Origin of the sequence: Mesorhizobium sp. M0047 (genome assembly GCF_040323315.1) — a bacterium.
In the GTDB taxonomy this organism is placed as follows: Bacteria; Pseudomonadota; Alphaproteobacteria; order Rhizobiales; family Rhizobiaceae; genus Mesorhizobium.
This window is the reverse complement of sequence record NZ_JAMYUW010000014.1, coordinates 114,361-170,223: the sequence shown is the minus strand read 5'-3', so window position 1 is coordinate 170,223 and position 55,863 is coordinate 114,361. Positions and strand designations below refer to the sequence as shown.

The following is a 55,863-nucleotide window of genomic DNA, read 5'->3' as shown; positions in this document are numbered from 1 at the left end:
GACGCCATGCTTCCCGACACCATGTTCCCTCCCTTCACCAAAGAACGTGCGCATAGCCTTGTCCGATAGGTCGATCTCCTTCCAATCAATCAATGTCACAGCACGCAGCCCATAGCGAATCACGGGATCGATGTCGAAAAAATCCTTCTCGATGTAGCGTTTCACCCAGTCAGGCGAATAGGTGGTCACATAGAACGGCTTACTCGGTTCCTCGTAAACCGGCCTGACGGTAAGAAAGGCCGCCGTCTCGAGGCCGTAACTTTCGACAATTGTGTTCAGAAGGTTCGCGGCGTCCGCAGGAGAGGCAACTGCTCGAATACCCTCCGTCATGTCGTGAAAATTTGAGTCAAATTGCGCCATATCCAGCTTACCTCCTTGCTATCGACGTGCCTCTCCAAGCCATTCGCGCGGCTAGGTTGCTCCTCGCTGGATTCCAGCGTCTCGCGACCTGTCAAAAGTGACAGGCGAAACCGCCAGTATACTTAGGTTGCAACCCCCTTTATTCCAGATTGCATGGCCACAACCCGGCGTGGAGGAAACGCCTTGGATACGATCGTGCTTTCGTCAGGTGTGGGTCGGCAGACTAACCCCACGCGTGCCTCGCGCCGTGCATCACATCGGAGTTCCGGAACGACCGACCACGAGGTTTGCCGTTTCTGTTTGGAGCTGGAACAATTAAACGCTGATAGGGATGCTCTTTTCGCTTTGTCCCCTCCACCTGTGCCGGGCAACCCTGCGCAGAGCAAGCAGTTCTTCATAAAGCTGAATGCGATTACGGCTCGCTATTTAGCGCTCGAACAGCGGCTTCGAGAGGCTCGCAGCGACATCAGCCAAGGCTACCTCCGAAGCCTTTGAGTTCGTCCAGTCGGAAGCCGCTGCGACCGCCGCGGCATTAGCGCGCATTCAGGGTATCGATTGCCCGATGGTCCAGCCTTGCCGAAATCCAGAAAATCAGACCGCCCAGCGTCAACTCGACACCGAGGTCCCTACCTGGCCCATCGGCACCGATCCGGATACGAACACCCTCCTCCGTCGCTGCATATGAGTCAGAGACACTTGCACAGCGATTTGCAAGATAGTTTATTGACTGAATGAATCTGAAGAGGAGTGATTCATGGGAACCAGTAATCACCTTTTGCTTCGTGCACCTACGGCGGCGTCGACGGCTGCGACCTGGGCCAGACCGCGACGCTGGGAAAGCAGACGTGGCCTTGTGGCGTTGTCGCCATGGCATGGCTCGCTCCACCGGAAATTCTCACCTGCAAACCCATGACCCCCGAGCACGATATGCGTTCTTTTCGTCACATCCTCCACCTCGTCGCATCCGCGGCCTTGCTCGCCGGTTGCGCCGAGCGAGTGCCGGATGCTTCACATTCGGCCGGCCCCGTTTCGGCTACGGACTCCTATTGGAAGCCTGATCGGGTCAGTCGCAGCCGGCAAGAATATGCGCCAGACTGGGGGCGCTTCCCGCCGGTCATTACCCGGCGAGCCGGCTACCCAACCGAAGCTCAGGCGAATAACGCCTTGCGCCGCTCGCATTGGAACTCCGTGCCTGTGCGCACGCTCATCACCAAGGAAGCCATCAAGACGATCTCCGTCCCCGCGGAAGCCCCGGACACGATCGCTGCAGGCGTTCGCGTCTTTGCCTGCCGGCCAGGAGCGCTCAACGGCTATACTGGCCGCGTGCAATTTTACGACGGCCCCGTCGTCGCCTGCGCTTCCGACCTCCTGTCTGCCGATGGTCGCGTGCTCGCCCGAGTAGCCCTCAATTTCTACTACTGGCAGAAGGCTTGGCGCGTCCAAGACCCGAGGCCGTCCTACAAGTCTGTCCCGTGGGCCTATCAGGAACCCTCGCCGCCCAAGAGCAAGGGCTGGTTCGGCGACCGCTACTAAGCGGCGGCCGTCACACTGCCGCGTGTCGGCTGGCCAGATGCGCACAGAAGCCGACGGCCAAACCAACGGCGCCGGCGTGGCAAGATTGTCCGCAGGCGTATGAGAGGTACGCTGCGAGCGGCTTTTACGACGCTCCGGATGTGTCGTCACGCAGCGTGCCAATTCACCACCGCGTCTCTTCGTGCAGATCCCAGTTCGAAGATTGCGACGACCGTCTTCGGCGACTTCGAGTGTATTGCGTGTGGTCGCGCCAGCAGTCATGGCGACCTTCACGCATGGAGGCCGCATCGCTCACCTCCGGCCGAAAGATCATGCTTCCCTATGCGAGACCGATCCTGTCGTTCGGCCAAAGCGTTTCGCAAGGCTTTAGTTCAATCTCTTTCCTGGCGAAATCAGTGTCAGTGCATGGCATTGCTGACGGTCGTCCACGAAGATCAAACTGCGGATATCGTGCATTCAGCATTCCGGGGGATCGAGCGGCAGGCCGCACAGCCCCCCAACATGGTAGCTACTTCGCGGTCGAAGTCATCTACCGGTCAGGTTCTGCTCTTCTGCTGGGAGCTCGCTTCGCACGAACACGTCCAGCACTTGCGCGATATCGACCCCTGACGGCGATCCGTTGCGCACCATACCCCTCGATACCGCCGAGCGCATGGCTCCAATGACGCAGCATGCCGCGACGAGCGCTGCCACGGCATCGCCGTCGGTCTCGGTCAAAAGCTGCTCCGCCAGCGCCCTCGCTCCTCGCGGAATTTGATCGACATCTTCACCACCAAGCGACCACTGACGATTTTCTTCCGTCACCGCAACACCTCCCGGACTGTTCGATTTGACCATTGGCGGCCGAGCTGGCGGAGCGGATCTCCGATTGCCACCGTCAGCACATGAGACAGCCCAATCGCGACCGCGATCGAGAGCGTTGCCGTCGCCGGAGCGTCCAGGAATTGGCCAAGCGACCAGTTGAACAGCGCCAGCACCGGCAGATGGATCAGATAGAGGGCATAGGAGATGCCTCCCAAGCGGCGCAGCATCCGCCCCGGCCAGTTCACAGAATCATCCCGCAAGGTCGCCCTTGTCACGATCCACCCGCACATCAGCGCCAGCACGGCAGTCGCCACGCCATGCATCGCCGGCGGCAAGATCGCCAACATGAAGGCCGCGATCGACATCCAGAACGCCGCTTCCATGTTGCCGATCACCCGCAGGTGTTCCGCCAGACGGGGCCATGCGCTTGTGCCCATGGTTGCTCCGATCGCCAGCCCGACCGCGATTGCATCGATGCGGAACGTCCAAAGCGTCCCGCCCCAGGGCCGCAGCGTGAACGTCCCGACCACGAGAACGAGTCCGGCCAGCGCGAGGAGCGCCCGCCGCGGTAGCAAGAACACCAGGAGCGGAGCCAGTAGATAAAATTGCATCTCGGCGGCAATCGACCAGAATGGCCCAAACGCAAAGGCGTTCCCGCATCCTGTGGCGCCCCCCAAACAGGGTGCCCAATGCGCATTCGAGATGAAGGCGAATGCCGCCTTCGCGTCTGCAGGCTCAACGCCGCTTCCCGGGATGATCAACCCGATCGAGAGGATGGCGCCGACGCACCAGGCCAGCGGCACGATCCGCATAGCACGCCTGACATAGAAGGCGGAGGCCGCCTCGAGCGCACCGCGCTCGAGGCGCAGGCTTCGCAATGAGCGTTCCACCACCAGACCGGAAATCACAAAGAACAGGTCGACCCCGACGCTCCACGCCGGCGCAAACAGCAGAGCGGCGACCGTCCCGCCTTCTCCGAAGACCGGCCCGACATGCGACAGCACCACCAGCCCGATCGCCAGGCCTCGCAATTCATCCAGCCCCGATAGGCGGGCTTTTTGTCCCATCCAAATATCATGCTCGACAATCATCACAACATTGATTTAATCATAGGGCACACAAGCGAGGCAAGGAATGCATGCACGCCTGACATTTGTCGCAGTCGCGGCTGCCCTTACATTGGCGCCCCACGCTTCGGCCCAGCCGCTCACGCATGATCCGAACGCCTGGCGCGCCGTCGCCTATGCCGATCTCGAGCTCCCGAACTCGGAAGCCGTGCCCTACGCCTCCCTATGGGCCGACCGACTGAAGAAGAACAACGACGCCTACGTGGCCAAAGGCGATACACGCTTTGCGGTCGCCAACGCGCCGGCTTCCGAGAGTCACATCGTCGTTCGCAGCCCGGCCAAAACCGTCGTCCTCTCGGTCCTGCACACGCTCACCGGCTGCTCGCCGATCCGCACCGACCCTGTCGGCAATGCCACACTGAAACGATGCCCCATGCGCTTGGCGATCTACCAGAACAGCCGATCAACGGTCGCTGACGCTGGCTCCGGCTGTTTCATCGAATATGGCGCGCAACCGAATAACGTCCGCCCCGACATCGCTCGGAATGGTGCGATGGGTGCATATGATGTTCAAGCCAAAACCATTCGCGCCGGCATCGTATTCCAAGGTGAAATCGCCCCGGAATGTCAATTCCGGGTCCCTGTCCCGCAACCCTAGGGGAAGCCGCGATGCCCGGTGCGTTTCCGGCAACTTCGCTATTCGAAAGGAGCGCAATCATGATCGACATGGAGAACCTGACGTTATTCAGGACACCAGCCTGCCACCGGCCACCACCAACGGATCAAGGCTTCCCTCACGGCGCACGATGCGCGGCGTTGACCGCGGCTCCTGCCGGCGGCCACGGCGGGATGATGTTCAGGAGATCTGCCATGGCCAGCCCGACTATCTTCGCGACTCTAGCCGTCTTGATCTCGCCGGCAATCGCGCAAGAACTTGATCCGCTCAAGGCTCCGCAGGGATCATATGTAGCGTCCACGCACACATGTGCCGATCTCGACCAAGGCGTCGGCGCTCTCGAACTTGCCGAGTTCGACGGCGACGCAATCACCGTCGGCGCAAGCACCTGCAAGATAGCAGGCACCCGTCATGCAGACGATGCGTTCCAAGCCTCATGTACAGAGCGTGGCGGCAGCTCCCCGGTCATCACGCCGATGAAGATTACGCGCCCATCCAGCGACGCGCTCTCCATCAATGGCGCCATCTATAATTTCTGCCCGGGGAAGTAAGATGCTGCGTCCCTTCCCAATACTCCTCTCCGCGCTCCTGGTCGTTGGACAAGCGCCTGTTGCGCAAGCGAATTCCTTCGACCAGGATGCAAGTTCTTGCGATCTCCATGACAAAACAACCTTGCGTTCCCTTTGTACGAACGGTGCGGGTCTGCCGAGCTATCCGTCCACGCAAGAGATGACGGAGCGCAGCCCGAACATCGCCAATATGATTGTCGACGCCGCCAACAAGTATGGCGTTGATCCCAAGCTCGCTCTTGCCGTGTCCGCTCACGAAGGCGCGATGTCGGCATGTGCCGGCTCCTTCAGTGGCGTTCTTGGACCGATGCAGCTTACGGGGGCGACCGGCCGGGCCTACGGAATGGATCGGGGCATCTTGTCCGAAAACATTGAAGGCGGCGTAATGACGCTTCGCGATGCCGTCAAATCGTGCGGCGGCACGTCAAGTATTCGCTGCCTCGCCGACCGTTACAACGGCAGCACTGAAAGCCAGCGCCGTAACTGGACGAACGACGTAAACCGCCGCTATGCCGCCCTCAATTCGGCCGGCCAATCCATTCCTCAGGGATGCGGCGCGCAAGCGGTCTGCCAAATGGGACCAGGCGACTTTCCAACGCCCAGTGGTGGTGACACAAAACTCGCTTCATCCGCTCCCGGTCCCGCCGGCAGCGACATCAACGTTGCCCCTGGTCAGGTGTGACCCCGCCTTCCCGTTGAAGGCCACGCCGTCGGCCCGCCGCCTTCAATGGGAGAGATTGCGCGACGAGAGCTTTCCAAATCCCCGTTTCAGATGGCTCGCCAGCTCCTGGCGCACATCATCAGGCCATTGCTCCATCCCAACGCAATTCACTTCGGCCGCAACCAGCGACCAGTACAGCAGATCCGCGTGTCGTCCTTCGAACAGAGCCGCCACGATGAACTGTCCGATCACCAACGTGATTGTCTCGGGCTTGCCTTTCTTCCGCAGAAATTCCGAAACCTCTTCCACCGATGGTTTCGGGTGGCAATCGACGAACGCCGCCGCTTCCCTATAGAGCGCATTGTCTCCTGCGACTTGCCAGATATTCGCTTGCATCGTGAACCCTTCAGCAATGATGCCAATGCATCGACGCTGGCGGATTTTCTGATGCTAGTCAAAGAAATATAAGATAGATTTTTCGCTTATCGTAGCAAATAAGTCTACGCTGATTGTTTAGCATCTTCTACTTTTCTTGTCTCTACTGGTTTGCCCTGCGTCCCTTTTTGGCTGGAGGCAGCCGCTTCTTCTCGGAGGTTGCCCCAGCGGGGCTGGCTGCCTCTTTCAAAGACGGAACACCACTGAACTCCGTCATCGAGCGCTTCACAGCACGCGTGGCCTCAATATGCCGCGCAATCTCGGTGAAGCTGAAGCCGAACGTCTCGATGTCCCGCTTCACGCTGTCGTCGTCACCAGTCCGACCAATGAGCGTCCACACCGGAACCTTGAGGTGTCGCGCCAGCCGCTCCAGGGTGACGAATGTCGGGTTCCCCTTCCCCGTCCGCAACTGGTAGAGCGTGCCGCGCGATAGCCCCGTAGCATCGGCAAAACTTGCATAGTCCGGGTACTCGTTCTCGATTTGGCGAAGTCGCAGCGCGAGCAGGATCGAAAGCCAACCATCGCTGTCTTCTGTCTTGTTTTTAAATATCGGCACAGCTGCCCCCCCTGCTTATCGGTCGGAATATGACGGCCATTTTTTGCAGAATGTCTAGTGCTCAGGGCTTGTAGCCTAAACGATAACTCATTGCCCTATTAAAGTGTCGCGGCATCCTCCCCATACTCAGCAAAGTGACGGGCTTACAGCTTTTGACCCGCTAAATCGTTCCAGATGCACGATAGCATTTGACCATCTGCATGCCCTGTTGAAATGAATAATTAAATGAATCCGGTTTGGATCTCGTGGTCCCCTTACTAATGAATCTGTCGTGTGCCACCCAATCCGGAGGGACAACCCTGGTCTCTGCCCTTGCGGCAGGCAGGCCCTGCAATCGTTGCCCGACCACTTCGACCTGGTTCAGGTCGACCAGAAGCGAGACCTCGACGCCGGTGCTTCTGGCGATTACACTCAAGGCGGGGCCGCAAGGCTTGGCCCCGGCACCAAACTCTATGCCCTGTTCGAGATGGAAATGGCGCCGGGTAATACTCTGAAGCCGATACCGCCAAAAACCGCACCATGCCCCAGCCGTCGAAAAACGCTTGATCCATGAGGGGCCATCCTATCTCCATTGATCATTATAATGACGATCAATCTGTGATATTATAATGATCACATCGAAATAGGAGACTCGCTGCCATGTTCATGAGGTTCGCGTTCGCGATTTTCGCCGGCGGCGTGCTCGCTTTCTTCGCCCTGCCCGATCAGGAAGCCGGCCTTCGCATGCTCAGCTTTTCCACTGCTTTCTTGATCCTGTCCCTCGCCGCAGTCTGGGTCATCAAATTTCTAACCCACAGTATCGGACGTCATCGTCTTCGCTCGTCGTTACAACTGTCGCGCTGTGATGACGGTCTTCCTTTGCATGACGCTGCAAAGTTCGAGCGCTCCGCCTGGTCAACGTCCGGCGTCAGCCCCCAGGATCCGAAACTGGCCTGGCAGTACCGCGTCAACGATCAGCGCCTTGGCCGCTTCAAACTCTAACAGGCTGTTCTCGCCAGGATCTGCTCAATCACGCACAGAGGATCCTGCTCTTCCGTCAGGTCTGTGATCTCCTGATACGGCAGCCCCAAATGATTCGAGGCTTGCACAAGGCAGCGTCCCGAATCCCCCAAGGCCCAGACCCAGACGCCCAGGAACGCCGCCATTGTGCCGATCGTCTGAAGGTCGGGTTGCGCGTCCGCGCGCAGTCATAAGGCGTTCCTGCGCAGACACCACCATGCTGCGGTTCGCGTGCAAATGGTTCTCGTCATTACCTCATGCAACGGCTCCTGATCGCTAATCTCGAGTGTTTGCGAATGGCGCTCTCAGCGATGCAGGCTTGGGGCTACCTGGCCGAGGCGATCCTGCCGGCACGACGGCTAAGGCCTGGCCCTTGAAACGCCCCGGCTATTTCGCCGGAGATGTTCAACGCGCTATTACATTATTCTATTGATCCGATAGCGGCTTGGCGGCATTGTCAGGTCCATGACAAAGGTGTCGTGGCCAAGCGCTGCGCAGGTATATCGCGCCTTAGGAGGGTTCCCGGCGCGCGGCAGCTACTTGTGCCGTTGCCCAGTACCAAGTCACGGCCAGGGGAAAGGCGACCGCCATCCCTCCCTCTCTGTTCGTGACGGGGATTATCGTCTTATGGTGTACTGCTTTGCAGGTTGCGATCCCGTCGACATCGAGACCGCCATTGCGGACCTGGATTTGTCGAAGCGCGCGGCCGAGCCTCTGCGTCGTGTTCGTCCGGCGGCGCCCAAAACCACGGCAGCGGACGCGCTCGCGCTCTGGTCGAGAGCGACTGCGCTCGCCGGTACGCACGGCGAAGCTTATCTTGCCTCTCGCCGTCTGCCGGCGACGTTGCCAACTTTGCGCTATCTGCCGGGTTATCGGTTGGGAAAGAACCGCTTTCCCGCGCTGGTGGCTGCTCTGCAGGCCCCTGACCGTTCGATCTGTTCGGTGCAGCTCACCCTCTTGCACCCGACACGACCAGAAAAGGCGGCGCTGGACGAGCCGCGCCGCATCATCGGCCCAAGCCGGGGCTTTGCCTTGCGGCTCGCCCCGGCGGCCGATGCCCTTGGTATTGCCGAAGGCTATGAGACCGGCCATGCCGTAATGCTGCGATACGGCCTGCCCGTCTGGTGCTCACTGGGAGCACCACGTTTGCCATTTCTTCAGCTGCCCGAATGCGTACAGCGGATCGTCGTCTTCGCCGATCCGGACAAGCCCGGCCTCAGCGCGGCCGAACGCGTTCGCGAAGCCAACCCTGAGCGCCAGGTCCTCATTCACAGACCGCCCGACGACCGGGATTTCGCGAAGCTGTGGGAGGACGATCCGACGCCCGAGACCCTACCCTTGGATCTTCTGCTGCGCGAAACACTCGGCGCCGACACCTGAGCCCCTCGGCGGAACAACTTGCCATGAACTTTGATCACAAATTTGGCACCACTTGTTCTGGCGAAGGGTGCCTTCGAGCATCTAGAACCGGCACCAGGTGCGCGCCTATCTCTACTCGACACCCAAGCCTTGGCTTCAGAAGACCAGCGCCGAAGTCTTCCGTCAAAGGATACTGTCGACCACTCGGTGAAGGCGCTAAGGCGGCAATGCCAAGATCGCCGGCTTCGAGCCGGTGACGCTGTTTGCGGCCTTGGCGCCGCTCACCACGCATCTCGGCTTCATCGCTACCGCCTCCACCACCTATGAGGAGCCCTACACGCTGGCACGCAAATTCGCCTCGCTTGACCTGGTGTCGAATGGCCGCGCCGGCTGGAATGTCGTGACGTCGGCCGGCGACGAGACCGCGCGCAATTTCAACCGCGACGTCCAGCCCAACCATGCCGACCGCTATGCCCGGGCGCATGAACATGTCGAGACGGTCAAGGCGCTGTGGGACAGTTGGGAGGACGACGCCTTCATCCGCGACAAGCAGTCGGGCCGCTTCTACGACAAGGACAAATTGCACGACATCGACCACAAGGGCGAACATTTCAGCGTCAAGGGTCCGCTCAACGTGCCGCGCCCGGTGCAGGGCCATCCGGTTGTCGTACAAGCCGGGCAGTCCGAGGACGGACGCGGGCTTGCCGCGCACTCGGCCGAGGTGATCTTCACTGCTCATCAGAAGCTCGAGACGGCGCAGGAATTCTACCGCAACATCAAGGCGCGCGTGGCGGCTGTCGGCCGTGATCCCGACCAGGTGCTGATCATGCCCGGCGTGGCGCCCTTCGTCGGCCGCACAACGGAAGAAGCGCGCGCCAAATATGAGCAGCTCAACGACCTGATCCTGCCGGAGGATGGCGTTGCTTTGCTCAACGGGTTGGCTGGCCAGACGCTCGACATCAGGGGCTATCCGCTCGACGGCCCGCTGCCGCCGAGCAAGGAAACCGAAGGCATGAAGAGCCGCCAGGCGCTGATCCGCCAGATCGCCGACGAGAACAACTTCACCATCCGCCAGCTCTACCAGTGGGTGGCGACGGCGCGCGGCCACTACACCATCGTCGGCAGCGCCACTGAGGTGGCCGACCTGCTGGAGGAATGGTTCACCAGCGAGGCCGCCGACGGCTTCAACATCCTGCCGCCCTGGCTGCCCGGCGCGCTCGACGACTTCGTCGACCTGGTCATTCCCGAACTGCAGCGGCGCGGCCTGTTCCGCACGGCTTACGAAGGCCGCACCCTGCGCGAGAATCTCGGCCTCAGGCGGCCGGAAAATCCATGGACCGTCGCTCGTTCGACCGTCCTTGCCGCCGAATGATCCTCGTAGCTGAAGGGTAAAAACGATGACATTGCAGCACATCGATCGGCAGATCGCGGTTCGCCGCAGTGGCAGCGAAACCGGTCTCGGTGCCGACTTCCTGCACCTCGGCGGCCGGACGGCTGTCCGGTTTCTGTCTCGCTACGGCGTGCTTGTTGGCTTCGTGGCGCTCTGGCAGGTGGCGAGCAGCATCGGCTGGGTCAATGCAGCGGTGCTGCCGCCGATCGACATGATCATAGTCGCGCTCTGGAAAGGGCTAGCCGGCGGCAGCCTGCTCGGCGACATCGCCATCAGCCTGCAACGCGCCGGCATTGCCGTTGCGGCGGCAGTTGCCGTCGCCATCCCGCTCGGCCTGTTCATGGGCCAGGTGCGCCCGGTCGAAACAGCGCTCGATCCGATCCTGCAGGTGTTCCGGCAGACGTCGGCGCTGGCGCTCTACCCGGTGTTCATCCTTCTGCTGGGGCTTGGCGAAACCTCGAAGATCTTCGTCATCTTCTGGGCAACGCTGTTTCCGCTGCTGCTCAACACCACCAGCGGCGTCAAGGAAGTCGATCCCAAGCTGCTCGAAATGGCGCGCGTCTATGGCGCCACGCGGCTCACCGTGTTCCGCCGCGTCGTGCTTCCGGGCGCCGTGCCCTCGATCTTCGTTGGCTTGCGGCTGAGCGCGACCACTTCACTTCTGTTGCTGATCGCCTCCGAAATGATCGGCGCCAACAAGGGCATCGGCTTCCAGGTGATGAACGCCCAGTACAATTTCCAGATCCCGCTGATGTTCGCGGCGATCGTCATCCTCGCCGGCCTCGGCCTGATCGCCAACCAGGCGCTTGTTGTCCTGCAGCGGCGGCTGTGCCGCTGGAGCAATCCCGTCAACTGACCAACCCTCTCAATCCAGGCCCCCTCCTCTCATCCTAGGAAAGATCGGACCATGAAAATCACGCGTCGTTCCCTGCTAGCCGGTGCACCGCTTGCCGCCGGTATCATCGCCGCCGGCCTGCCCCGCTTCGCCTTTGCCGAGGCCGCACCGGTCAAGTTCCGCTACCTCGCCAGCCGTGGCGGCATCTCCCCGCATGAGCTGGCCTACGAGCTCGGCTATTTCAAAGGCCTCGGCGTCGAACTGGAGAATGTCGGCTATTCCGGCGGCGGCCCGGAATCGCTGTTTGCGCTTTCCTCCGGCAGCGTCGACCTCGGCTCGGCCGCCACCGCCGCGGTGATCAACTCGATCTCCGGCGGCAACGACTTCGTCGCCGCCTATCCGAGCAACGGCATCAACAGCCAAGTCAAAAGCGTCTTCTACGTGCTGGAGGACAGCCCGATCAAATCGATCGCCGACATTGCCGGCAAGACCGTCTCGGTCAACACACTCGGCGCCCATCTCGACTACACGGTGCGCGAGGCGCTGCACAGCGTCGGCCTGTCGCCGGATGCCGCCAACCTCGTCGTCGTGCCCGGACCGCAGCTCGAACAGACCTTGCGCTCGCGCCAGGTCGATATCGCAGGCCTCGGCTACTGGCAGGCGACCTTCGCCGGCGCGCTGGTCGCCAATGGCGGCGTGCGTGGTGTGTTCAACGATACCGACGTGCTGGGCGAACTCGCCGGCGGTTTCGTCGTGCTGCGACGCGACTTCATTGCCGCCAACCCGGACGCGGCGCGCAATTTCGTCGAACAATCGGCACGCGCCTCCGACTGGTCGCGGCAGAATCCGGACGAAGCCCGCAAGGTGCTGGCCGACATCCTCAACAAGCGCGGCGAAAATGGCGATCTGGCCCGCTACTGGACCGGCTTTGGCCTGCGCGAAGGCGCGCAAGCGACCGACCGCGACATCGATTTCTGGGTTGCCGTGCTGGAACGCGACGGCCGCCTGGCCAAGGGCAAGCTGAAGGCCGCCGACATTCTGTATCGGCCCGGCGAAACCAAGACGAACTGAGGGCTGAGATGGACCGGGAGCTGAAATGACTGGCACCAACCGCGGCGGAGAGGTCTCGATCCGCGACCTCTCCAAATCCTTCACGCTCGGCGGGCGTCAGCTTGCCGTGCTGAGGACCCTCAACCTCGACGTCCGCTCCGGTGAATGCCTGGTCATCGTCGGCGCCAGCGGCTCGGGCAAGACCACGCTGCTACGCATCCTCGCCGGGCTGGAACCAGCCGACAGCGGCGGCGTCGCCATCGACGGCAAGCCGGTCCACGGCGTTGGCGCCGAGCGCGCGGTGATCTTCCAGGAACCGCGCCTGCTGCCCTGGCTGACCGTGCTCGGCAATGTCGCCTTCGGCCTCGAAGTGCGCGGCGTGGCCAAGGCAGATGCCGAGGAAAGGGCTCGCTTCTATATCGCGCTCGTCGGTCTCGCCGAATTCGCCGATGCCTGGCCGAGGCAACTTTCCGGCGGCATGGCGCAGCGCGTCGGCATTGCCCGGGCGTTGACGGTGCAGCCCGAGATCCTGCTGCTCGACGAGCCGCTAGGCGCTCTCGATGCCATGACCAAGATCGGCATGCAAGAAGAACTGGCGCGCATCTGGAGCGAGGAGAAAGTGACCATGGTGATGGTCACCCATGATCTGGAAGAGGCGATCTATCTTGCCGACCGGGTGTTGATCCTGCCCAAGGAGAAAGGCGGTGCGGCGCGGTTGATCGACGTCGACCTGCCACGTCCGCGCGACCGCAGTGAAAGTCGGTTCGTGCGCTACCGTGAAGAGTTGCTGCGCGAGTTTGGCCTGCACTGACGGAAGTGAACGGATTAGCCCATCTCTATTGGCCGGTGTGGTAATCCTGCGGGATGGGCAAGAAAAACCGCTGAGGAATGCTCAAGCGCGATCGGTCCTACGCATGAGACGACGATATCTCAACGCCCCCTTACACGCCAAACAGCCGCCGGTCCCAGTAGACAGGCTGATGGAGACTCGTCTGGATCCTTGAAAACTCCGGATGCGCCGGATTGATCAGCACATTGCTATCGAGACGCGCCACGACGCTCGGCACCAGCAGGATGACACTGCGCCGTTCTAAACACCAGGTTTCGCCAAATCCCTTGCTTACCGTCGCCGGCATCGTGTCCCAGCCGGGCAGTGACGGCTGCGAAAAAACCTCGTAGCTCAGTCCGCGCGGAATTGTGATTTCGATGTAGTGCTGGTTGGGCGGCAGCCGGCCACTGCCATGCACCAGCTTTTCCAGGAGGGCCGTCGAATAGTGCTCGCTGGTGTAGATGATAGGACCTCCGGGCGTGTTCCATCGCCCTGGTGCGACTGTCGAGCCTGTCGCGTCGAAGATCGGGTAGGTGCCGGCCGGATCGCCGACACGAAAGGACAATAGGGTGCGATCGAGAGTCTGCGCCGTCACGCAGCACTGCCATACTTCAGACCTCCGAGGATATCGACCACCATTTCGGCGCCGAACTCGCTGAGGATAACGACGTCGATCGGTCGCTTGTCCTCAATCATCGGATGCGGCCGAAACAAGAAATCGCGTGCTTCCTCTTCGTTCTGCCAGACATCGACAGCAAGCCCCCAGACGCGCGCCACACGGGCCAATCGTGTGCCCTCATCCGACGACAGGCGATGCGCCGTCTTGCGCCGCTCGTAGGTTGCTTTGGGGATCAGCCGGTATTTGAACTGAGCATCTCCCGGGGCAACGAGATGGGCAACGCGCTCGACCACCCCAATGGGAAGTCCATTCTCGATCCGGGAGATCAGTCCGAATGGCGACCGCGCCGCCACCTCCTTAGCAGGCAGCCCCAACACGTCGGCTACATTTCCGAACGCCAGCATTCCACTCTCCATTCATGTGAGGCACAATATAGCCTCACATGATGCGCCCTGCAAGTCCCTGCGTCAGCGCGAACCGATCCAATCACCCTGCGATCCTTGCTGTCACGCGTTAGCCTTTGGCGCCCGCCAGCAGCATCAGTACCACCGACACCTCGCCTGCGTAGCCTTCGAAAAGCGCTAAGGCGGCGAGTGCGAACCGCCTTGGTCGCGAATGATTGACACCAGGAAAAACGCGTTTCCGCCAGCGCTGAACAAGGAAGCCCGGAAGAAAGAATGGCCGGGCTCGGATACGGCCCGGCCAAAAGAAGGTTAAAGCCTTCAGGGAGGAACACCGTCCGGTGGAAATGGGAGGAAACCATCGAACGATTTTACCTGTTTGATCTTATTTCAACGCCTTGGCGACGAATAGGATTCCAAAGATCATATAAAACGGCACAAATTCGTGCGCCACATTACAGAACGTCACAAGCGCGCGGTTCCGGTCTTGAGAGGTCACCATAGTGGCGTAGCTTCGTCGGATCATCCGGCACGAGGACATGACCGCGTGCTCTTCATGCACGCCATCGATGAAACAGTCTAAGTCGAGGATCGGATTGTCATCATGCTTCACCATCCCAGGCGGATCACGCCGCGGACGGGCTACATCGCCGCCACAGCCGCTGCTTGCGGCTCTATGGTCGCCTACCTGAAACATCAGCCCATTCGAGTCTGCTGGGTTAACCACTGTCAATCCATGGGAAGCATCGTTGAACCCAACGGGTTGGACCAAACATCGGTTCAATGATTTAATCATAAGGCGAACGATCTAAAGTCGGATGGCACCTTATGAGTGACTTTGCTATTCTGGGTCGCACGGTTGGCCCGCAGCACCCGGAAATTCAGACGCTCTTGCGTCAGGCGCGGGATCAGCAGGCTCGGGTCTTGTGTTTGTGTCGGCATCCCGGTGTGCCGATGTACATCGCCGCCGTCGGCGAGGAATTGATCATCAAGCGCATGCCGAACACCGGCAAGGACCATGCGGTCGACTGTGATCGCTATGAACTGCCCCTTGCGCTGTCGGGAAAGGCGGAGATCTTGGGTCAAGCAATCGTCGAGGATCCTGCATCGGAGGCGGCGCGGCTGAAGCTGGCCTTCGCACTGACACAAGGCAGGGCGCGACAGGGATCATCCGGCGAGGGGGCTTCCCACCATACTGTGAAGGCCGATCCGAAGAAGCTCACGCTGCGAGGCTTGCTCGACTATCTCTGGGAAGAGGCGGAGTTGACATTAATGGCACCCGGCTTTGTGGGAAAAAGAAATTGGGGGTTGGTCCGGAAATTTCTTTGGGGCGCGGCCGATGCGAAGTCGAGCCAGAAGTTCCAGTTGCGCGAGCTGCTGTTTATGCCGGCAATGTACTCCCCTGAGCACAAGGATCGCCTGGCAGCGGATCGGGAGCGGGCTTTCGCGGCGGCAGCCAAGGCGAAGCACAAGAAGATCGTGATCGGCATTGTGAAATCGCTCGATCCTGCCCGGTTTGGCGGCAAGCTGTCGATCAAGCATATGCCCGACGCGCCGCTCTTCATGGATGAGAAAATGTTCAGGGCAGTGCCGAAGCGCTTTGCAGCAGAATTCGACCTGTGGCGACTGCACGAAAATTCGCACCTGATCGCCATCGCAACGGTCATGCAGATGCCGTCCGGCATTCTGGCGATCGACGAAATCGGCTTTATGAACGTGACGGAGAATTGGATTCCGTTTCAGCACAACGACGAAAAGGAATTGATCGAGGTCCTGACCGGGGAGCATCGGCGATTTGTGAAAACGTTGCGCTACAACGTGCTGCCGGCGGTGCCGATGGCGTTCGGTCTTCTGACCGACGTTGACCAACAGGGAACCGCGCTTTTTGTCGTACCGCACGATGCCAAGGAGGCGGTACGGGCGGAATTCGACCATCTGATTTCAAGCTGCGAGCTCGAGACCTGGCGCTGGGACGCAAGCCGCCCCCGACCGGCGCTACCGGGCAAACAGCAGCGGCTTTCGCCTCCGCCCGGCAGGCAGGCTTTGGAATATCGACCGAACAACTGAAAAGCCGAATTGCGTGCGAGGCTGTAGCTGTAATTGGACCCAGCCAGGACATAAAACTCGTGAACAAGCGAAAGACAAGATGACGGCAATGATTCGATGCGGTTGGCGAGGGTCCGTGAGCGCGACGAAGCGCGGACGACGGCTGGCGCACCCGTAGGGCAGGCTACGTCTGAGCTTGCGTCTGGCGCCGGCGTTTGCGCTGGAAGCGATCGTTGATCGGGGCCGTGACCAGGGAGTGCGAAAAGGAGAAAGCGATGCTGAAGAAATTCGACATGGATCCGGGAACGGGCATCGTCATCGCAACAGTCCTGATTTTGGTGCTGTCCGGCGCCCGGCTTTTGAACCAGTGGGACAGTCTATCGTTTTGGCGAGAGCCGGGGCTGGTCGCGGCTATTGTTCTCGGATTGATTTCGGCGATAGCGCTTGCCGTCGCGTTCGTGGTCCGGCGATGGCCTCAGCAGAATGTACAGTATGATCCAACGCGCAGGGGACCAGTTATCGATTTGCCGGCGGATTCGAAGACTGACCAGCCTGGTTAGATGCGTTTCGGATATCGCGGAGGATGATGGCATTCGGATCGGGCACGTCGGCAAACTGCCACAGGCCAAGGTGCTGCTTTTTAGCGACCTCCTGCGCGACGATATAGGGAGCATGGACCGGAGCGCCGTTCGGAGTGACGGCCGCGAACGCCCAGCCGGTCGAGATCAGCGCCGTGCCGAGATCGATGCGAGAACCGGCCGCGGATCCTGAAGTAGGCTGCGCGACGCAAACGACGAAGCGCGTTTTGGTCGCGGCCTGCCAAGCGGCCGTGTAGCATTGAGGTTTGAGATCCCGGATGAGAGACACGAGCATGGCAAGGCTTGCCTCCCCGCAATCGACATGCCCCCCTGCGCTATTTGTGAAATATGTCGCTCGCAGGCAGGCTTGAACGCCGTAGAGACGGTGGGTCTCACCGGCATAGGTCCAGGTGTCGCCGGTGCTGAACGATGCTGTAGCGGGGATCGGAAACCAGGGATTGGGTTTGTCCTCGGCCAGTGCCGGAACACTGGCGAGGACGGCCGCGAGAATGCCGGCGGCGGCGAAGCCAGGTTTCATTATTGATACCTGCTGAGATTGAACCAGAACCGTTGTTTGCCGTCGGTCGTCGTGAGATCGAGATAGTTTGGGTCCGTCCTCTGCTCGCGCCGCGTCACGGCCGATGTTGGACGCGCACCGTAACCCGAGCCTCTCGGGTAAGTGCTCCAAGAGGCATTCGTCGCATTCCGCGGAGCACAGAAAGCGCCGTTGCTGTCGGGCTTGTAGACAGTTTGTGAGCGAGAGCTGTTGTCGCCCCCGCTCGATTCCGTCTCGGGCGAGACGGCGATCGTGCCGTCCGGGCAGGGTTTGAATTTCTCATATCCGATACGACCGGAACTGCCGGCCTCGGGGCACTGAGGCCAGGGCTCCCCATGAGCGACCATACGGAAAGCGCGCTCGACCGGGGGCACACATTCGCCGACGCTCGCCCAACCCTGCGGGTTGAGGATGCACAGCAAAACCTTGCAGCCAAAATCATCAGCACGGGCCGGCGCCGCCGACAGAACCGACAAGGTCGGCAAAAACGCCACAACGGGAAGAACCCTGCTCATTTTCATTGTGTCTGCCTCAATTTCGCGATTGCAGTTCATCGAGTCATTGTATTAATTCAGCATTCCAGAATCGGCAACGGCGGAGGATTATTTTAATGATTCGATCCCGCAAAACGGTACTTGCAGCGGGTGCGATCCTGGTGACGTGCCAAGCGGCGTCTGCACAGGAGGCTTCCCGGAACTCCCAGGGCAGCGTCACGGCACCTACCGGTCGCATCGTCAACGCGGCCGTCGACGCCAAGGGCCGGGTAATGCCGGCCTTTGAGGTTGGGAGCCATGACGTGCAGCGGATCGGTACGGCGGGAAGCGCTGACAGCGCGGCCGCTACGGTGACATCGACCAAGGCTGACAACCCCTGCTCCGGCGTCGCTGCCCTGTCGAACGAAGAAGGACAGCGCATCGTCGAAGCGGTCGCGCGCCAGCAAGGCTTTGCCCCGCCCCTCGTCCTCGCGGTTGCCCGGGCCGAAAGCCGCTTCAATTCCGGCGCGCTATCGCCAAAAGGAGCCTATGGCCTGATGCAGCTTCTGCCGTCCACGGCGGTAAGCTACGGCGTCGATATCTGTGATCCCGCGGATAATGTGAAAGGTGGAATCGGCTTTTTGCGGGATCTGCATCGCAAATTTCCGAACCCGATATACATGCTCGCCGCCTACAATGCCGGCGAGATCGCGGTTCTCAAATATAAGGGCGTGCCGCCCTACCCCGAGACGGTTGGCTACGTCGCCAACGTCATCAACGATTTCTACCAATGGCCATCGGTCGGGTCTGAGGCAGTGATGCCCGTAGGGTCGGTAAGCCTTGACCTCGCCGGCGTTCAACAGGCTGCGGCCGGCGCAGCTGATCAACGAAATGATCCGACATCCCGCACCAACTCCCGCAATGGCAGCACAATGTCGTCTCGCGAAGCGACGGCGCCGGTCTGGCAGGGCGGGATGGTACAAAACTTTGACTGAGGAGAAGCTTTGATGACCTTGTGGAAGATGATTGCTGCACGCAGCGCTGGTGTGGCGATGCCGCTCATGCTCTTGGCAACGCAGGCGATGGCCGGGGGCGGAAATCTCCAGCCGGTGCAAAGCACGCTGCAGACGTTGGTGCAGACCCTGACCGGGCCGATCGCGACGGCTTTGGCGGTTCTGTTCTGCATTTTCATGGGCTTCATGGCCTGGGCGGCGCGCCTGTCGTGGTTTGTGGCCGGAAGCTGGGTCTTGGGTATCGTGCTGGTCTTCGGCTCGGCTCAGATCGTCGAATTCTTTCAATCCGCGGTCGGCAGGTGATCGGCATGGCAGACGGCCGGATCGATCCTGGCGAGCCCAAATTGTTGATCACTCCGCTGGTCAAGGGCTTGACCCGAGCGCCGACGGTGCTCGGCATTCCCTATGAGCTTGCGGGGTTCATCGGCGTGCTGACGGCGGTCGTGTTCCTCGCAACCCATAATCTGGTCATGCTCTGTATCTGCGTGCCGCTCTATGCTGTTGCCAGGATCGCGATCATGCGCGATCCCATGTTCATCGAGATCATGTTCATCCGTTCGCGAAAGACGCCGCCCCGAAGCGCCAGCTTCTGGGGTGCGCGCAGTTATCGGGTGTGACCATGGCAATCGCGCGGGCTCTTCGTGATGAACTGAGTTTCGGGGCCGTGTCTCGTCGGGAGAATCCGGTTTCGGCCCATATACCCTATTCGCGGCATGTGTCCGACGAGGTGATCAAGACGCAGGACGGCATGTTGATGTCCTTCGTTCACATGAGCGGACTGTGCTTCGAGACGATCGATATCGCCGAGATCAATTCGCGCCTGCTCGGCCGCAACGATCTCATTCGGGGGTTGGCGAATTCCCGCTATGCGATCTACTCGCATATCGTGCGCCGCGAGGTGAAGCCGGCGATCGAGTCGAGCTTCGAAAACAAGTTCTGCCAAGAGCTGGACCAGCGCTATACGGCGGCCCTGCGCACCCAGCGCATGTTTGTGAATGATATCTACCTGACCATCGTGCGGCGCGAGCTGCAAGGCACGGTCGGGACGGCGGATCTCGTGATCCGCAAGCTTTTGGGACGAAGGGCTGCGGACGGTCGCTCTTCGAGCGAGGAGCGGGCGCTGATCGAACTCACGGACGTGATGAAAGCCGTCCGAGAGAGCCTGCAGGCTTATGGCGCGCGGGTTCTCACCGTCGTCAAGCGCAGTGACGTTTGGCATTCCGAGCCGCTGGAATTCCTGGTGCAGCTCGTCAATGGCGGATTTCCGCGACCGATGGCACTGCCGCGCATGAAACTCGCGGAGGCGCTAGCGACAAAGCGGCTGTTCTTCGGCCCGAACGCGCTGGAAATTCGCGGGGCGTTCCCTGGCGAAACGCGATACGGGGCCATCATTTCGGTAGGCGAGTACCCCTCCATCACGGGACCGGGGATGCTCAACCCCATGCTGAAGGTGCCGCAGGAATTCATCGTGACGCAATCCTTCGCCATCATCGACAAGCCCCAGGCGCTGACCCAGATGGAGCGGGTCGGGCGCAAGATCGACATGTCGGATGAAGCCGGCTCGATCGTGGCCGATCAACTTGGTGAAGCGCGCGATGAGCTTTTGTCTTCGGAAGCGCTCTATGGTTTGCATCATCTGACGGTGCTGTGCCTTGGGAAAACCATGGACGACGTGGCGCGCTGCGTGACCGACGTCGGCACCGCGCTGACGGAGGTGTCCGCCCTGTGGGTTCGCGAGGACCTGAATTGTGAACCTGCATTCTGGGCCACCCTGCCCGGCAATTTCGCCTATGTGGCGCGCAAGTCGATGATCTCATCGAAGAACATGGCGGGCTTCTCCGCCTTTCATAACTATCCGAGCGGCCGGACTGGCGGGGTGCATTGGGGAACGCCGATAAGCGTCCTCGAGACGACGTCGCAAACGGCCTACTTCTTCAACTTCCATGTTCGAGACCTCGGCAACTTCACTCTGAACGGCCCCTCGGGCTCGGGCAAGACGGTGCTGCTCGGCTTTCTCGCGGCACAGGCGCAGCGCATCACGCCGCGCCCCAAGCTGGTGATGATCGACAAGGACCGTGGCCTGGATATCTTCGTGCGGTCGCTTGGCGGCCGCTATGAGGTTTTGAAGGCCGGCGAGCCTTCCGGCTTCAATCCGTTGCGCCTGCCCGATACGCCGCGCAACCGGGAATTTCTCTTCCAGCTTTTCAGCTTCATGCTGCGTCGATCCGACGGACACGCCCACTCGACGCGCGAGGAGCAAGTCATCCGCAACGCGATCGCCCAGGTGGCGAGCGCGCCGCCGGAAGGTCGAACCATGGAGGAGTTCGCCGAGCTGTTGCGCGGTGCGATGCGCGCCGGCGATGACGATCTCTATTCGCGTTTGCAGCCATGGATGAGGCCCGATCAGCGCGGTTGGTTGTTCAACAACGTGGAAGACTCGTTTTCGATGTCGTCCATTTTCGGCTTCGACATGACGAGCGTGTTGAGCGACGCAACGACCAGCACGGCAGCCTTGCTCTATATCTTCCATCGCATCGAGGAGCTGCTTGACGGGCAACCGGTCATGATCTTCCTCGATGAGGGCTGGAAGCTGCTGGACAATGATATTTTCAGCTACTTCATCAAGGACAAGCTGAAAACCATTCGTAAGCTGAATGGCATCGTTGGCTTCGGCACGCAGTCAGCGGCGGACATTGTGAAGTCATCGATCGCCAACACGCTGATCGAACAGACGCCGACCAATATTTTTTTCCCCAACCCGAAGGCCGACGAGGAATCGCACAGGGCGTTCGGGCTGTCGGAGCGCGAGATCAAATGGATCCGCGAAACCCCGCCCGAAGCCCGCAAATTCCTGATCAAGCATGATCAGGACAGCGTCATTGCGCGCCTCAATCTGGGCGCGATGCCTGACGCGATCAAGATCCTCTCCGGTCGAATTGAGACGGTTCAGGAGCTCGACGCGCTGCGCGCGCGCGTCGGCGACGATCCGCAGGTTTGGTTGCCAATCTTTCTTGGGAGGGACCCGGAATGAAGACCATTATGGGCGCGACGGCCGCCCTTGTGACGATTTTCGCGGGATCGACGGTCATGGCGGCCGTGCCGGTTTCTGACAGTCCTATTCTGTCGCAGCGGAGCGAGGACAAGGCCGACAAGGTTCAAATCAAGCTCATCCAGGAGGACACGAAGTCCGCCACGCAGGGCGTCAATTGCTCGGTAACGACACCCAAAAAGGCGCAGAACGTGAATAGCCCGAAGGCTTCGGTCGATCCGGCGAGTGGCCGGGCGTCCTTGGAACAGGCCAATCCGGACATCAAGGGCTCTTCGGCGTTCGCCTCGACCGGGTCGGGATCGGGCGCTGTCGGCGGCAACGCCGGCGAAAGGGGCCAGTTGGATATCACCGGTCAGGTTCTCGGCGGGATGAATGGCAGCATGTCAACGGTGGCCCCCAATAAGCAGTCCTTCGAGACCATGGGTCAAGATATCGGGACTGACAAAACGGTCATGGAAGCCTTCGACCGCAACAGCGCAATCCGCGCCCAAGGCGGGCTGACCTTCAACGAGGTGATCCAGGCGACAGGGTTCTTCGCCCAAGCTTTCAACGTGCGCAACATCGGCACTGCCACACTGACAAGTCGGGGATCCTCCGGCCTGGTGGTGCCCACTCCCGCGTCCCCGCCGCCTGGCACGGGTGGCTCGACAAGCTGTCCCGGGGCTACGAGCGGCGGCGGCACGGCCGGCAACCCGTGCTGTCCGTCGACGGACGGCGCATGCACGGCGCCGCGCACGACCGACACGGTTGAAAACGTCTCGCCCGTGCTTTCGCAAATCCAAAGGGACGCGAACCGCGCTCCCGTGACAATGACGACCGACGAACTGATGTCGGCCATCAAGCAATATCAGGCTCAATAGGAGAAAGCGCTATGCGTGGAATTCCGTTAACAGCGGCACTCTTGCTTGGCTTGGGCGGCATCGCCTTTGCGCAGGTGCCTACGATCGACGAGGCTAATCTGGAACAGGCTCGGCAGATTGCATCGGCCACGAGTGAGATCCTCAACACCGACCGCAACATCATGGACTATACGCAAAAGACGCTGCAAGCCGTCACGGGCGACCGGTCGAGCCAGGCCGGCCAGCTCGCGCAGATGGCCTTGGGCAATGGCGGCTTCTCCATGGGGGACGCGCCTTCGCTTGGTAGCGTGATCTCGGGCGGCTCGTTGTCGTTCGCCGGCCTCGGCAATGGATCGCAGGGCATCGTTTCGAACATGATCAATGGCTTGCAGCTGGTGAAAACCATTTCGGGCCTGATCAATGGCCAGACGACGCAGATGGATAAGAATTACAGCGCCCTGGTGAACGTCGCGGCCACGGTCACCGGACTGGTCGACTCCTCGCAAAATGGGGTGAAGACCCGTTCCAGCGCTTTTCAGTCGGGCGCTCAACGGATCGGCACGGCGCAGGACATCAAGGGCTCGATCGATCAGAACAGCCAGATCATGGTGCAAACGGGTCTGACAGTGAACGAGCTGATCGGCGCGGTGAACACAGCTACTGCGGCCGCCAATCAGGAAAACATCGATCGTATGAACCTGATCACCCAGGCCTCGCGGGGGCTCGAATACAAGTCCGGCCAATGACGGTACGCTTTCTTCTATCAGCGGCCGCCATCATTAGCGCTGTCGCGACCTCGGGGTGCGGCCACAGGCCGCTCAAGGCTCCATGCTCGCGCGACGAGGGACCAATGCAGCCGATGGCGTTCGCAGCGCCTGAACCAAGAACAGGAGCGAAGAAGCCATTCGAGTGCGGTCCGATGAAGGCACTCAATAGCGATCCATCTTTGTTTCCAGGTGGGGCGGCGAAAAAATGAGCTTCAATATCACGACGCTTCTACAACAGGTCGATCAGTTCGGCAATAACTATGTATCGCAAGCCTACCAGAACCTCGCGTCGGCCCTGACCGGCGGGGGACAGGTGGGGGTCGCCGGCCTGATGCTGACGCTGTACGTGATATTTTGGGCCATCGGCATCTGGCAGGGAACCTCGACCGGATCGGGAAAAGAGATGGTCTGGCGGCTGTTCCGCGCCTTCGTCATCTACGCTCTGGCGACGAGCTGGGGGGACTTTCAAACATATGCCTATTCGTTCGCGAATGAGACACCTTCCGCGATCGGGAACAGCCTTCTGACGAGCGTTTCGGCCAATGTGACCGGGACATCGGCCGGGCTGAACTCCGTCAACTCCGTGCAGACGGCCCTGCAAAACATCTGGGATTCGCTCGCCAATTCCACCTCCGCCTTTATCAAGAGCCTTGGCGTGTTGAACTTCGGCGGCTACGTGCTGGCGGCGATCATCCTTGTCGTCGGCGCGCTGCTCATCGGCTATGCGATCTTCCTCATCATCCTGTCGAAGATCTTTCTTTGGCTTTTGCTGGCGCTCGCCCCAGTGTTCATCATTCTTATGCTGTTCGGCTATACGACCCGGTTCTTCGCCGGCTGGATAACCGCGATCGTGCAGTACATGAGCGTGCAAATTCTGGTCTACGCCTTCTGTGCCTTCTTCATCTCGATTACCCAGACCTATTTCGACGCGGTCAACCGGTCGAATGGTGCTGCGACAACGACCTTGACCGAAGCCGCGCCGCTGATCCTGATCTGCCTCGTCGGCGTGCTGCTGCTGTCGCAAATCACCAACGTTGCCGCCTCGCTCGCGGGCGGAATTGGTATTGGAACGCCTTCGTTCGGGCGCTTCTACGGCGGCGCCTTCGCAGCGATGGGCCAAGCCGGTCAGCGCAGGCTGATGGGACGCTTGGGCTGGAGCACGCGGCAGGAACGTCTGGCGGGTCGCGAGCGGGCGCGCGTGAGCCTCGCACAGAGAAGGTATGAGGATTCAGCGGAATATGCACGGCTTTCCCGAAAGCTGACGGATCCCGCATAGGTTTGGGGCACCAATGAGCGATGTGAAGGAAAGCGCTGGGGGACCGGCGAAGGAAACCGAGTCTCCCTTGCCGTACTACGTGGATGCGGCAATCTGGGAAAAAGATATCGCGCGGCGCAATCGCTGGTCGCGATCTCTGGCGTGGTGTGTGGCAAGCGTTGCCTCGGTCATTGCCGTTGCAGCGGTGGGCGCGCTGATCCTTGCGCTGCCGCTCAAGACTTATGAGCCCTACATGGTGGTGGTCGACAAATCCACCGGGTTTGTCGAGGTCAAGCGGCCGCTGGCCGACGGGCCTTTGCAGCAGGACGAGTCGATGGGGATGTTCGATATCGTCCGTTATGTGAAGGCTCGCGAGACCTACGATCCGAAGGCCCTGAAGGACAACTTCGATCTCGCGCAATTGCTGAGCGCCGGCGATGCCTCGAGGGAGCTCGTCGAGCTTTTCAGCCCGGCAAACAAGGTGACGAACCCGGTCGTGCTCTATGGGCGAAACACCGTCGTGGCTGTGACCGTGAAGTCCGTGACATTTCCTAACCAGAGGACCGCCCTGGTCCGGTTCATGACGGAGGAAAAGAGCCAGGCGAACACCGTGCAGCGGCATTGGGTGTCGTTGATCCGGTTCCGCTACACCGGCGTGCCGGCTAAAAACGAGATCCGCTTTCAAAATCCGCTCGGTTTCCAGGTGCTCGAATATCGGCGCGATCAGGAGACGGCGCCAGCACCCACCGCGGAGACACCGCAATGAAGGTCGCCGGCATCCTGATGGCAATCGGGCTCGGCGTTTGCGCGGTTCAGCCGGCCCTTGCCGAACAGACCCCTCGGGCGGGATCTCGTGACAGTCGCATTCGCTTCGTCTGGTATCAAAAAGACGATGTGGTGTCGGTGCCGGCCAGTTATGGCGCCTCGACCATGATCGAATTCGGCGATGACGAGAAAATCGAAACCCTCGGCGCTGGCGACGTCCCGGCCTGGAGCATCGAGCCCAACAAGAAGGGCAATGTGCTCTTTGTGAAGCCGATCGAGAAGAATGCGGGCGGGAATCTCAATGTCCTGACCAACAAGCGCAGCTATGTGTTCTTCCTCAACGGCGAGTTTCGGCCGGTTGCGCAACAAGTCTATGCGATCAAGTTCCGCTATCCCGAAGAGGTGTCTGACGCGGCGCTGATGGACGAAGCCCAGGCCCGGGCGGCACAGCCGAACCGGCAGGGTTTCAAGGCCGAAAACGCCAACTCGTCCTATGCCTATAAGGGGTCGTCGGCAAATAAGCCGCTCGTGATCTACGACGACGGCGTGAAGACCTGGTTCCGCTTCGATCCGGCAGGGGAAGTGCCGGCGATCTATGTCGTCGATAGCGAGCGCAATGAGACGCTTGTGAATTATCGCCGCGAGGGCGCGTACATCGTCGTCGACAAGGTCAATTACCAGTGGACGCTGCGCAACGGCAACGAAGCAACCTGCGTCTTCAATCTGAGACTGAACAATGTGAACGAACCGACCGGGCTTGAACCTTACGAGCCGCAGCGTGTCGGCGGTGGGACTGTTCGGAAAGTGAGGGGGCCTGATGCCATCTCCCAATGAGTACAGAATGCTCGCCGAGGAAGGAACAGTGGTCGCCCCGCCAAAATTCGGGGCGAGCACATTCTTCAAGATCGTGGTGCCGCTGGGTGCGGTGGTCTTCGCCGGCTGGATGATCTATGCGGCGATGCGTGCGCCAGACAAGCCGCTGTTGACGGCGTCGGATGGCGAGGAGTTTCACACCACACAGTTTCCCGCACCGGGGCTCGATACGCCGCGTCCCCAGCTTGATAACGGCACCCTGAAAATTCCGACGGCTTCCGAGGAGCCGCCGGCGGCGCCGGCACAGCCGCCGTCGACGGTCGAGGCTCCGCCTCCCCCTCCACCAGCCTTGCAACCGCCTGCAGCTCCACCACAGCTGCAGGATGATTCCGAGGCCCGTCGTCTGGCTGAGGAAGAACGGCGCAGGCAAGAAGAAGAGGAACGCCGCAAATGGGAGCGCTTGCGCGCCAAGCAGCTCGTCGTCGATAGCGGCGATGCGCCTGGCAGTGCGTCAGCATTGGGCGGCAATGGTGCGGATGCAGCGGCGGCCGGAAACGCAGGCGAGGGCGAGGAGGACCCCAATCGGCGTTTTTTGGCAAGGGCGAGCCAGAGCGGAGCGGATACATCGAAAGCCACGATGAACCTGCGCACGGACGCTCTGGTCGCCCAAGGGACGATGATCAAAGGCGTGCTCGAGACCGCGATCCAGAGCGATCTTGCCGGTATGGTTCGGGCCGTCGTGTCGGAGGATGTGTGGTCGTTCGACGGTCGCAGGGTTTTGATCCCCGCTGGCTCCCGCCTTATCGGTGAATATCGCAGTGGCCTCGCAACCGGCCAAACGCGGGTGTTCATAGTGTGGACACGCCTGCTTCGATCGGACGGCATGTCGGTGCAGCTCGGCTCGACCGGCACCGACGAGCTCGGTCGCAGCGGCATGCCGGGCGAGGTCGACAACCATTATTTCGAGCGGTTCGGCTCGGCGATCCTTCTAAGTGTCGTGGGCGGTGCGACGCAATTCATCGCCAACCTTGGCAACGACCAGAATGGGTCGAACACCAACCAGACCTACACGGACCCGCAGACCGGACAGACGGTGACAATCCAGACGCAGCCCAACCAATACTTGCAGAGCGCCCGCCAGATCGGCGCGCAACAGGTCTCGCAAAGCCTCAACCGCATTGCCGAAGAGGCGCTTCGAAATTCGATCAATATCGCGCCCACGATCCATGTCGATCAGGGGTCGCGCATCATGGTGTTCGTCCGCCGGGACCTCGATTTTTCGGAGTTCTATCCGGACCCGGTACGCGAGGCGTTGAGGGAGATACGACGTGAGCGGGCAGCAAAGAACCGTCTTTCTAAATAAGGCGCTGGAGCCGGTGCGGCGCTGGCTCGACGACGATCGCGTGGTCGAAATCTGTGCAAACGGGCCTGGGCTTGTGTGGGTCGAAATTGTTGGCTCGACACATATGGAGCACTTCGACGTCCCCGAGCTCGACCGCGCCGCGATCACTTACCTCATGGAACGTATAGCGGCATCATCCTCGCAATCGATCAGCGAGGAAAATCCCTTGCTTTCGGCCGCCCTACCCGGCGGCGAACGCTTCCAGGGCGTGCTTGCGCCGGCGACGCCGACAGGAGGCGCCTTCGCGATCCGCAAGCAGGTCGTGAAGGATATGCGCCTTGACGATTACCGGAAGCGGGGGTCGTTCGATACGATCTCCGTCCAGGATCCCGGCGAATTGAGCGAGACCGACAGCGCCCTTTGCGAATATCTCGACGCCGGCAAGATCGAGGATTTCCTCCGCCTGGCCGTGCGGGAACGGTATTCGATCCTGCTTTCAGGAGGCACATCGTCGGGCAAAACGACGTTTCTGAACGCGATTTTGCACGAGGTGCCTTCGGATGAGCGGATCCTCACCATTGAGGATACGCGAGAGGTTAAACCACACCAGCCCAACTATCTGCCCCTCGTCGCATCAAAGGGCGACCAGGGCCTGGCGCACGTGACCGTTGAAACGCTGCTGCAAGCCGCCATGCGGTTGCGGCCGGATCGAATCTTCCTGGGCGAGATCCGGGGAGCGGAAGCCTATTCGTTCTTGCGCGCCGTCAACACAGGTCATCCCGGATCGATCACGACGATCCATGCGGACAGCCCGACCGGTGCGTTTGAGCAGCTAGCATTGATGGTCATGCAGGCTGGGCTCGGGCTGAGCAAGGCAGAGATCATCGATTACGTGCGGTCGGTCCTGCCGATTGTGATCCAACAAACGCGCCGGGGCGGCTGGCGCGGAACTTCGGCGATCTGGTTCAACCGCATGACCGAATGGAGAGCCGCCAGAAAGGTTCCCCAGAATGTCTCGCGTATTCGCTTATAGGCTTCTCCTCGGCCTCATCGGCCTCGCCGCCTTCTTTGCCCTTTGGAGCCTGGCCTACGAGCTGGTGGCGACATGGCGGTGGACTCCCGCGCTCCCCTCTGAAGGCGCCTCGCGCTGGGGGCTTCTAAAGTACCAGAACGCGCAACGCAGCCTAAGCGGCCTGTTCGTTGCCTGGCAGCATTTCAGCCAGCGCCTGGCCTATCATCCCACGCAGGGCGAGACGATCATCCGGGGCGCGATGGCGGTCGCGGTTGTCGTGGCGATCGGCGTCGGCCTGGTCTTTGCAAGCCTGATCAACCGCAAGCCAAAGCACTACGGCAATGCGCGGTTCGGCACGATCAGGGACGCCGAAAGGAAAAACCTGCTGGCAAAGCAAGGCTTGATCCTCGGCAAGATGGGTGGGGCGACGATCCGCTCGGACGAGCCCGCGCACGTCTTGGTGGTCGGGCCGACCCGATCGGGCAAGGGCGTCAGCTTTGTCATTCCGAACGGTTATATGTGGCGAGGATCCTCGGTGTGGTTCGATCCGAAGCGGGAGAACTTCGAGGCGTTCGGTGCGCACCGGCAGGCGCTCGGCGACAAGGTCTTTTTCTTTTCGCCCGGCGAGCAGGATTCGCATCGCTATAATCCGCTGGATTTCATCCGGCGCGATGCGCGCATGCCAACGGACTGCGCGGTGGTCTCTTCCTTCATCATCCCCGAGGCGACAGGAAGTTCCGAGATCTGGGCGCGCGCCGGCCGGCAGCTGCTTTCGGCCATGATCGGCTACGTGCTGACGTCACCACGCTATGAGGGGCAGCGTCATTTGCGCGCCGTCGCGATGCTTCTTTCGACCGGCGTGGATTTTCTCAGGGTGCTGACGAATATCCGCAATGAGGAGGAAAAATATCTGCCTTCGTGGGTCGTGCACGGGCTCAACCAGTTCATTGCGCTGGAAAAGGAAACGCGAAACTCGGCCTACTTCAACCTGACGGCGGCTCTCAACCCCTGGACCAATGATCTCGTTGCAGCCGCTACGGCGTCGACCGATTTCGATATCTCGAAGTTTCGCAAGGACCCGACGGCTCTCTTCATCGGCTGCTCGGTGGCGCAGCTCGACGTGTTCCGGCCCATCATCAAACTCCTGGTTCAGCAAATCCATGATGTGCTGATGGCTTCCTCGCCAGGCCCGGACGAGCCCTATCAGGTCCTGGTGATGATCGACGAGTTTCGCCAGCTCGGCAAAATGGAGTCCATCGTTTCCAAGCTGGCGATCAACGCGGGCTATGGCTTTCGCATGGTCCTGATCCTGCAGGATCTTGCCCAGCTTGACGAAGTCTATGGAAAAGCGACGCGGCACACCACGGTGACCGCGTGTCAGGTGAAGCTTTTCATCCGCATGAACGACGTGGAGACCTCGGAACATGTCTCTGTAATGCTGGGACCGACCACGATCGAGGTGCCCACCCCGATCATCAGGGCTGGTCAAGGTATATTTGGGGCCCGAGACAAGAGTTTAAGTTATCAGGAAAGGCCGTTCCGGACGGCGGCGGAGCTTCGGCAAATGCCGGCGAAGCAGGCCGTGGTTCTGGGCTCGAGCCCCCCTGGTTTCATGGTGCGCAAGATCACCTATTATAAGGACGCGCCCTATAAGGCGACCTATCAGGAATTTCGGCACCGGCGCTTGAAGGTTCCGCCTCTCTCACGATGGCAGGATCTTCCGCTGCGCTCCATGGCGGAGGTCGAAGCGGCGGCTAACAACGCGCCGGCGGCCCCTTTCGAGTTGGGGGAACCTGATACCGTCGAAGCGCCGGTTTCGGGCGATACAGCCTATGCCGATGCGGTGCCGCGTGCGACTGGTGCGGCGGCTGAAAGGGCTGATCCCGTCGCGTTAAAGCCGAAAGTAAAGAGCGACAGCGCGGACGCACCACAGGTGCTGCCAAGCTCAGGCCTTTCAACGGGCGGTGAGGCTGAAGCAAAGGCCGAGGTCGCCGCTGAAGTTCCGGAGTTGAAGCCGAAGCGGGCCGATCAGACGGCTGATGATGCGCCGCGGCCGCTTCCCACCCTTGGCCGGCGATCGGCGCCGGCAGCATCAAAGACGTCCGACCCGAGTGCGTCTGAAGGCAAGGCGAGTGTCTTGCAATTCCAAGTCCGGCCGGGAAACAAGTCCACGTCGATCGCCGCGCTGCTCGCATCGCTCGATCAGGAAGTGGAGGCCGGCGCTCGTTCCCTGTCACCGTCAGTGGATAGCGGAGATGTCGACGGGCTACCGTCAGCCGCTCTTGAGGCGCTGCAGGATCAAATTAGACGTCACGGCGATCGCTAGGACGTGAAATTCAGTTGAATACAAATGAGCGATTTGTGCCTTCGGTGCCTATGTCGAGTGTGAGAACAAGACGAAGCGTCTCTAATCCGATGGCGGGCGCATCGAACCGTTTCGTTGCGCCTCCCGGTTCTTGGTGGGGACGTGAGCTGATTGCTGGTCCGTAAAACGCGATTGATTTTCACTCTACCCAACATGTATCAAAACCGATACAGTGCACCCCGATGAAGGTGATTGAATGGCTTGGAAGCAGCCGGGCGGATGTTCGAGCGTTTCCTGACGATGCGCGGATAGAGGCCGGCTGGCAGCTCGAACTTGTCCAGCGCGGCGACGATCCCGACGACTGGAAACCTCTGCAGATCGTGGGGGCCGGCGTCAGGGAAATCAGGGTTCGGGAGGCATCGGGAGCGTTTCGCGTCATCTATCTGGCGACGCTGGAGGACCGCGTTTTGGTGCTTCATGCGTTCCAGAAGAAGACACAGGCCACATCCAAGAAAGACCTCGATCTGGCGGCTCAACGGCTAAAACGATGGAAGGCAGAACGATGAACGTAGAAATCTATGAGAACGTCTGGGACGCCCTGGCGGACACCGAACAGGAGGCAGCAAACCTCAAGGCGCGCTCGGCGCTGCTCTACGAAATCCGTAAGGCAGTCCAGCGTTGGGGCATTCCCCAGGAGGAAGCCGCCAAGCGGCTCGGCCTGACGCGCCCTCGTATCAATGATCTGCTGCGCGGTAAGCTCGCCAAGTTCTCGCTTGACGCGCTCGTCAACATCGCCGCCTCCGCTCACCTGGATATAGAAATCCGGGTGAAGGAGGTTGCATAATCACGAGATGTCTAATCATCGTCTTTCCTCGGAGTACACTCGTTTGGACGCGAGCGTGTGCCGAACGGAGCCGCTGCCAGAGCCCGGCTTAGGGAACAACGAGCCCACGCAGTGCTGCGTGGCGAGGCAACTACTGCTTTTGCGGCTTCTGTGAATCCGGCTCTTCGCCTTCGACTGGAGCGGTGTTGATGCTCCTCGACTGCAGGCGCTGCAGTTCTTCGAGCCGTTCGCCTTTGACGATCTCGGGATCAAGCCGCTCGTTAGGATTCTGTGCCAATGATCGCGCGGCTTCGCTTGCGGCTTGTGCCTCGCGCGCTTCCTTCGCGGCGATGCTTTCGGCGTTGCGCACCATTTCGCGGTCTTGCGCAACCTGCTCAAGCGAGGTCGGATCAGCCGATCCGGCTCGTTCGTCGCGGATCTCCTGCTCGATGGCGCGATTACGGATCTCGCGAGCGCGATCGGCCTCAAGCCGCTCAGCGGCCTCGATCTCCTGGGCGCGATGGATCAAAGCTTCGGCGCGCGCGCCGGCAATCCGATGGGCCTGGTCTTCGCTGACATGCGTGACGCCGCCTTCCTGCAGGGATTTGAGATCCGTCCGGATCGCCAGCAGTTCCATGGTGGGCGCTGCGCGCCGTAAGAACTCCGCTTTCGTCTGGCCGTTCATCATGGCCGCTGTCTTGTTAACGGTCTCGTTGATCTGTTTTAGGTTTTCCCGCATCTGGTCCGCACTGGCATCTGAACTCATTTGAACACCCTTTCCATCTCGAATAGCGACCACAACAGTACCGGATCGGGAAGCTTGCGTCATCCGAACAATGAATTGACTCGCTATCGCGTTATCCGGCCGGGAAGCAGCAACCGAGTGCCAGTCCCGAAGGCTTGCCTGGGTGGCCTGCAGCTGGCGCGCCGAAATCGGAATCTTTATCGGGTTGGCCCTCGCGTAGTCGATCCGCTGGCGGGCTTTCTCGATGACGTGCGGGTTTGCACGGGCGTAGGCGCGGTCACGCGCCTCCCTGCCCGGCCGCGGCTTTTCGGCCGTGGCCACAATCGCCTTGTCGCGCGGGCCATAGCTTTGTGATGACGCTCGATAGGCTGCGGAGGTCGCGACGATTTTCATGCCCTGCGCTTGTGCGTGCTGGGCATAGAGCGCGCGCCATTGGCGAAGCTGGGCCGGACCTGGTCGCAAGCGCTCACCGTCCTCACCCTTCACCGCAACGATGGCGTGGACATGAATATGACCGCCCTCCTCGGCCATGTCGGCATGCATGCCGAAGGCGAATTTGTGATTGGGGAACTGCTCATGCAGGAACCCACGTGCGGCCCTTACCAGAGCTTGCCTGTCCTCGCCCGCCTTGGCCGACAGGATCATGTGCATGGTGTCGCGAGGCTTGTAGGAATTCAGGGTCTTGTCCCAGGACTGCGCGGTCTGCCGAACCGCCTCCTCAGACGCGATCGCGGCGCCGTCGGCGCCGATCGCCGCTCCGTCATGGCTAAGGCGCGCGAGCTGGAACACGACACCGGCTTTGCCGTGGCTGGGCTCCCCAATTGGCTTCACCGAAACGGTATCCTCCTTGACCCCAAGCGCCTCGGAGATCCGCGAGGCGATCATGGCCCGGGTCGGTGCCGAGAACTGGCGATCCTGCTGGCGTCGATCGGAAAAGTGAAACCGATGCTTCACCTTGTCATCCCCGTTCTCACCCCACACGACGCTGTGTCCGGCCATGGTCGCGACGACGCGCGCGACGCTCGATCCGTCCTGCAGTGTGTCGATACGATAGGCGAAACCGTGGCCGGCGAAACCTGCCTGAACTGCCTGTGAAAGGCGCTCGGCATTCTCCTGCCCTCCCAGCGACAGCCGAAACGTCGCCACATCCTCGCTCTCCCGCCGCTTGTCGAAACCCTTGCCCCACCGTTTCATTTCCTCGGCAACAGCTTCCTGCGTTGCCAGGATACGCGCGTCATGCGTCTCGAGCGCGACGCCCTCCTTCTGGATATATTGACCGATGGCGGCTGCCCTTGTGACGCCATGCCCGTAGGAAATCACCTTCAGAACGGCCGGCTGATACCCGGCCGCCAGCCTGTAGGCAGCGGCCCTCGGCCGAGGTCCGCCGGCGAGCTTCCGTCGCTTCGCTGGCAGGGCGAGGTTTAGGCGCCCGGCTTTACCGCGCGGCGGCTCCAGTTCCCCGGGAGACGAGCGCGGCACGGCAGGTTCCGGTGGCTGGCTTGCCCCGAGACCGCCCTCCCCCTTCCGGCCGCGAACCGTCTTGAACAACCCATCATCGTCATTTCCAGCAAAGGACAACAGGGCCCGACGCCGGCGCTTGCGGTTCTCTTCTTCAAAAGCCGCGCTCGCGCGAATCCGATCGGCTATGGCCTGTATGGAAGACTGGTCGAGGTTCACGCGCCCTCACCATCCAGCAGATGCGCCGCCTTCCGAAGTTTCAGGCCATGAGCGATCGTCATCGCCGTCAATTCGGCGTCGACGGCTTTCACCCTCTCATCCAGTGCTTCCCAAATCGGCAACGCCGCCTCCATGGGGACGGCGTGGCCGGAATGAATGGCATGGAGAAGCTGGCTTAGGTTTCGGCCGACCATCCGGACTTGCGAGGCCAGCGCCGCGACAGTGCGTGAATTCTCAGCTGACAGAGCGGGACCGACATCCAGGCTGGCCCGGATAATGCGCCGCAACGTCTCCGCTCGGTCAAGCTGGAACACCTTGCAGGCCTCATCCAGGAGCGCGCCCGCCTCCGGCCCAATATCGATCCGGGAACGCTTTCGGGTGTCCTTGTGGGCGGCGCTGGTGTCCACAATTCCTCGCTATGGCGGATGGGCCTCATGTCGAAGACGGTCCAGGTCGAAGCGAAGCGACGACCTGCTCAGCCAATTTGGACCCAAATTGCGTATCTTGTCAATTCAATACGAAACATTATACTGACTCACTGACACATTAATCCAGAGCCGATCATGCATCCCTGGGACATTGCACCGATGTGCAAATTCATGTTATCACACAGGTACTTATGCGCCTCGGCACTTTGTTGCATCGGCGCATCGTCATAATGCAAGAAAGTCGCTTTGGCGCCAAATCGCCTATGCGCCTTGACGCCAAAGTGACGCAACATTGGGAAAAAACAATGCCGGAACAACGCGCGGTGCAAATCACAGTGGCCTCTCCCAAAGGCGGGGTCGGCAAGACCATGACCACCATCCTGCTCGCGGGCGAATTCGCCGCCGCCGGTCATCGGGTGACGGTGCTCGACACCGATCCGCAACTGTCCGCGGTGGAGTGGAGCAAGAACAGTCGCCGAGCCGGGTACGCGCTTTCAAACATCGACGTCATCCCCATCAGCTCGACCGACGACCTGATCGATCGCCTGGCGCAATCCGACGCCGAGGACCTGCTGCTGGTCGATGTCCAGGGCACGGCCGTGGCTGCACTCGGCCCGGCCGTCGCCAACGCCGACTTCGTGCTGATTCCGACGAAAGCGCACGTCTTCGATGTCAAGCAATGCCTCGGTCTGATCCGGCACATCCGCTCACTTGGAGGGCGCCACCGCGAAATTCCCTACGCGGTGGTGCTCAACATGGTTTCGGGGATCGAACACAACACGATGGCCTTCCGCACGGCGATCCAGCTGCTGCGGCAGGCCGACGCCAGCGTGCTTGAGACCTTTTTGTCGCAACGGCCGACCTTCGCCTCAATCGCAACCGCCGGGACGCTTTACGAAGTCCAGCCCGTGAACAAGGCCGTCGAGGACGCTCGCGACCAGACGAATGCCCTGACCGCCGAGATCATCCGCAAACTGAACGGAGCCACCCCGCAATGAACGAGAAAGGCGATCGGACCGCAAACCAATTGCCGCTGCCCGCCTTGAAACCGCGTGCCCGTTCGGATGATCCGTTCTCGCGCAACATGGCTGCCATAGTGGAATCCAGCATCAGCGAAACCGACAACCTGGAGCAGCAGACGAGACCCCGCTCGGCCAGAGAGGCGAAAGCGAAGCTCGAAAGGCCAAAGGCAGACGGCGAGACAGCCCGGCTGCACACACGCATTCCGGTCTCGCAGATGATCGAGCTGCAGGTCCATTGCGCGCGCAACAGAACAACCATGCAGGAGGTGGTGCAGGGCCTGATAACGGAATTCCTTGCTCGGCAGCCGAGGTAGCCAGACGCGCCAATTAGCGTCGATTTTCGTTACGACCGACCGCGCACGATACGGCCCAACGAGGATTGGCTACATCTCTCCGGGGAAGGCCATCAAAGACGCTGCTGAACGACTGACGTTCGGTTCCATCCATCACCAGAGTGAATCGATCCGCGTCCGCTGATTCAAACCATTCATTGGACGCGCGCGTCCGGCTGCGCGATTCTGTCCGCAATGATCGCGCAGCTCTATCGCCTCTGTATCGAACGCCGCGACGCGGATCGGAACATGGCGCGCTTCTATGCACTGTCGATCGAGGAGACCCTGTTCGGCCAGACCTGCCTGGTCCGGCGTTGGGGCCGGATCGGAACCACCGGCCGCACGGTACAGCACTCCTTTGATACCGAGGGCGAAGCCGTCGCCCTTTTCCTCGAGCTGCTGCGCGCCAAGCGGATGCGCGGCTATCAGCCGCGATCCGCCCGACGCGCAGAAGCGATCCCGTCTGGTTGTCTAGTTGACAGGGTAGCCGCTGGGGCGACGTGAGGAACGGAAGTCGCTCGTGTACGCGGCGCTGGCGCGATGTCGCCCGTCGTGAAGTCAGTGATCTCGACGCTGCCGCATGCTCGCACTTTCGGGGCCCTGCCGAAGCAATCACCGTTCCCACGGCCCGCGCCAGCGCAGTATAAAAGCAGGGCAACACCTGCCCTTGTGGCTTAACGCTTTGCGTTGCGCCAACCGGCGGCCACCGCCTCTTCGTCGCTGCAGAACCATCGCTCTCCCTTGCTGGTCGATATGACGGTGCGATCGTAATACTCTTGGCCAGGTATGTGATAGATGTGCTCACCACGGGCGTTGATGTTGCCCTTGATGTTGCAGGCACCGGGCGATGCAGCGAGCACGGGAGCGATCGTCGATGGCTGGTCGTTGTCAGCGCGATGCTCGGCACGCCAGTCCCAGGGCGCTTCAAACGTTCCTGCCCAGATGCCAACCCTTGCTGCCTTGGCCTTCTCCTGCAGCATGGCGTAGGCACCTTGGCTGTATTTCGGCCAATCAAGAGCTTCGCCGTTCTCGACCATCCAGGCGGCGACGCTGGCACCATCGGCCCGCCTGCAATTGCCCACATAGCGGCCGTACCGATCCCAGGACACAAACGTGCACTGGGCCGGTCGCGAGGCGGCGAGAAAGGCATCGAGAGCGGCGGCGGACTTCGCGCCACATTGATAGTGGAAGCCGTTGGCGTCGTCGCACTGCTGTGCTGACTCCGGTGCATCGATACCATTGAAGCGAATGCCCTGGCCATGGATCTGGATCGTGTCGCCATCGATCACAGATGCGATCCCAGAAATTGCTACCGGTCTCGGCTTGATTACGTTCTGCAGATTGATTTCCGGCAGCGATCCGCTGTTATGCATGACAAACTGCGTCACCAGAGCGGAAACCGCAGCCACGGTCACCAAGACCAGGCGCATCGGCACGCTGGCCCAGCGGCGTACGAGCGAGCGTCCTGCGCCAGTGCGCTTGCGCAACGAGCTTGACCGATCATCGTAGCGGGATTTATCCAAGCCCCTTCTCCCCGGCGAAAGAATGCGCCCAAAATACTCGCAAAGTCCAGAATCCTATCGGGCCCGCTCAACGGGCCGTTCCACCGGATGAATGCCTCGTCAAAAATATAATCGCATTAGCGGAAGTTAAATTTCGACTGTTTCGGCTTGCCGCAAATTAGGGTCTCGGTGGCATAACTCGGGCATGACTTTCGGGGTGCTGGCAGGAAGACTGATGCGCGGGCGTGGATGGATCAAGGCGTTGCGTCAGGACGATGCCCGACAGGTGCGTGCGCACATTGCCGAACTGGAGCGCAACCTCATTGCGACCACACCTCAGGGGCGCCATCGACGTTTCGACGCCGGGAATGAACTTCGTATTGCGAAATCGCGCCTGGAGCGTCTCGAGGAATGTATCGCCGCAATAGCGGAGAAATGTGGGCGTTAGCGGAAGCTCGCTGCTTGCCGAACAGGCCGAAGCCGCAGCGAGGATTCCGGCAGCCCTGCAGGCGACAAGGCTGGGTCAGCCTCAACCGGTGTTTGATTTCATTCTCGGGTCAAGTTCCCGCGGATTGCCGATCAGATCGCAAAAGAGAAACAGTCATTCGTAGAAGACGGTGGATTCACCGTGCCGTTTTGCGGGAATTCGACGACGAAATAGCCATTCCGTCCGCACACTGGGGATAACAGCAAGGTTCACTGTTTGTTCTTTTCCAAAAGCGGTCGATATTATATAATCTGAAGCTACATCAGCCCTCAGTGAGTCAGCCCGCCAATGACTGTGCAGCCAAGGATTCTCAACGAACCACAATCAGCTGCCCGAGCTGCAAAACGGAGATCAAGCTCAACGAGTCGCTCGCGGCGCCGCTGATTGCCGCGACTCGCGAGGACTATGAACGGCGTTTGGAGCAGAGCAACGCGTCCATGGCGGCCCGGGAGGAAAAGCTTAAACGCGAGCAGGCGGCGATCGACGCCGCCAAAGAGGACATCGGCAACCAAGTGGCTGAGCAAATCAAGCTTGAGCGTGCCGCAATCGCGGTCGAGGAAGCACGCAAGGCAAAATTGCTGCTTTCGGTAGACCTGGAGGACAGGGATAACAAGCTTGCCGAGCTGGAGGCGACGTTGAAGGCGCGCGACGAAAAGCTCGCCGAGGCCCAGCAGCAACAGGCGGAATTCCTAAAACAGCAGCGTGCGCTTGACGATGAAAAGCGCGAGATGGCGCTGACCATCGAAAGGAAGATCCAGGAAGGATTGGACGCCGTTCGCGTAAAGGCGAGGTCCGAAGCCGAAGACGGCCTCAAAATGAAGGTTGCGGAAAAAGAAGAACAGATCGCCGGCATGCAGCGCCAGATCGAGGAGCTGAAGCGCCGGGCGGAACAGGGCTCGCAGCAGCTGCAGGGCGAGGTCCTCGAGCTTGAGCTCGAGTCTATCATTGCCAGCCGGTTCCCGATGGACACCATCGAGCCGGTTGCCAAGGGCGAGTTCGGCGGAGATGTCCTACACCGCGTGGTCGGACCGGCCGGCCAGCCATGCGGCGCCATTTTATGGGAATCGAAACGCACCAAGAACTGGAGCCAGGGCTGGCTTGGGAAACTCAGAGGAGATCAACGAGCCGCGAAAGCGGATATTGCGCTGATGATCTCGGAAGCGTTGCCTCCCGGCGTGGAAACCTTCGACCTTGTGGACGGAGTTTATGTCGCCCATCCCAAATGTGCGATCCCGATCGCCATCATGCTTCGGCAATCCCTGATCGAGCTGGCGAACTCCCGCCTCGCCCAGGACGGCCAGGCCACCAAAATGGAACAGGTCTACGGCTATCTGACCGGTCCGCGCTTCCGCCACCGTGTCGAGGCGATCGTGGAGAAATTCTCCGATATGCAGGAGGATCTCGCCAAGGAACGCAAGGCCACAACACGCCTGTGGGCCAAGCGCGAGGCGCAGATCCAGGGGGTGATCGAGTCGACCGTCGGCATGTATGGTGACTTGCAGGGTATCGCCGGAAAAGTGATGCAGGAGATTGAGGGGTTGGATATGCTGGCGATTGAAGCCTCTTCGCCTGAAACTGAATAGGAGACCTTCAGGTCGGCCAAGGCGATCAGGACTCCTCAAAACGACTGAGCCCAACTGAGACGCCACCAAAAGACGGGATCCGAGTCCCTGCTCCGCAGCCATCGCTTCGTCACGCTTTCTCGTTCCGCCTGCGGCTTGGTTTGGGAACAGCCGAAGGCCCCGCCTTGCGGCGGAGCCCTCGTCGAGGCGATCAGTCCCGGTTGGGGCGAGACCAGATCAGCTGCAGGCCTTCCTCTCCTTCCACCTCGATCAGGGTAGCGTAGATCGGAGCGGGGAAGCTCGGGTCGTCCAGCTTGACCGAGAGGTAGTCACGCCCGGTTTCCCTGGAAACCTTCTGCCAGGCCGCACCCAGCTCGACCGGACCCGAGAAGATGCGGAAGTGGGGACCCTTGTCGGAGGGGTTGTCGACGCGGACCAGCTTGGCCTTGACGTTGAGGTTAAGCGTCTTGATCGTGCCCGCAAAGCCGGTGTCCGAGGAAGTGAAGTTGCCGATGGTAGCCATGATGTCGTCTCCTTGAGTTTCTCGGGTCGCGACCACCGCGACCTCGATGGCGGTCGACAGACCGGAGGCGATCGGCCCGCACCCACCGGGGTCCCCATTGCGCGTGCGCATGGGGTGGTCCTTAGGGCCGCAACGACAGTGAAGGGCAGCCAAGGGGAGGCTTTCTTGTTCCGCGCGGAATGGCGGCGCAGCCGCCAGGGGAAGAAAGTCGCGACCGGCTGTTGCGGGTTTGAGAACGAGGCGCAGCGAAGCGAAGACGGCCTTCGGTCAGACCAGCCCCATCGAGGACGCAGGTGGTGGGCCTTTCCATGAAACCGCCGGCCAGACGACGGTCGAGCTCCCATCGGAATGATCACCGCAACTTCGACTAACGTCAGGCATCATCAAGCCTGGCCGTCCCCGTCACGCGTCATTGTAGAACGACGGATAGCTCGGAAAGAGACGCACCCGCCTCCTGATATCGGTCGAACGATGACGGGCCGCGAGGCGAGTCCCAGGAGCCCGATAATCTGCTGTTCAAGCAGGAGCGGCCGCATAGCAGACATCGATAGGCATCTTTGGGCTGGACGCCGGCACCAGCCGGCTGATCAGGGTTCGGCCCCGGGTTACCGCCCGAACGGGGCCAGCCGCAAGGCGGGGCCTCACCCTGATGTGCTCTGCCGAGCCAACGACGCTTGCCAAACTGGACCATCACACGCCGCACATCCTTCATTTGGCCAAAGGTCGAGCTGGCCTTAGCCGGCCACGTCAAGATGTCGACCTAGTTGAGGCATCCCGCCGAGTTATGCGCTTCTCTATGGTCTCGCGGCTCGGCTTATCCGCATGGAAATCCCGGTCACCGTGCCGGGGTAAAACGGGAATCGGTGCCCGATGCTTGCCCTAAGCGACGTTGGGGAGATTTCGCGCAAAGGGCAGCACATTCGGCGAGGCAAGCAGCGAAGATGGTCGTAGACAACGGCCGCTTCCCAGCAAGTCTCGGCGAATATAGGGCAAAAATAACCGTGTGCCGCCATCAGGACGAAGGGGTCGATTGCACTCCGGCGCCCAGACTGATGACGCGAAAGCGGATCGGGGAGGGCTCGGCGCTCTCCCCTTGCAACAGCGGAGAGCGTAGCATCAGGCCGCCCTCCCCAATTCTTCCGCCTGCGGCTGGAATTCGTGGAGATAATTGACCGCGCGTTGTGCGTGGGCGGCTGCCTGAAAGATCGCCCGCTTGTCGCTGCCCAGCAGGCTGGCCCAGCCTTGAATATAGGCGGCATGATCGGGTCTCGGCTCGAGCTCGGGGACGATATCGAGGTCTGCGCAGAGCATCGCAGCACCAAGCTCGACGAGCAATTCTTCGCGCGCCCGATCCGTGCGATCCTTGTGGTAGCGGCTGAGGTCCCTGTTCAGCCGCTGAGGAGCCGATGTCCAATGCAGGGTCTCGTGTGCTCTCGTAGCGACAAATGAAGCCATATCCCGGAAAAATTCCGGTGACGGCAACTGCACGTGGTCGGAAGAGGGAGAATAATAGGCCTTGTCTCCGCCATACCGCACAACCGCTCCGGTGTTGTCGAAAAAACGGTCGGCATGCTCGATGCGCTGGACAGGATCGGCGGCAGGCTCTGGTGCCGCATGATAGTGCGGCGGCAGACCTTCAATCTGGTCGGCGCAAAACACCGTGTAGGCCTTGAGGAACGGAATACCCCGCTCGACTTCCTCGCCATGCGCGTCGGTTTCGGTCCTGGTGAAGCGGCTGGCGTAAACAACCATGGAGCCAGTCTCGCCCTTGCGAACATGACCCCCAAGCTCCGCACTCTGCTTGAACGTCATCCAGACCGGAGAGACAAAGCCCCTCGCGACCGCCTCCGACCACAAAAGCAGTGTATTGATCCCTTGATACGGCAGGCCGTTGTGACGGAGCGGCCGTGTGATGCGACCGGTCGTATTCGCAACGCTCCAGGGTTTGACCCAGGGACGCACGCCCTTCTGCAGATCCGCGACGATACGATCGGTGATTTTCGCGTAGATGTCGACGCGGGGCTTGTTGTTGTTCCTGTCCATTTCAAACCTCCATTCGAGGCCGCGCCAATCGCGGCCGTCACGAGGTCCGCACGCGCAGGACCGCAGGTCCGCGAACCCGCGGAGGATCGATAGGGAAGCTGAGAACCATCGCTTGCGGGCCGCAACGTCAGTGGAGGACGGCGCAGCCGTTTCGCGGGACGAGGACCGGAGCAGGACTATCATTCGTGACGGCCGCGATTGGCGCGGTCTTAATCCCTTGCCGTGTCCATCTTTGAGCCGGGTGCCTTTGGCACACGCAAAGAGGTCGGCTCCCGAACGGACACCAGCCTCAGTATGAGAAGATCAAGCGGAGCCGAAGCTCCGCCCGATGGCAGTTAGCCAAGGGCCGCCATCTGGAGATCGGCTGCCTGCCGGTTGACGGTCTGGCCGGGGTTCTCGGTCTGGCGTTCGTAGGGCTTCCAGCTCTCGCCGACGATGTGCTCGTAGGCGGCAACGGCGCCCTCGGCGGCCATGCGCAGCGCATGTGCCTGAAGGCCCATTTCGGCGGCGAATTGGCGCTTGCGCTGGGCCTTGCTGTCGAAGCCGACCGGACCGTCAATGTCCTCGTCGCGGGTGTCATTGGCGAGCCTGGCCGTGGCATCCTTCGCCTCGGTGACGGCCTTCGAGTAGAACTGGCCTGCTCCAAAGGCGGAGCCGACATGGGACCCGACGATTCTTTGCAGGTGGATCTGCATGGCCTTTTCGGAAAGGCCCTCGGAGAGCGTATCGGCGCTTTCGATCAGACTGCGCTCGTGGAATTCACGGATGCCGTCACTGTCGAGGATGGAGAGGCCGAAGCTTTCGGAAATGAGGGTGGCCTGGTGGCCATCCGGGCAGCAGAGCCGGACCATTTCGAGGGTTGTGCCCTTGCGGAGCTGGACGACGCGGGCCTTGGCCTTGGTGGAGCGGGTTGAACTGGACATTGAGCTTTCCTTTCTAGCGATGCCCCAGGTGTTCCGGCCCTTGCCGGTCTTTCCTGCGGGTGCGGTCAAAAGGAACCGGCGGAAGCTGGACGCTTCAGGGTCCGGAGCCTGCCAGGCGAGCGAGGTTGGCTTGCGGACAAGCGGGGTCAGTTCTTCACTGGCCCTGCGCGGGACGCGGGCCAGCCTTGCCGAGATCGGCGGGATCCGGCCGCCCCGCGGCGCGATAGCGGCCTTGAAGCGGACAGCCGCCGGTTCAGACCGCGGCAAACCCGCCGGGAAGACCGGCAAGGGATGAATTCGGACATCGGCATGCGCGAGGAAATGCAGTGTTCATTCCCGCCGCCAATCCGCCTGCCCGCCAGGCTGCGCGAGGGACGTCAGCGGTTTGAACTTCGGCTCCTGCCGGTATAGATGAGCTGCGCCGGTCCGCCGCTGCGGATCAACTCTTTGGCCTGCTCCCATGTTGGGCTGACAGCGTAGCGTGTTCAACTCCGAAACGAGGGCAGCAATGACCGATCAGAATGACGACTACGTCTATGACGACACGACAGGGGAATGGCGACCAGCATCGGAGATGGCTGCCATTGCAGCTTCTGCCGGGAAAATTGAAGTGCGCGATGCCGCCGGCAATGTGCTCGCCGACGGCGACTCCGTCGTCCTCGTCAAGGACCTCAAGGTCAAGGGTGCCGGCCAGACCCTGAAGCAGGGCACGGTGATCAAGTCGATTCGGCTCACCGACAATCCCGATGAAATCGATTGCCGCAATGATGCGATCAAGGGGCTGGTGTTGCGAAGTGAATTCGTACGCAAGCGCTGAGCAGACACCAGCATTAGGCACGCAGCAGGTCCTGCTGGATCCTGTCACGCAGTGCTGCGATTGCAGCGTCCTGCCTGGCCAGTTTGCGTGAGAGCGCACCGATTTCGTGCTGCCTTTCCTGTGTGATCGCGGCAAGGTTCGATCGATACCGTTCCAGAAAAGGTCCTGGCATCAGCAGGGTTTTGGCGTTGGGGGTCGGTACGCTGGGGCTTGAGCTGCAGAATAATCGCCGTCATCCGCCTCATGATCTGCCGGTCGATCATTTCGAGTTGGCGCTGTGTCTGGCGCCGAGCCTCCTCCATGCGAAAGAGCTGTGCGCGGCGACCGGAGACGGACATTATGTCTCCCTCCCCTGCCAATCCATGAAGCTCGAGGGCCCGCCATAGACGCGATGGCGCGCAACGTCGATGACGAATCCAAAGCGGCCGACATGGTATTCGTCGGTCGCAACGAGAAAGCGACGTTGCTCCGTGCCCGGTCCGCGCCTGCCGCCAGGGGTCGCGATAACCTCGGTGAAACCGGGCTGGTGCCCGGAACGGATCGCCGACACCACGACCCAGTCATCGGCATGCTTCTCGAAAAATGCCCGCTCGTCCTTTTTCGCGGATTGGCCGGGTTCGAGCACCCTCTCGTGAATCGCCTCCCAGCCATCCGGGTACCAGTCGCGTATCGACTTTTCCGCACAATCGTTCTCGAAGTCCGTGAACAACTGGGGGAAGGCCTGGGCGACGGCCGCCCAATGGCAGTCCTCTTCATACCAGCCGTCATTGGCACGGAGCATCTCATGGACTTTGCGATTTCGCTCCGCCGACAGATGGAACCCGCCATGGCCTGCCGTTGAGTGAGCCACGACGCCCTCGGCATAGACGGTTGCTCCCTGCGACGTTCCCCACGGCGTGTGGGCACGGGAGTAGATCTCGCGACGTCCGAGAGCCGCGCGCCGCTGCTGGTCGAGGGCATTCTCCTCGACATGCGCGCGAAACGCCGCCTCATCCGCAAGCTCACCGACATGGCCGTAGAAATCGCCGCGCGTCCATTCGGCCATGGGCCGGCGGATACGCCAGCCCGTGACAAGATAGTGCCGGCCATCACGGGCTGGAGCCATGGCGAAGGCGTGCTCGCCGACAGTGGCAACGCAAAGCCCATCGGCGCTTCGCCCAAAAGAAACTCCCGGAAAAACCGGGGGTTTCGACGACATGGGTTTCAGAAGTCCGCGCAGTCATGCTGCCGTCCTCCCCTCCACAGTTTCCGCCACTACGGTGTCGGCCGTGGCTTGCTGCAACACGGCGTTGGGATAGTCGTGGCGGGTAAGCCATTCCTCGGCGGCCGCGCGATTGGCGGCAAGATGGACAAGCTCCGCATCGGCGCCGGCGCGGTCGAGCACCAGGACGGAGCCGATTGCGGGTCGCTCCTTGACCGAAAACTTCAGGTCGCTGTTCACCGAAAACGTCTGGTGGACGCGCAGCACAATGGTTCCCTGACTGCCATAGTCGCCCTTGTGCAGGGTGATCGAGGCGGGCAGCGTCGTACTGCCGACGCGGGCCTCGGCCTGTTTGCGGATCAGGCGACCGCCGCCGTTGCGATTTTCCCAGGCTGCGAGCTTCTTGCGATGCCGCTCTGGCGGGCGTGGGGATCCGTCGGAATACGTCACGACGGATGCGAGTGGAACAAGGTCATAGATCAATTGGGCGGACATCGTTTTCTCCGTGGTGCTGATGGTGGAAACAGAACCGCCGCCGGTGATGTGCCGGCGGCGGAATGATCGTTCGGGGAAAGGTAAGGCGCAGCCGCCTACTCGGCGGCCACCTTGTAAGGCTCGATCTGTTCGTCAGTGAGGTCCTCGTCCTGCGCAGCGTCATCGTCGCCGACATGGTCATGTGCAGGATCGACGATCGCATCGCCGTCGAGCTCGTCCTGGTCCTGCGGCGTGCCGTCGTCAGGCTGTTCCCTGGCTTGGTTCTTCTTCAGCCAGGAGGTCAGCTTTTCCGGAGTGGGCGCAAACAGCGCCGACGGGTGGACGAAGCGGCCTTCCTTGAAATGCTCGACAAGGGCCGCACGGGTATCCTTGACCTTCTGACGAGGCAGGGCGGATGTATCCGCGCAGGCGCTTTCCAATGCCTGCCGCGACAGGCATGACAGGAAATCCTCCGTCGCCATGTTGGCTAAGAAGTTATCGGCGGCGATGACGTCGCCGGCGACACGGGCGACAACGCCGCTGTCCGAGCGATTTTCCCTGCAGGACAGAACGTCGATCAGCAAGGAACGCACGGCAATGCGCAGCGTGTCCATGTCGAACGCGAGCTTGCCCTCCTGGTCGAACAGGCGCGCGGCATGTTCGCCGAGGCCTGCCGCCCCGTAATAGGAGATGTCGCGGGCGCCAGATGCCACTGTCACATTTTGGCCGGCGAAGGCGAGAACGAGCAGCGCCATCAGCGTGTCGTCCTCGATCGGTGCGCGCGACAGCGCCTCGTGCAGTGCGTCGGTACGAAGGTCGCCGATCATCTCCATGCCTTTGCGCGTCACGTCCGGACGCGGCTTTGCGGTAACGACCATATCATCGCCACCGGCCTCGACATCAGCGCCATTCTTGTCCTTGGACTTTTTGACCGCCGGCATACGATACGCGACCGACTGCACCTTGCCGTCGCGGTCGAGATACATGGCGGTGTGATCGGATTTCGACGGCTTACCGTACAGACGCTCGGCCTTGGCCGGCAGCTTCGGCTCGCCCCACTGACCGGCTTCCACGATCACGCCACGCTTGGGCACAGCGTTTGCCATCCACTCCTGCTGGGCGCCAAGAAAGGCCTCGACATCCGTCGTGTAGCGGCTGTCCTCGTCGGCCGGAGCGAACAGGTCCTCGACCCAGGCAATGCCGTAGGCTTGGGCGAGATCGTCACCGAAGCTAGCGTCGCGCGCGTACATGCGGCGCTTCGTCAGGCCCTGCGCCACGCTCCACCACGACACCTGGGGATCGGCCTTGGAGGGCTTGTGCTTCTTCCAGACCTCTTTCTGTTCATCAAGCGAAGCCGAGGCGATGGTGCGCAACTGCTGCTCGTTGGGCATGTCGCCCTTGGCCATCTGCTCCAACATGGCCGGCAGAACGTTGGCCAGCAGGCGCAGCTTCCTGATCTGGCGGACGGGCAGCGCCAAAGCGACGGCGATCGCTTCCTCGGTCCAGCCGAGCGCAACCAGCCGCTCAATGGCGCGCCATTGGTCGACGGGATTGAGCTGCTCGTGAGCGAGCGTTTCCGCTAGCGAGCGCATGGCGCCGCCATCCTCGGCCCTCTCGATCACCAGCACGGCGATCTCTTCGAGACCGGCCGCGATCGCCTGCTTCACCCGACGATGGCCGGCATCGATGACGTAGCCATTGCCGCCATCGGTCTCCAGCGCGACGACAGGCGGCTGCACGATGCCGACGGCACGGATCGTAGCCAGCAGCAGCGCGTCGGCCTGCGGACTCGACTTCGAGCGTCGCGCCTTGTCAGGGTTATCCTTCAGCGCGCGCGGGTCGACAAACTTCAGTTCCATGGGGATGCTCCTTCAAGGGTTTTGCGGACACCGCTGACCGCTGCGTCCTTCCTCGTCTTCTTCCTGAAGACATCCCCCGGCCCGCGGAGCGGGCGGGCCGGTGCACCTGCGGCCGAGCATCCCTGCCCGGCTGGCCGAGCGGGGCTAACAGCCCTGCGCAGGACGACGCGGCCGGGATCGCGAGCGGCGCGGTTGAGCGCCAGCGTCAGCGGCCCGCCCGATCTGCGAGCGGGTTTTATTCCTCCTAAGTTTTCCTTTCCTCAACCCTGCGACGTAGACCGGGGCATGGCGAGATAAGCGGAAAATTTAGCACGGCCAACTGAAGGCTAACGGTTGATCAAACTCAGCTATCCGGCGAATCACGCCCGCTGTGGCTGCGTTTTCCCACAAAGTTTTTGTTCTATGTTTGTTGTTTCTCAGGAGAAACCCGGCTGCTAGCGGGGGACCCTGGTATTGTCCCATTTCGGGACCAAAGTGCTGGCATTGCGCTTGCTTCGGTCGTGGTGCCGGTGGATCCCGGTCCTGATCGCGTACTTTGATCAGGTCTAGGCTCGCCGGGCTTGAGGTGGTTGGGGTTTCTTCGCCCGGCGAGTTCCGCCACGCTAAGAACAAAGGCCGGCGCCCTCGCTGGAGCTTATCCGAATGGCGCGGGCCACGGGCGGGATTGGGATCCGCCGCGCCTTCTAGCTGAGTCGTTACGCAGCGTCAGGTGGTGGCGGACACTTTGGCTTTCCGCTTCGCGGGTGCCTTCTTGGCTGGTGCGACGGGTTCAGCCTTGCGTCCAAGCCCGATGGACTTCGCCAGTTGCGAGCGCTGAGCGGCGTAATTCGGAGCCGTCATCGGATAGTCGCGCGGCAAGCCCCACTTCTCGCGATAGGCGTCCGGCGTCAGACCGAAGTCCGTGCTAAGGTGCCGCTTCAGGGATTTGAACTTCTTGCCGTCTTCCAGGCAGATAATGAAATCTGGCGTCACCGACTTCTTCGGGTTGACCGCGGGAGTTTGCGGCTCAACGACAGGCGCGATCGGCGTACCAAGCCCGGACAGAGACATGTGCACGGATGCGATTAGTTCAGGCAGGCCGGTAGCCGGTACAGGGTTCTTACTTATGTAGGCGGACACAATCTCCGCAGTAAGCTCGGCTAGTTCGGCGGCGCGGCGGCCGGGTTCTTCTGTCATTGTGTCTGTCCTTTTGTCTGATTGTCCCATCTCTATTTGAGCAATTTCCAGTACGCAACCCGGCCTGATCTATTCTAAGCCAATGATGGTGACCGGCTTTGCGGCGCAGGGCAAGAGCGACGCCGAAATTGATGCGTTCTTTTTGGCCCCGGCTTTGCTGTAGACTAATAAAACTGACGGCCTATCTCCATCTAAGCGACGGACCTATTATATGCGGATTAGCTTAAATAACGGAACGTCCAACGGACAAGTACGGAACCAAAGCGGTTACGTCAGACCTTTGCTTGCGTGGTGCAAGACTTTAGTCTTGCCGTCTTATGGTGAAGAACGGAAGTTGATCGGCACGACATAGGGCGACCCCGAAACGGATCAATAGCAAAATGAACTTAGGCGGCTATGGTGCGAACGCGGAAGTCGGGTCAGATCCGCTTGAAGTCCTTAAGCCCCAGGCGTATCCGCTGGCTTTCCGCGAAGGCAAGGGCGACCGATTCTAGGTCGAATGATCGGGTAAGTTCTTCGCCGTTCCCAACAACACGGACGAACCACTCGCCCATGGCCTCGACTATCTCAACGGACGTGTGGTTTGCGCCGCCTTTGGTGTCGTCCATCGCAACTGCCTCGTGTCTGGATGGGGACAAGACGAACAATATCAGTGCTCGCCTTTCAAGCGCTAAAAGGCCGGCGCCTGCTTTTGCGGGGGGCTCTGGCAGGCACCGGCCGGACGGTCCAATCAGGTCCGCCGCAATGATCCAGTTAGCTGATTCTTGACGTTACGTCATGTGGTCTGGCTGGCCGGAGCCGAGCATGACAGAAACGTGGCATCAACGTGGGTAAGCAGTTCGGCGCGCCTCCTGCATCGCCTGAACCCGAGCGGCCCTGAACCTTTGCCGCCGGTCAATGGCTGACAATGTGATCGGCACCTGTATCGAGCCTGCTATGCGGCACGCCGGTCCTGGTCATCAATCGAAGATTCAAGATCGGATTCGATTTCCGCAAGCTGCCGGCGCTTCTCGGCCAGTTCACCAGAGAATCCGAACTCGCCGCCCTGACGCGAGCGATAGGAGGTGAGCCTGCGCTCGGCATCCTCAAGACGCTGGCGGTATTGTACCTGCTCGCCCTCGAAGCCGGCCAAGGCATGCTCGACGCGAGAAATCGCACCAAGCGGCGTGGTGGTCACCGGCAGCTCGATTTCATAATCGGCGCCAGTGCGCATCAGCATGGTGGCATAGCGGTAGCCGTCCTTGCCGAAGCGCTCGCCGGAATATTCGAAATCGAAGCCGCCGATGGAGGCGATAGTGGTTTCGCCCTCCTGCTGAAGCTGCACGAGAGTCAGGATTTCCTTCATCAGTGCACGACCGGCGCGTTTGCGCTGCGTGAACGCCTCGCCCCCGACCACCATGCTGAACCCATCGCCGGTCGTCGGCACGAGGCGCTCGATATCCTTGCCGACCTCGCCGATGCGCCGGGTCGCGTATTCGATATCGCGCTCGGCATCGCGGATCTGCCGCCGAACGGCGTGCTCATCATCAATGTGGGCCGCGCGCAGGCGCTCCAGGCGGGCAATGTCTGCCTCCAGACCTGCCTTCTGCATCAGACGTGGGTCGCCCGAGGCGATCGCTTTGGCAAAAGCGAACTGGTTGGCCTGCCCCTCACCCATATCCTCCAACCGCCGAATGGACGTGTCTCCGGAGAGGGCCGCCGCGATGAACCTGGCCTTGCGCTCGTTGTTCTGCCACATCTGGGCGTCCATCGATCCTTCCGTGGCGTAGGCGAAGATATCGACGACATCGTGCTGGTTGCCCTGCCGCAGGATACGACCTTCACGCTGCTCGATCTGGGAGGGAAGCCACGGCACATCGAGATGATGCAGCGCCTTGAGGCGGAGCTGCGCGTTGACGCCGGTGCCCATCGTGTCGGAGGAGCCGATCAGGAACCGGATTTTTCCGGCCCGCACATCACCGAACAGTCGCTGCTTGGCCTCCGACTTCTTGAAATCCTGCATGAACGCAATTTCCGATGCCGGAACGCCCCTGCGGACCAGTTCGTCCCTGATCCAGCGATAGGCCGAAAAGCCTCTGGTTTTCTCGACGCTGATCGTGCCGAGATCGGAAAAAATCATCTGCGCTGCGCCAGGAAGCTCGAACGGCTTGCCGTCGGCGCGGACATAGCTGCTTTGCGCTGTTTCTTGCCAGATACGGAAGGCATTGCCGATCAGATCGTTGAGCTTGTTGTCCGGCTCATTGTCATTGTCGGGATCAACCAGGCGCAGGTCGATAGCAGCGTGCCGGCCATCGGTGATAACCGACAGCAGGATGTCGTCACCGGCTTCTGCCGGACCGTCGCGTTCCTCGATCGCCTTGATGCGGGCGTCGAGCACCATCTGGTAGCGCTTGAAGGCCGCGGACGGCTTGGCGGTGATGATCTGACGCGCGCCGGTCGAAAGCGCCGGCACCTTCACATAGTCGCGAAGGTCTTGCGGCATCACCACATCCGCGAAGGAGCGGAACATTGCGATCAGCTCCGGCACGTTGACGAAGGTGGCGAAGCGCGTCACCGGCTTGTATTTGCCGGATGGCTGCAATTCGAGTTCAGTCGTGACGTCGCCGAAGGTCGAAGCCCAGGCGTCGAATTCGTGCAGGCCGCGCTGAAGCAGCGCCTCGTAACCGAGATAGCGCTGCACCGAGAACATCTCGCCAAGCGTGTTGGTGATCGGTGTGCCCGAGGCCAGCACGAGCGACCGGCCCGGATTCTTCGTCTCCACGAACCGGGATTTGACATAAAGGTCCCAGGCCCGCTCCGAGCCGTTCGGATCGACGCCCTTGAGCGTCGACATGTTGGTGGCGAAGCTGAGCTTCCTGAACTCCTGGGCTTCATCGACGATGATCTGGTCGACGCCGACCTCGGAGATGGTGAGCAGGGCATCCTTGCGGGTCGCCAGCGCCTCCAGCCGTTCCTTGAGCCCCTCCTTCAGCCGCTCGAGGCGCTTGCGCGAGACGCGGTCGTCGCTCTCGACCTTGGTCAGCAACGTCTCGTAGAGTTCCAGTTCGTCGTGGATCATCTGTTGCTCGAACGCCGACGGCACGCCGATGAAGCGGAAGGCGCTGTGGGTGATGATGATCGCATCCCAGGTCGCCGTGGCCGCACGCGACAGGAAGCGATGTCGCTTGTCCTTGGTAAAATTCGTCTCGTCGGCGACGAGGATGCGGGCGGTCGGATAGAGCGCCAGGAATTCGCGAGCCATCTGTGCAAGGCAATGGCCGGGAACGACCAACATGGCCTTGGCGATCAGGCCAAGCCGGCGCTGCTCCATGACGCCCGCGGCAATCGTCATGGTCTTGCCGGCGCCGACGGCATGGGCGAGGTAAGTCGAGCCGGCCGAGACGATGCGCCAGATGCCGCGCTTTTGATGCCCATATAGAGAAAAGGCGCCGGAGGCGCCTGGAAGTTGCAGGTGATCCCCGTTGAATCGTCGGGGCGCGATGTTGTTGAAGCGGTCGTTATAGACCCGCGCCAGCCGATCGGTCCGGTCGGGATCGGACCAGATCCAGTTCTGGAAAGCGGTCTTGATCTTCTGCAGCTTTTCCTTGGCGGCTTCCGTATCCACGACATTGAGCACGCGCTTTTCAGCCTGGCCCTCCTTCACCGTATCGAAGATCTGCGGCACCCGGCTGTTCAGCGCGTCGGCCAGGAGCTCGCCGGCATGACGGCGATCGGTGCCCCATTCGGACGTGCCGGCCGCCATCCATCCCAATTGCCGCGCCTCTACCGTCCACGATGCCAGCTCCGGCATATGATGGATCCTGATCTCGGCGCCCATCGTCTCCTTGACGAAGGCGGCAACATCGGCGGCGGGGATCCATGGTGCGCCAAGACGGGCGGTAATGTCGGAAGGCCGAAGATCGGCCGGCTGAACCTCGACCAGGGCACGGACATTGCGCTCGAAGACGGGGTCGAGGGCGGCAGCGGTTTTTGCGGCGTTGAGCTTGTCGCGGACCTGGCCGGAGAGATAAGCGTCGGCTGTTTGCCAGGAACCGGTCTCGGGATCACGGTAGACGGCGTCGCCGAGTTCGGCGATGACTGCTTCGGCATCGGCGTGCAGCAGCTCGGCGATCTGATCGACGTCGACATGGCCGCGTTCGTTGAGGACGACGGCAAGCGCATCGGCAGCACTTGTGATGATGGGTGCCGCGGGCGGCGCGATGACGCGCTCGGTGAAAATCGGACCCGGCCGGGCCGTATTGGTTTCGAGATCGTAGTCCTCGATGGAAGCCACCAGCCAGCAATCGGGATCGTCAAGGAAGGGCTGCAGGTTCGGCCGGCGATGCACTTCGCGGACCTCGCCGGTCTCGGTGTCCTCGCTGGTGGAAACGACGGTCGTGTTGATGGGGCCGAATGCCCGCACAAAATTCGACCAGGCGATGCGCAGCCTGACTTGGGCCGGCTTCCAGGGCCGGTCGAACTCCTGGGCCTTCAGGACTTCGCGCACGGCATCACGGATGGGGATCAATTTGCGGATAATCCGCGCGTGCTTTTCCGGCACGCCTTCGCTCGCCCTGCCCTTGCGTATGGTGATGGTCACGGCAGCGCCATCGATCATCTGCACGAGGGCGGTATTTTTCGCGACGAAGAAACTGCCCTCGCGCACGCCGGCGCCTTCCGGCAAGTCATCGACGATATCGGCACCGGGCTCGGCGTCATGATCAATCTCGTCCGGCTCGCCGTCATAAATGGCATCCGGAAGGAGGAAGATCGCTGCGGTGAGCGCCCGCTCCAGATCGACACCGGGATGGGGCAGGCAGGAATAGGCCTCGCCGTAGGGCCCCGGGACAGTGGCATGGGTGCCGAGCACGAAATCCGGGTGGCGCGCCAACCAGCGGTTCACGCGGATCGCGCTCTCATCCTCCGTCGCGGCCCGAACTTCTTCGGTCTCGAGCCATGACAGGTCGCCCTCTGGCTCGCCGATGTTGCGCTTGCGGAAGAACAGGATGTCGACCACGACATCCGTCCCGGCGTCGGCCCGGAAACTGCCCTCGGGCAGGCGGATGGCGGCAATCAGGTCAGCGGTCTTCGCGATATGCTCGCGCGCGGTCGTGTCCGCCTTATCAAGCGTGCCGCAGCTGGTCACAAAGGCGGCGAATGCCCCCGGCTTCAACAGGTCGACGGAGCGCGCGATAAAATAGTCATGCAGCCGCAATGCCATCGACCGATATGCCCGATCGGAGCGCACGGTTCGATCCGAAAACGGCGGATTGCCGATGGCGAGATCGAAGCTCGCCGGCAGGTCGGTTCGGGCGAAATCGCCGGCTATGATCCGCGCTTGCGGCTGCAACAGCCGGGCGATGCGCGCGGTGACGGGATCGAGTTCAATCCCGGTGACGTGGGAGACGCCGCGCAGGGACTGGGGCATCAGCGCCGGAAACAGGCCGGTCCCAACACCAGGTTCAAGAACCCGACCGCCGCGCCATCCGAGACGCTGGAGACCTGACCAGATCGCCCGGATGATGAACTCAGGCGTGAAGTGGGCATATTGGGTGCAGCGTGCGAGCGAGGCATAGTCGATCTCGCCGACGGCATCTTCCAGGTCCGAGCCGATCTCGTCCCAGCCCTTACGGAATTCGAGCTCGCCGGGGCGGCGGAAGACACCATTGGCAAGGTCGGACGCGCCGAAGCCGGTGAACCGGATCAGCCGCTCCTGCTCCTCACGCGTGGCAGGACGCTCATCGGCCTCGATCTCGGCGGCGAGCCTGATCGAAGCGATGTTGTCGCGGGCCCGATCTTTCCAGCCACGGGCCAGCCCACGATCGCCGGCAAGATGAAAGTTCAGTCCATGAACCCGTCGAGGCTTCGACGTCGGTTGGATGGCTGCAACCGCCGGCGTGACCGGCGAAGGCGCGGAAGAATCGGGATCATCTTCATCGCCCGGCCCGCAGTCAGCCGCGAAGGCCGTGACGCCAAGGCCAAGGCCGGACGAAATTGCCGTGCTGCCGAACAGGTCGATGGTAAAGGGGTCGTCATGAGCCATGGAAAATCTCCTTGGATTTGAGGGCGAGCACGATCGGGCGGACGGCGTTGGCGTCCGCGTGAAAGGGCTGGCAGGTTTGCTGGGGGTTAGCGGGCGATCAGCGAGAGCGAGACTTCGGTCTCGGTGAGTTGCACGTTGAGATGCGTGCAGCGAAGGTTGCGATCGAACAGCGGGATCAGTTGCTCGGCTTCGATGAATTCGATGCCGTCGTCGCCACCGAAATGGCGCTGCTTGTAGTGAAACCAGTCGGGGTTGCCGATCGGGTGGCATTCTTCGGAATAGAGGACGAGCGGGCGCTCGCCGTCTGCGAGTTTTCCGTTCGACAATAGGTAGACACCTTGGTCTCCAACCAGCCACAGGCCGGGGATCTCGCCCTGACCGGGCTTGAGGCCATAATAGGGATTGCGAAAACCGCCGTTGTTGGCGGCATCGGTTTTTCCGCGCTCGATGACCTTGCGAACGGCAAGAATGGGAAAAGTGAACATCGCATCCCCCTCACGCGGCAACGGCCAGGGGAAGGTGGCGCAGATGCACCGGCAGCTTCGCCGCGATCTCATCATCGGTGAGCTCGTCGAGCAGCTTCGGCATGGCGCCCTGCCGGCCGCCATAACAGAGCACCGTGCGCTTGCCGCAATGCTCCGGCAGCCAGCGGTCCCCGGCATAGCCACGGTACTCGTCGTGCGTGGCGCTCCAGATATGCTCCAGCCGCTCTTCGCGCGTCATCGCCTTCACCGGCCAGGTCTCGCGCTCGACGATAGCATCGCGCATTTTGGCAGGCGATCGCGCCACATTCAGATCGCAATAGGCATGGAAATAACGCGTTCTGCCGTCGATGCGCAGCGTGTAGAAGACGCTGGTAATGCTATCGGTAAGGAACTCGCGCAGCGCGAACATCTCGCCTCGCATCCAGAGCGGTGGCAGGATCTCCAGCATGTAGTCGTGCTCGACGGGGCCGACTTCGAACCACTCCCCGCTATAAAGAGATCCGGCATCGACGTGATCTCGTTCCGGGCGCTGCGCATGGCGATCGAACATGCGAAACATCTGCCGGCGGTCGGCGATGCCCTGGTAGACTTTACGATTGGGAAAAAAGGGGTTCATCCTCGGGCTCCTTCAGCCTTCGTCGGGCCTGAGCGCGCAGCATCCTCGTGGATGCCCATCATCTTCAGCCCTTCATGACCCCTCCCCTGCGGCCGCCTCTCCGCCCGGGCGGGTCAAGGGCCGGCGCAGCCGGGCGAAGCTTCACCCTTGCACGCGACCGGCGGGCATGCGGTAGCCGGGTTTGGTTTGA

55 protein-coding genes and 2 pseudogenes (1 of these 57 only partly in view) are annotated in these 55,863 nt (G+C 61.3%); 32 read left to right on the top strand and 25 right to left on the bottom strand.

Annotated features, from left to right (window positions below; genetic code table 11):
* A protein-coding gene (locus NKJ89_RS16415) for a helix-turn-helix transcriptional regulator (protein WP_352603887.1) crosses the window boundary here: on the bottom strand, positions 1–360 show its 5' portion. Its footprint begins 378 nt before the window's first position; only the first 360 of its 738 coding nucleotides appear in the window; its start codon is at positions 358–360; the stop codon falls past the left edge of the window.
* A gap of 1,194 nt (positions 361–1,554) precedes the next feature.
* Here NKJ89_RS16415 and NKJ89_RS16410 point away from each other — a divergent pair.
* Positions 1,555–1,893, top strand: a complete 339-nt coding sequence (locus tag NKJ89_RS16410) for a hypothetical protein (protein WP_352603885.1) — start codon at positions 1,555–1,557, stop codon at positions 1,891–1,893.
* Positions 1,894–2,418: 525 nt separating this feature from the next.
* On the opposite strand, the gene NKJ89_RS16405 is transcribed toward NKJ89_RS16410, so the two are convergent.
* Positions 2,419–2,697, bottom strand: a complete 279-nt coding sequence (locus tag NKJ89_RS16405) for a hypothetical protein (protein WP_214393386.1) — start codon at positions 2,695–2,697, stop codon at positions 2,419–2,421.
* Entirely contained in the window at positions 2,694–3,764 is a 1,071-nt protein-coding gene (locus NKJ89_RS16400) for an acyltransferase family protein (RefSeq protein ID WP_352603882.1), read from the bottom strand. Before NKJ89_RS16400 ends, NKJ89_RS16405 begins: the two co-directional genes overlap by 4 nt.
* Before the next feature lie 67 nt (positions 3,765–3,831).
* Between NKJ89_RS16400 and NKJ89_RS16395 the strand changes: the two genes are divergently transcribed.
* Genes NKJ89_RS16395 through NKJ89_RS16385 form a run of 3 tightly spaced genes read left to right on the top strand, consistent with a single transcriptional unit; the run spans position 3,832 to position 5,691 of the window.
* Positions 3,832–4,422, top strand: coding sequence for a hypothetical protein (locus tag NKJ89_RS16395; protein WP_352603880.1), 591 nt, complete (start codon positions 3,832–3,834; stop codon positions 4,420–4,422).
* Positions 4,423–4,481: 59 nt separating this feature from the next.
* A complete protein-coding gene (locus NKJ89_RS16390) occupies positions 4,482–4,991 on the top strand; it encodes a hypothetical protein (protein WP_352603878.1) in 510 nt (169 codons plus the stop codon).
* Between the two features lies 1 nt (position 4,992).
* Positions 4,993–5,691 carry a transglycosylase SLT domain-containing protein gene (locus NKJ89_RS16385; RefSeq protein ID WP_352603876.1) on the top strand — a complete coding sequence of 233 codons (699 nt, stop codon included), beginning with the start codon at positions 4,993–4,995 and terminating at the stop codon, positions 5,689–5,691.
* 42 nt (positions 5,692–5,733) lie between these two features.
* On the opposite strand, the gene NKJ89_RS16380 is transcribed toward NKJ89_RS16385, so the two are convergent.
* Both NKJ89_RS16380 and NKJ89_RS16375 read right to left on the bottom strand, forming a co-directional pair.
* Complete coding sequence (locus NKJ89_RS16380; RefSeq protein ID WP_352603875.1) at positions 5,734–6,066, bottom strand: hypothetical protein; 333 nt, start codon at positions 6,064–6,066, stop codon at positions 5,734–5,736.
* A 142-nt stretch (positions 6,067–6,208) separates the two neighbouring features.
* Positions 6,209–6,661 carry a helix-turn-helix domain-containing protein gene (locus NKJ89_RS16375; RefSeq protein ID WP_006205840.1) on the bottom strand — a complete coding sequence of 151 codons (453 nt, stop codon included), beginning with the start codon at positions 6,659–6,661 and terminating at the stop codon, positions 6,209–6,211.
* Positions 6,662–7,300: 639 nt separating this feature from the next.
* Between NKJ89_RS16375 and NKJ89_RS16370 the strand changes: the two genes are divergently transcribed.
* The 6 genes and pseudogenes from NKJ89_RS16370 (at position 7,301) to NKJ89_RS16345 (ending at position 13,105) form a co-directional block, all read left to right on the top strand.
* A complete protein-coding gene (locus NKJ89_RS16370; RefSeq protein ID WP_352603872.1) occupies positions 7,301–7,642 on the top strand; it encodes a hypothetical protein in 342 nt (113 codons plus the stop codon).
* Positions 7,643–8,287: 645 nt separating this feature from the next.
* A complete protein-coding gene (locus tag NKJ89_RS16365; RefSeq protein WP_352603870.1) occupies positions 8,288–9,040 on the top strand; it encodes a DUF7146 domain-containing protein in 753 nt (250 codons plus the stop codon).
* 199 nt (positions 9,041–9,239) lie between these two features.
* A pseudogene (locus NKJ89_RS16360) lies at positions 9,240–10,391 on the top strand (LLM class flavin-dependent oxidoreductase); the annotation flags it as partial.
* A 25-nt stretch (positions 10,392–10,416) separates the two neighbouring features.
* A complete protein-coding gene (locus NKJ89_RS16355; RefSeq protein WP_352603868.1) occupies positions 10,417–11,265 on the top strand; it encodes an ABC transporter permease in 849 nt (282 codons plus the stop codon).
* Between the two features lie 51 nt (positions 11,266–11,316).
* The gene (locus NKJ89_RS16350) at positions 11,317–12,315 is read left to right on the top strand and encodes an ABC transporter substrate-binding protein (RefSeq protein ID WP_352603866.1); all 999 of its coding nucleotides are present in this window, start codon (positions 11,317–11,319) and stop codon (positions 12,313–12,315) included.
* Between the two features lie 25 nt (positions 12,316–12,340).
* Positions 12,341–13,105, top strand: coding sequence for an ABC transporter ATP-binding protein (locus NKJ89_RS16345; protein ID WP_352603864.1), 765 nt, complete (start codon positions 12,341–12,343; stop codon positions 13,103–13,105).
* 130 nt (positions 13,106–13,235) lie between these two features.
* On the opposite strand, the gene NKJ89_RS16340 is transcribed toward NKJ89_RS16345, so the two are convergent.
* The 3 genes from NKJ89_RS16340 to NKJ89_RS16330 all read right to left on the bottom strand — a co-directional run bounded on the left by NKJ89_RS16340 (position 13,236) and on the right by NKJ89_RS16330 (position 14,840).
* Positions 13,236–13,718: an RES family NAD+ phosphorylase gene (locus NKJ89_RS16340; protein ID WP_352603863.1), complete on the bottom strand. Its 483-nt coding sequence runs from the start codon at positions 13,716–13,718 to the stop codon at positions 13,236–13,238.
* A complete protein-coding gene (locus NKJ89_RS16335; RefSeq protein ID WP_352603861.1) occupies positions 13,715–14,146 on the bottom strand; it encodes an antitoxin Xre-like helix-turn-helix domain-containing protein in 432 nt (143 codons plus the stop codon). The genes NKJ89_RS16340 and NKJ89_RS16335 overlap by 4 nt, the downstream gene beginning before the upstream one ends.
* 382 nt (positions 14,147–14,528) lie before the next feature.
* Positions 14,529–14,840: a hypothetical protein gene (locus NKJ89_RS16330; RefSeq protein WP_352603859.1), complete on the bottom strand. Its 312-nt coding sequence runs from the start codon at positions 14,838–14,840 to the stop codon at positions 14,529–14,531.
* A 131-nt stretch (positions 14,841–14,971) separates the two neighbouring features.
* Here NKJ89_RS16330 and NKJ89_RS16325 point away from each other — a divergent pair, with 131 nt between their 5' ends.
* Positions 14,972–16,210, top strand: a complete 1,239-nt coding sequence (locus NKJ89_RS16325; protein ID WP_352603857.1) for a DUF1173 family protein — start codon at positions 14,972–14,974, stop codon at positions 16,208–16,210.
* A gap of 254 nt (positions 16,211–16,464) precedes the next feature.
* A complete protein-coding gene (locus tag NKJ89_RS16320) occupies positions 16,465–16,749 on the top strand; it encodes a hypothetical protein (protein WP_352603855.1) in 285 nt (94 codons plus the stop codon).
* Here the strand turns inward: NKJ89_RS16320 and NKJ89_RS16315 are convergent.
* Both NKJ89_RS16315 and NKJ89_RS16310 read right to left on the bottom strand, forming a co-directional pair.
* Entirely contained in the window at positions 16,706–17,305 is a 600-nt protein-coding gene (locus tag NKJ89_RS16315) for a thermonuclease family protein (protein ID WP_352603853.1), read from the bottom strand. The two genes, NKJ89_RS16320 and NKJ89_RS16315, sit on opposite strands and share 44 nt — an antisense overlap.
* The gene (locus tag NKJ89_RS16310; protein ID WP_352603851.1) at positions 17,305–17,844 is read right to left on the bottom strand and encodes a hypothetical protein; all 540 of its coding nucleotides are present in this window, start codon (positions 17,842–17,844) and stop codon (positions 17,305–17,307) included. Before NKJ89_RS16310 ends, NKJ89_RS16315 begins: the two co-directional genes overlap by 1 nt.
* An 89-nt stretch (positions 17,845–17,933) precedes the next feature.
* Here NKJ89_RS16310 and NKJ89_RS16305 point away from each other — a divergent pair, with 89 nt between their 5' ends.
* From NKJ89_RS16305 to NKJ89_RS16240, 14 genes are all read left to right on the top strand, one after another.
* Positions 17,934–18,791: a lytic transglycosylase domain-containing protein gene (locus NKJ89_RS16305; protein ID WP_352603849.1), complete on the top strand. Its 858-nt coding sequence runs from the start codon at positions 17,934–17,936 to the stop codon at positions 18,789–18,791.
* 12 nt (positions 18,792–18,803) lie between these two features.
* Positions 18,804–19,112 carry a TrbC/VirB2 family type IV secretion system protein gene (locus NKJ89_RS16300; protein WP_352492028.1) on the top strand — a complete coding sequence of 103 codons (309 nt, stop codon included), beginning with the start codon at positions 18,804–18,806 and terminating at the stop codon, positions 19,110–19,112.
* Between the two features lie 5 nt (positions 19,113–19,117).
* On the top strand, positions 19,118–19,426 hold the full coding sequence (locus NKJ89_RS16295) for a VirB3 family type IV secretion system protein (protein ID WP_352492029.1): 309 nt from the start codon (positions 19,118–19,120) through the stop codon (positions 19,424–19,426).
* A 2-nt stretch (positions 19,427–19,428) separates the two neighbouring features.
* The gene (locus tag NKJ89_RS16290) at positions 19,429–21,840 is read left to right on the top strand and encodes a VirB4 family type IV secretion/conjugal transfer ATPase (protein ID WP_352603847.1); all 2,412 of its coding nucleotides are present in this window, start codon (positions 19,429–19,431) and stop codon (positions 21,838–21,840) included.
* 8 nt (positions 21,841–21,848) lie between these two features.
* Complete coding sequence (locus NKJ89_RS16285) at positions 21,849–22,718, top strand: hypothetical protein (protein WP_352603846.1); 870 nt, start codon at positions 21,849–21,851, stop codon at positions 22,716–22,718.
* A gap of 50 nt (positions 22,719–22,768) precedes the next feature.
* Positions 22,769–23,443: a type IV secretion system protein gene (locus NKJ89_RS16280; RefSeq protein ID WP_352603844.1), complete on the top strand. Its 675-nt coding sequence runs from the start codon at positions 22,769–22,771 to the stop codon at positions 23,441–23,443.
* Between the two features lie 226 nt (positions 23,444–23,669).
* Positions 23,670–24,740, top strand: a complete 1,071-nt coding sequence (locus NKJ89_RS16275) for a TrbL/VirB6 family protein (protein ID WP_352603842.1) — start codon at positions 23,670–23,672, stop codon at positions 24,738–24,740.
* Positions 24,741–24,753: 13 nt separating this feature from the next.
* A complete protein-coding gene (locus tag NKJ89_RS16270) occupies positions 24,754–25,485 on the top strand; it encodes a VirB8 family type IV secretion system protein (RefSeq protein ID WP_352492034.1) in 732 nt (243 codons plus the stop codon).
* On the top strand, positions 25,482–26,318 hold the full coding sequence (gene virB9 / locus NKJ89_RS16265) for a P-type conjugative transfer protein VirB9 (RefSeq protein ID WP_352603840.1): 837 nt from the start codon (positions 25,482–25,484) through the stop codon (positions 26,316–26,318). Before NKJ89_RS16270 ends, virB9 begins: the two co-directional genes overlap by 4 nt.
* Before the next feature lie 7 nt (positions 26,319–26,325).
* Positions 26,326–27,660, top strand: a complete 1,335-nt coding sequence (virB10, locus tag NKJ89_RS16260) for a type IV secretion system protein VirB10 (RefSeq protein WP_352603838.1) — start codon at positions 26,326–26,328, stop codon at positions 27,658–27,660.
* Positions 27,626–28,672, top strand: coding sequence for a P-type DNA transfer ATPase VirB11 (virB11, locus tag NKJ89_RS16255; RefSeq protein ID WP_352603836.1), 1,047 nt, complete (start codon positions 27,626–27,628; stop codon positions 28,670–28,672). The genes virB10 and virB11 overlap by 35 nt, the downstream gene beginning before the upstream one ends.
* Positions 28,650–30,977 (top strand): type IV secretory system conjugative DNA transfer family protein, encoded by a 2,328-nt coding sequence (locus tag NKJ89_RS16250; protein ID WP_352603834.1) that lies wholly within the window; start codon positions 28,650–28,652, stop codon positions 30,975–30,977. The genes virB11 and NKJ89_RS16250 overlap by 23 nt, the downstream gene beginning before the upstream one ends.
* Before the next feature lie 221 nt (positions 30,978–31,198).
* Positions 31,199–31,522, top strand: a complete 324-nt coding sequence (locus NKJ89_RS16245; RefSeq protein WP_095204878.1) for a type II toxin-antitoxin system RelE/ParE family toxin — start codon at positions 31,199–31,201, stop codon at positions 31,520–31,522.
* On the top strand, positions 31,519–31,800 hold the full coding sequence (locus NKJ89_RS16240; RefSeq protein WP_006205593.1) for a helix-turn-helix domain-containing protein: 282 nt from the start codon (positions 31,519–31,521) through the stop codon (positions 31,798–31,800). Before NKJ89_RS16245 ends, NKJ89_RS16240 begins: the two co-directional genes overlap by 4 nt.
* A gap of 130 nt (positions 31,801–31,930) precedes the next feature.
* On the opposite strand, the gene NKJ89_RS16235 is transcribed toward NKJ89_RS16240, so the two are convergent.
* Both NKJ89_RS16235 and NKJ89_RS16230 read right to left on the bottom strand, forming a co-directional pair.
* A complete protein-coding gene (locus NKJ89_RS16235; protein WP_352603832.1) occupies positions 31,931–34,003 on the bottom strand; it encodes a relaxase/mobilization nuclease domain-containing protein in 2,073 nt (690 codons plus the stop codon).
* Positions 34,004–34,197: 194 nt separating this feature from the next.
* Positions 34,198–34,608 (bottom strand): hypothetical protein, encoded by a 411-nt coding sequence (locus NKJ89_RS16230; RefSeq protein ID WP_352492040.1) that lies wholly within the window; start codon positions 34,606–34,608, stop codon positions 34,198–34,200.
* 326 nt (positions 34,609–34,934) lie between these two features.
* Between NKJ89_RS16230 and NKJ89_RS16225 the strand changes: the two genes are divergently transcribed.
* The 3 genes from NKJ89_RS16225 (at position 34,935) to NKJ89_RS16215 (ending at position 36,487) form a co-directional block, all read left to right on the top strand.
* Positions 34,935–35,627: a nucleotide-binding protein gene (locus tag NKJ89_RS16225; RefSeq protein WP_352603830.1), complete on the top strand. Its 693-nt coding sequence runs from the start codon at positions 34,935–34,937 to the stop codon at positions 35,625–35,627.
* A 29-nt stretch (positions 35,628–35,656) separates the two neighbouring features.
* Positions 35,657–35,965 (top strand): hypothetical protein, encoded by a 309-nt coding sequence (locus NKJ89_RS16220; RefSeq protein ID WP_352603828.1) that lies wholly within the window; start codon positions 35,657–35,659, stop codon positions 35,963–35,965.
* Between the two features lie 213 nt (positions 35,966–36,178).
* Positions 36,179–36,487 (top strand): WGR domain-containing protein, encoded by a 309-nt coding sequence (locus tag NKJ89_RS16215; RefSeq protein ID WP_352603826.1) that lies wholly within the window; start codon positions 36,179–36,181, stop codon positions 36,485–36,487.
* Positions 36,488–36,657: 170 nt separating this feature from the next.
* Here the strand turns inward: NKJ89_RS16215 and NKJ89_RS16210 are convergent, their stop codons facing one another.
* The gene (locus tag NKJ89_RS16210) at positions 36,658–37,506 is read right to left on the bottom strand and encodes a thermonuclease family protein (protein ID WP_352603824.1); all 849 of its coding nucleotides are present in this window, start codon (positions 37,504–37,506) and stop codon (positions 36,658–36,660) included.
* A gap of 184 nt (positions 37,507–37,690) precedes the next feature.
* Here NKJ89_RS16210 and NKJ89_RS16205 point away from each other — a divergent pair, with 184 nt between their 5' ends.
* The gene (locus tag NKJ89_RS16205) at positions 37,691–37,933 is read left to right on the top strand and encodes a hypothetical protein (protein ID WP_352603822.1); all 243 of its coding nucleotides are present in this window, start codon (positions 37,691–37,693) and stop codon (positions 37,931–37,933) included.
* Between the two features lie 311 nt (positions 37,934–38,244).
* Positions 38,245–39,555, top strand: coding sequence for a DUF2130 domain-containing protein (locus NKJ89_RS16200; protein WP_352603820.1), 1,311 nt, complete (start codon positions 38,245–38,247; stop codon positions 39,553–39,555).
* Positions 39,556–39,745: 190 nt separating this feature from the next.
* Here NKJ89_RS16200 and NKJ89_RS16195 read toward each other — a convergent pair whose 3' ends face one another.
* The 3 genes from NKJ89_RS16195 to NKJ89_RS16185 all read right to left on the bottom strand — a co-directional run bounded on the left by NKJ89_RS16195 (position 39,746) and on the right by NKJ89_RS16185 (position 43,023).
* The gene (locus NKJ89_RS16195; RefSeq protein ID WP_352492105.1) at positions 39,746–40,057 is read right to left on the bottom strand and encodes a DUF736 domain-containing protein; all 312 of its coding nucleotides are present in this window, start codon (positions 40,055–40,057) and stop codon (positions 39,746–39,748) included.
* 1,116 nt (positions 40,058–41,173) lie between these two features.
* A complete protein-coding gene (locus NKJ89_RS16190; RefSeq protein ID WP_352603818.1) occupies positions 41,174–42,100 on the bottom strand; it encodes an ArdC family protein in 927 nt (308 codons plus the stop codon).
* A 335-nt stretch (positions 42,101–42,435) separates the two neighbouring features.
* A complete protein-coding gene (locus NKJ89_RS16185; RefSeq protein WP_352603816.1) occupies positions 42,436–43,023 on the bottom strand; it encodes a hypothetical protein in 588 nt (195 codons plus the stop codon).
* Between the two features lie 508 nt (positions 43,024–43,531).
* Here NKJ89_RS16185 and NKJ89_RS16180 point away from each other — a divergent pair.
* Positions 43,532–43,840, top strand: coding sequence for an alkylphosphonate utilization protein (locus tag NKJ89_RS16180; RefSeq protein ID WP_352603814.1), 309 nt, complete (start codon positions 43,532–43,534; stop codon positions 43,838–43,840).
* A 13-nt stretch (positions 43,841–43,853) separates the two neighbouring features.
* Here NKJ89_RS16180 and NKJ89_RS16175 read toward each other — a convergent pair.
* From NKJ89_RS16175 to NKJ89_RS16135, 9 genes and pseudogenes are all read right to left on the bottom strand, one after another.
* Positions 43,854–44,178 (bottom strand): annotated as a pseudogene (locus tag NKJ89_RS16175) (hypothetical protein).
* A complete protein-coding gene (locus NKJ89_RS16170) occupies positions 44,178–45,038 on the bottom strand; it encodes a DUF7007 domain-containing protein (RefSeq protein WP_502904134.1) in 861 nt (286 codons plus the stop codon). Before NKJ89_RS16170 ends, NKJ89_RS16175 begins: the two are co-directional and overlap by 1 nt.
* A gap of 21 nt (positions 45,039–45,059) precedes the next feature.
* The gene (locus NKJ89_RS16165) at positions 45,060–45,536 is read right to left on the bottom strand and encodes a UCP036055 family protein (RefSeq protein ID WP_352603812.1); all 477 of its coding nucleotides are present in this window, start codon (positions 45,534–45,536) and stop codon (positions 45,060–45,062) included.
* A gap of 95 nt (positions 45,537–45,631) precedes the next feature.
* Complete coding sequence (locus NKJ89_RS16160) at positions 45,632–47,374, bottom strand: ParB N-terminal domain-containing protein (RefSeq protein ID WP_352603810.1); 1,743 nt, start codon at positions 47,372–47,374, stop codon at positions 45,632–45,634.
* A gap of 705 nt (positions 47,375–48,079) precedes the next feature.
* On the bottom strand, positions 48,080–48,550 hold the full coding sequence (locus tag NKJ89_RS16155; RefSeq protein WP_352603808.1) for a Ros/MucR family transcriptional regulator: 471 nt from the start codon (positions 48,548–48,550) through the stop codon (positions 48,080–48,082).
* Positions 48,551–48,969: 419 nt separating this feature from the next.
* On the bottom strand, positions 48,970–49,158 hold the full coding sequence (locus tag NKJ89_RS16150; RefSeq protein WP_352603806.1) for a hypothetical protein: 189 nt from the start codon (positions 49,156–49,158) through the stop codon (positions 48,970–48,972).
* 326 nt (positions 49,159–49,484) lie between these two features.
* Positions 49,485–54,572, bottom strand: coding sequence for a helicase-like domain-containing protein (locus NKJ89_RS16145; protein ID WP_352603804.1), 5,088 nt, complete (start codon positions 54,570–54,572; stop codon positions 49,485–49,487).
* A gap of 86 nt (positions 54,573–54,658) precedes the next feature.
* Entirely contained in the window at positions 54,659–55,057 is a 399-nt protein-coding gene (locus NKJ89_RS16140) for a DUF3085 domain-containing protein (protein ID WP_352603802.1), read from the bottom strand.
* Positions 55,058–55,067: 10 nt separating this feature from the next.
* The gene (locus NKJ89_RS16135; RefSeq protein WP_352492053.1) at positions 55,068–55,673 is read right to left on the bottom strand and encodes a DUF1419 domain-containing protein; all 606 of its coding nucleotides are present in this window, start codon (positions 55,671–55,673) and stop codon (positions 55,068–55,070) included.
* Between the last annotated feature and the right edge of the window lie 190 nt (positions 55,674–55,863).

What these genes read in the sequence shown, in the direction of transcription:
- NKJ89_RS16400 (WP_352603882.1), bottom strand. Translation starts at nt 3,764, where the DNA reads ATGGGACAAAAAGCCCGCCTATCGGGGCTGGATGAATTGCGAGGCCTG.
- NKJ89_RS16395 (WP_352603880.1), top strand. Translation starts at nt 3,832, where the DNA reads ATGCATGCACGCCTGACATTTGTCGCAGTCGCGGCTGCCCTTACATTG.
- NKJ89_RS16390 (WP_352603878.1), top strand. Translation starts at nt 4,482, where the DNA reads ATGATCGACATGGAGAACCTGACGTTATTCAGGACACCAGCCTGCCAC.
- NKJ89_RS16385 (WP_352603876.1), top strand. Translation starts at nt 4,993, where the DNA reads ATGCTGCGTCCCTTCCCAATACTCCTCTCCGCGCTCCTGGTCGTTGGA.
- NKJ89_RS16380 (WP_352603875.1), bottom strand. Translation starts at nt 6,066, where the DNA reads ATGCAAGCGAATATCTGGCAAGTCGCAGGAGACAATGCGCTCTATAGG.
- NKJ89_RS16370 (WP_352603872.1), top strand. Translation starts at nt 7,301, where the DNA reads ATGTTCATGAGGTTCGCGTTCGCGATTTTCGCCGGCGGCGTGCTCGCT.
- NKJ89_RS16365 (WP_352603870.1), top strand. Translation starts at nt 8,288, where the DNA reads ATGGTGTACTGCTTTGCAGGTTGCGATCCCGTCGACATCGAGACCGCC.
- NKJ89_RS16355 (WP_352603868.1), top strand. Translation starts at nt 10,417, where the DNA reads ATGACATTGCAGCACATCGATCGGCAGATCGCGGTTCGCCGCAGTGGC.
- NKJ89_RS16350 (WP_352603866.1), top strand. Translation starts at nt 11,317, where the DNA reads ATGAAAATCACGCGTCGTTCCCTGCTAGCCGGTGCACCGCTTGCCGCC.
- NKJ89_RS16345 (WP_352603864.1), top strand. Translation starts at nt 12,341, where the DNA reads ATGACTGGCACCAACCGCGGCGGAGAGGTCTCGATCCGCGACCTCTCC.
- NKJ89_RS16335 (WP_352603861.1), bottom strand. Translation starts at nt 14,146, where the DNA reads ATGCTGGCGTTCGGAAATGTAGCCGACGTGTTGGGGCTGCCTGCTAAG.
- NKJ89_RS16330 (WP_352603859.1), bottom strand. Translation starts at nt 14,840, where the DNA reads ATGTTTCAGGTAGGCGACCATAGAGCCGCAAGCAGCGGCTGTGGCGGC.
- NKJ89_RS16325 (WP_352603857.1), top strand. Translation starts at nt 14,972, where the DNA reads ATGAGTGACTTTGCTATTCTGGGTCGCACGGTTGGCCCGCAGCACCCG.
- NKJ89_RS16320 (WP_352603855.1), top strand. Translation starts at nt 16,465, where the DNA reads ATGCTGAAGAAATTCGACATGGATCCGGGAACGGGCATCGTCATCGCA.
- NKJ89_RS16315 (WP_352603853.1), bottom strand. Translation starts at nt 17,305, where the DNA reads ATGAAACCTGGCTTCGCCGCCGCCGGCATTCTCGCGGCCGTCCTCGCC.
- NKJ89_RS16310 (WP_352603851.1), bottom strand. Translation starts at nt 17,844, where the DNA reads ATGAAAATGAGCAGGGTTCTTCCCGTTGTGGCGTTTTTGCCGACCTTG.
- NKJ89_RS16305 (WP_352603849.1), top strand. Translation starts at nt 17,934, where the DNA reads ATGATTCGATCCCGCAAAACGGTACTTGCAGCGGGTGCGATCCTGGTG.
- NKJ89_RS16300 (WP_352492028.1), top strand. Translation starts at nt 18,804, where the DNA reads ATGACCTTGTGGAAGATGATTGCTGCACGCAGCGCTGGTGTGGCGATG.
- NKJ89_RS16295 (WP_352492029.1), top strand. Translation starts at nt 19,118, where the DNA reads ATGGCAGACGGCCGGATCGATCCTGGCGAGCCCAAATTGTTGATCACT.
- NKJ89_RS16290 (WP_352603847.1), top strand. Translation starts at nt 19,429, where the DNA reads ATGGCAATCGCGCGGGCTCTTCGTGATGAACTGAGTTTCGGGGCCGTG.
- NKJ89_RS16285 (WP_352603846.1), top strand. Translation starts at nt 21,849, where the DNA reads ATGGGCGCGACGGCCGCCCTTGTGACGATTTTCGCGGGATCGACGGTC.
- NKJ89_RS16275 (WP_352603842.1), top strand. Translation starts at nt 23,670, where the DNA reads ATGAGCTTCAATATCACGACGCTTCTACAACAGGTCGATCAGTTCGGC.
- NKJ89_RS16270 (WP_352492034.1), top strand. Translation starts at nt 24,754, where the DNA reads ATGAGCGATGTGAAGGAAAGCGCTGGGGGACCGGCGAAGGAAACCGAG.
- virB9 (WP_352603840.1), top strand. Translation starts at nt 25,482, where the DNA reads ATGAAGGTCGCCGGCATCCTGATGGCAATCGGGCTCGGCGTTTGCGCG.
- virB10 (WP_352603838.1), top strand. Translation starts at nt 26,326, where the DNA reads ATGCTCGCCGAGGAAGGAACAGTGGTCGCCCCGCCAAAATTCGGGGCG.
- NKJ89_RS16250 (WP_352603834.1), top strand. Translation starts at nt 28,650, where the DNA reads ATGTCTCGCGTATTCGCTTATAGGCTTCTCCTCGGCCTCATCGGCCTC.
- NKJ89_RS16245 (WP_095204878.1), top strand. Translation starts at nt 31,199, where the DNA reads ATGAAGGTGATTGAATGGCTTGGAAGCAGCCGGGCGGATGTTCGAGCG.
- NKJ89_RS16240 (WP_006205593.1), top strand. Translation starts at nt 31,519, where the DNA reads ATGAACGTAGAAATCTATGAGAACGTCTGGGACGCCCTGGCGGACACC.
- NKJ89_RS16225 (WP_352603830.1), top strand. Translation starts at nt 34,935, where the DNA reads ATGCCGGAACAACGCGCGGTGCAAATCACAGTGGCCTCTCCCAAAGGC.
- NKJ89_RS16215 (WP_352603826.1), top strand. Translation starts at nt 36,179, where the DNA reads ATGATCGCGCAGCTCTATCGCCTCTGTATCGAACGCCGCGACGCGGAT.
- NKJ89_RS16205 (WP_352603822.1), top strand. Translation starts at nt 37,691, where the DNA reads ATGACTTTCGGGGTGCTGGCAGGAAGACTGATGCGCGGGCGTGGATGG.
- NKJ89_RS16195 (WP_352492105.1), bottom strand. Translation starts at nt 40,057, where the DNA reads ATGGCTACCATCGGCAACTTCACTTCCTCGGACACCGGCTTTGCGGGC.
- NKJ89_RS16190 (WP_352603818.1), bottom strand. Translation starts at nt 42,100, where the DNA reads ATGGACAGGAACAACAACAAGCCCCGCGTCGACATCTACGCGAAAATC.
- NKJ89_RS16185 (WP_352603816.1), bottom strand. Translation starts at nt 43,023, where the DNA reads ATGTCCAGTTCAACCCGCTCCACCAAGGCCAAGGCCCGCGTCGTCCAG.
- NKJ89_RS16180 (WP_352603814.1), top strand. Translation starts at nt 43,532, where the DNA reads ATGACCGATCAGAATGACGACTACGTCTATGACGACACGACAGGGGAA.
- NKJ89_RS16170 (WP_502904134.1), bottom strand. Translation starts at nt 45,038, where the DNA reads ATGTCGTCGAAACCCCCGGTTTTTCCGGGAGTTTCTTTTGGGCGAAGC.
- NKJ89_RS16165 (WP_352603812.1), bottom strand. Translation starts at nt 45,536, where the DNA reads ATGTCCGCCCAATTGATCTATGACCTTGTTCCACTCGCATCCGTCGTG.
- NKJ89_RS16160 (WP_352603810.1), bottom strand. Translation starts at nt 47,374, where the DNA reads ATGGAACTGAAGTTTGTCGACCCGCGCGCGCTGAAGGATAACCCTGAC.
- NKJ89_RS16155 (WP_352603808.1), bottom strand. Translation starts at nt 48,550, where the DNA reads ATGACAGAAGAACCCGGCCGCCGCGCCGCCGAACTAGCCGAGCTTACT.
- NKJ89_RS16150 (WP_352603806.1), bottom strand. Translation starts at nt 49,158, where the DNA reads ATGGACGACACCAAAGGCGGCGCAAACCACACGTCCGTTGAGATAGTC.
- NKJ89_RS16145 (WP_352603804.1), bottom strand. Translation starts at nt 54,572, where the DNA reads ATGGCTCATGACGACCCCTTTACCATCGACCTGTTCGGCAGCACGGCA.
- NKJ89_RS16140 (WP_352603802.1), bottom strand. Translation starts at nt 55,057, where the DNA reads ATGTTCACTTTTCCCATTCTTGCCGTTCGCAAGGTCATCGAGCGCGGA.
- NKJ89_RS16135 (WP_352492053.1), bottom strand. Translation starts at nt 55,673, where the DNA reads ATGAACCCCTTTTTTCCCAATCGTAAAGTCTACCAGGGCATCGCCGAC.